42 protein-coding genes and 1 pseudogene are annotated in these 47,769 nt (G+C 70.9%); 22 read left to right on the top strand and 21 right to left on the bottom strand.

Features of this window, described 5'->3' with window-relative positions; translation table 11 throughout:
- The 3 genes from P1P70_RS04235 to P1P70_RS04225 all read left to right on the top strand — a co-directional run.
- On the top strand, positions 1–494 hold a 494-nt coding region (locus P1P70_RS04235), incomplete at its 5' end, for a transposase (RefSeq protein WP_319234688.1).
- Between the two features lie 73 nt (positions 495–567).
- Positions 568–723: a DUF6131 family protein gene (locus P1P70_RS04230; protein WP_234379775.1), complete on the top strand. Its 156-nt coding sequence runs from the start codon at positions 568–570 to the stop codon at positions 721–723.
- Positions 724–1,087: 364 nt separating this feature from the next.
- Positions 1,088–2,803: a SpoIIE family protein phosphatase gene (locus tag P1P70_RS04225; protein ID WP_319234687.1), complete on the top strand. Its 1,716-nt coding sequence runs from the start codon at positions 1,088–1,090 to the stop codon at positions 2,801–2,803.
- A gap of 41 nt (positions 2,804–2,844) precedes the next feature.
- Here the strand turns inward: P1P70_RS04225 and P1P70_RS04220 are convergent, their stop codons facing one another.
- Positions 2,845–3,378 (bottom strand): hypothetical protein, encoded by a 534-nt coding sequence (locus P1P70_RS04220; protein ID WP_319234684.1) that lies wholly within the window; start codon positions 3,376–3,378, stop codon positions 2,845–2,847.
- Between the two features lie 698 nt (positions 3,379–4,076).
- On the opposite strand from P1P70_RS04220, the gene P1P70_RS04215 reads away from it, so the two are divergent.
- From P1P70_RS04215 to P1P70_RS04190, 6 genes are all read left to right on the top strand, one after another.
- Positions 4,077–4,379 carry a hypothetical protein gene (locus P1P70_RS04215; protein ID WP_319234691.1) on the top strand — a complete coding sequence of 101 codons (303 nt, stop codon included), beginning with the start codon at positions 4,077–4,079 and terminating at the stop codon, positions 4,377–4,379.
- A 35-nt stretch (positions 4,380–4,414) separates the two neighbouring features.
- Positions 4,415–4,816 carry a hypothetical protein gene (locus P1P70_RS04210; protein WP_319234682.1) on the top strand — a complete coding sequence of 134 codons (402 nt, stop codon included), beginning with the start codon at positions 4,415–4,417 and terminating at the stop codon, positions 4,814–4,816.
- Positions 4,817–4,879: 63 nt separating this feature from the next.
- The gene (locus tag P1P70_RS04205; RefSeq protein ID WP_319234681.1) at positions 4,880–5,515 is read left to right on the top strand and encodes a DUF5994 family protein; all 636 of its coding nucleotides are present in this window, start codon (positions 4,880–4,882) and stop codon (positions 5,513–5,515) included.
- A gap of 337 nt (positions 5,516–5,852) precedes the next feature.
- Positions 5,853–6,863: an acyl-CoA desaturase gene (locus tag P1P70_RS04200; RefSeq protein ID WP_319234680.1), complete on the top strand. Its 1,011-nt coding sequence runs from the start codon at positions 5,853–5,855 to the stop codon at positions 6,861–6,863.
- Between the two features lie 39 nt (positions 6,864–6,902).
- Positions 6,903–7,337, top strand: a complete 435-nt coding sequence (locus P1P70_RS04195) for a DUF5994 family protein (protein WP_319234679.1) — start codon at positions 6,903–6,905, stop codon at positions 7,335–7,337.
- Positions 7,338–7,457: 120 nt separating this feature from the next.
- Positions 7,458–7,862: a DUF5994 family protein gene (locus P1P70_RS04190; protein ID WP_319234678.1), complete on the top strand. Its 405-nt coding sequence runs from the start codon at positions 7,458–7,460 to the stop codon at positions 7,860–7,862.
- 378 nt (positions 7,863–8,240) lie between these two features.
- On the opposite strand, the gene P1P70_RS04185 is transcribed toward P1P70_RS04190, so the two are convergent.
- The 8 genes from P1P70_RS04185 to P1P70_RS04150 form a co-directional block, all read right to left on the bottom strand.
- A complete protein-coding gene (locus P1P70_RS04185; RefSeq protein ID WP_319234676.1) occupies positions 8,241–9,434 on the bottom strand; it encodes an HTTM domain-containing protein in 1,194 nt (397 codons plus the stop codon).
- Complete coding sequence (locus P1P70_RS04180; protein WP_413471417.1) at positions 9,424–10,122, bottom strand: DUF5819 family protein; 699 nt, start codon at positions 10,120–10,122, stop codon at positions 9,424–9,426. The genes P1P70_RS04185 and P1P70_RS04180 overlap by 11 nt, the downstream gene beginning before the upstream one ends.
- Before the next feature lie 167 nt (positions 10,123–10,289).
- Positions 10,290–11,654 (bottom strand): ice-binding family protein, encoded by a 1,365-nt coding sequence (locus P1P70_RS04175; RefSeq protein WP_319234674.1) that lies wholly within the window; start codon positions 11,652–11,654, stop codon positions 10,290–10,292.
- A gap of 1,396 nt (positions 11,655–13,050) precedes the next feature.
- Positions 13,051–13,644, bottom strand: a complete 594-nt coding sequence (gene amaP, locus P1P70_RS04170) for an alkaline shock response membrane anchor protein AmaP (RefSeq protein ID WP_319234673.1) — start codon at positions 13,642–13,644, stop codon at positions 13,051–13,053.
- A 10-nt stretch (positions 13,645–13,654) separates the two neighbouring features.
- Positions 13,655–14,344, bottom strand: a complete 690-nt coding sequence (locus tag P1P70_RS04165) for a DUF6286 domain-containing protein (protein ID WP_319234671.1) — start codon at positions 14,342–14,344, stop codon at positions 13,655–13,657.
- Positions 14,341–14,787, bottom strand: a complete 447-nt coding sequence (locus P1P70_RS04160; protein ID WP_319234670.1) for an Asp23/Gls24 family envelope stress response protein — start codon at positions 14,785–14,787, stop codon at positions 14,341–14,343. The genes P1P70_RS04165 and P1P70_RS04160 overlap by 4 nt, the downstream gene beginning before the upstream one ends.
- Positions 14,784–15,011, bottom strand: coding sequence for a hypothetical protein (locus P1P70_RS04155; protein ID WP_045558792.1), 228 nt, complete (start codon positions 15,009–15,011; stop codon positions 14,784–14,786). The genes P1P70_RS04160 and P1P70_RS04155 overlap by 4 nt, the downstream gene beginning before the upstream one ends.
- A gap of 38 nt (positions 15,012–15,049) precedes the next feature.
- Positions 15,050–15,481 (bottom strand): Asp23/Gls24 family envelope stress response protein, encoded by a 432-nt coding sequence (locus tag P1P70_RS04150; RefSeq protein ID WP_319234668.1) that lies wholly within the window; start codon positions 15,479–15,481, stop codon positions 15,050–15,052.
- Between the two features lie 103 nt (positions 15,482–15,584).
- Here P1P70_RS04150 and P1P70_RS04145 point away from each other — a divergent pair, with 103 nt between their 5' ends.
- Together P1P70_RS04145 and P1P70_RS04140 are read left to right on the top strand one after the other, a co-directional pair.
- Complete coding sequence (locus P1P70_RS04145) at positions 15,585–16,409, top strand: hypothetical protein (protein ID WP_319234666.1); 825 nt, start codon at positions 15,585–15,587, stop codon at positions 16,407–16,409.
- A gap of 422 nt (positions 16,410–16,831) precedes the next feature.
- Positions 16,832–17,911 (top strand): acyl-CoA desaturase, encoded by a 1,080-nt coding sequence (locus tag P1P70_RS04140; protein WP_319234665.1) that lies wholly within the window; start codon positions 16,832–16,834, stop codon positions 17,909–17,911.
- A 178-nt stretch (positions 17,912–18,089) separates the two neighbouring features.
- Here P1P70_RS04140 and P1P70_RS04135 read toward each other — a convergent pair whose 3' ends face one another.
- The 6 genes from P1P70_RS04135 to P1P70_RS04110 form a co-directional block, all read right to left on the bottom strand.
- Entirely contained in the window at positions 18,090–18,500 is a 411-nt protein-coding gene (locus tag P1P70_RS04135; protein ID WP_045558788.1) for a PIN domain-containing protein, read from the bottom strand.
- Positions 18,497–18,718 carry a type II toxin-antitoxin system VapB family antitoxin gene (locus P1P70_RS04130; protein WP_177262056.1) on the bottom strand — a complete coding sequence of 74 codons (222 nt, stop codon included), beginning with the start codon at positions 18,716–18,718 and terminating at the stop codon, positions 18,497–18,499. Before P1P70_RS04130 ends, P1P70_RS04135 begins: the two co-directional genes overlap by 4 nt.
- A gap of 628 nt (positions 18,719–19,346) precedes the next feature.
- Entirely contained in the window at positions 19,347–22,214 is a 2,868-nt protein-coding gene (locus tag P1P70_RS04125; protein ID WP_319234663.1) for an ABC transporter permease, read from the bottom strand.
- The gene (locus P1P70_RS04120; RefSeq protein WP_319234661.1) at positions 22,211–22,948 is read right to left on the bottom strand and encodes an ABC transporter ATP-binding protein; all 738 of its coding nucleotides are present in this window, start codon (positions 22,946–22,948) and stop codon (positions 22,211–22,213) included. The genes P1P70_RS04125 and P1P70_RS04120 overlap by 4 nt, the downstream gene beginning before the upstream one ends.
- 249 nt (positions 22,949–23,197) lie before the next feature.
- Positions 23,198–23,854, bottom strand: coding sequence for a PadR family transcriptional regulator (locus P1P70_RS04115; RefSeq protein WP_319234659.1), 657 nt, complete (start codon positions 23,852–23,854; stop codon positions 23,198–23,200).
- 67 nt (positions 23,855–23,921) lie between these two features.
- The gene (locus tag P1P70_RS04110) at positions 23,922–24,143 is read right to left on the bottom strand and encodes a hypothetical protein (protein WP_319234658.1); all 222 of its coding nucleotides are present in this window, start codon (positions 24,141–24,143) and stop codon (positions 23,922–23,924) included.
- 1,163 nt (positions 24,144–25,306) lie between these two features.
- Between P1P70_RS04110 and P1P70_RS04105 the strand changes: the two genes are divergently transcribed.
- On the top strand, positions 25,307–27,958 hold the full coding sequence (locus P1P70_RS04105; RefSeq protein ID WP_319234656.1) for an RICIN domain-containing protein: 2,652 nt from the start codon (positions 25,307–25,309) through the stop codon (positions 27,956–27,958).
- A 300-nt stretch (positions 27,959–28,258) separates the two neighbouring features.
- Here the strand turns inward: P1P70_RS04105 and P1P70_RS04100 are convergent, their stop codons facing one another.
- Positions 28,259–28,864: a dihydrofolate reductase family protein gene (locus tag P1P70_RS04100; RefSeq protein WP_319234655.1), complete on the bottom strand. Its 606-nt coding sequence runs from the start codon at positions 28,862–28,864 to the stop codon at positions 28,259–28,261.
- Between the two features lie 989 nt (positions 28,865–29,853).
- Between P1P70_RS04100 and P1P70_RS04095 the strand changes: the two genes are divergently transcribed.
- A complete protein-coding gene (locus P1P70_RS04095) occupies positions 29,854–30,687 on the top strand; it encodes a PIG-L family deacetylase (RefSeq protein ID WP_319234653.1) in 834 nt (277 codons plus the stop codon).
- A 568-nt stretch (positions 30,688–31,255) separates the two neighbouring features.
- Here the strand turns inward: P1P70_RS04095 and P1P70_RS04090 are convergent.
- From P1P70_RS04090 to P1P70_RS04080, 3 genes are all read right to left on the bottom strand, one after another.
- Entirely contained in the window at positions 31,256–33,313 is a 2,058-nt protein-coding gene (locus P1P70_RS04090; RefSeq protein ID WP_319234651.1) for a PA14 domain-containing protein, read from the bottom strand.
- A gap of 540 nt (positions 33,314–33,853) precedes the next feature.
- Entirely contained in the window at positions 33,854–34,195 is a 342-nt protein-coding gene (locus tag P1P70_RS04085) for a hypothetical protein (RefSeq protein WP_319234649.1), read from the bottom strand.
- On the bottom strand, positions 34,188–34,832 hold the full coding sequence (locus P1P70_RS04080) for a polymorphic toxin-type HINT domain-containing protein (RefSeq protein ID WP_319234648.1): 645 nt from the start codon (positions 34,830–34,832) through the stop codon (positions 34,188–34,190). Before P1P70_RS04080 ends, P1P70_RS04085 begins: the two co-directional genes overlap by 8 nt.
- A 65-nt stretch (positions 34,833–34,897) precedes the next feature.
- Between P1P70_RS04080 and P1P70_RS04075 the strand changes: the two genes are divergently transcribed.
- The gene (locus P1P70_RS04075) at positions 34,898–35,083 is read left to right on the top strand and encodes a hypothetical protein (protein ID WP_319234692.1); all 186 of its coding nucleotides are present in this window, start codon (positions 34,898–34,900) and stop codon (positions 35,081–35,083) included.
- Positions 35,084–35,160: 77 nt separating this feature from the next.
- A pseudogene (locus P1P70_RS04070) lies at positions 35,161–35,508 on the top strand (SDR family NAD(P)-dependent oxidoreductase); the annotation flags it as partial.
- 69 nt (positions 35,509–35,577) lie between these two features.
- Here the strand turns inward: P1P70_RS04070 and P1P70_RS04065 are convergent.
- Positions 35,578–35,730 (bottom strand): hypothetical protein, encoded by a 153-nt coding sequence (locus P1P70_RS04065; protein WP_319234647.1) that lies wholly within the window; start codon positions 35,728–35,730, stop codon positions 35,578–35,580.
- A 203-nt stretch (positions 35,731–35,933) separates the two neighbouring features.
- On the opposite strand from P1P70_RS04065, the gene P1P70_RS04060 reads away from it, so the two are divergent.
- The gene (locus P1P70_RS04060) at positions 35,934–36,386 is read left to right on the top strand and encodes a hypothetical protein (RefSeq protein ID WP_319234645.1); all 453 of its coding nucleotides are present in this window, start codon (positions 35,934–35,936) and stop codon (positions 36,384–36,386) included.
- A 62-nt stretch (positions 36,387–36,448) separates the two neighbouring features.
- Entirely contained in the window at positions 36,449–38,791 is a 2,343-nt protein-coding gene (secD, locus tag P1P70_RS04055) for a protein translocase subunit SecD (RefSeq protein ID WP_319234644.1), read from the top strand.
- Positions 38,792–38,982: 191 nt separating this feature from the next.
- Here the strand turns inward: secD and P1P70_RS04050 are convergent, their stop codons facing one another.
- On the bottom strand, positions 38,983–39,735 hold the full coding sequence (locus P1P70_RS04050; RefSeq protein WP_319234643.1) for a transglycosylase SLT domain-containing protein: 753 nt from the start codon (positions 39,733–39,735) through the stop codon (positions 38,983–38,985).
- 169 nt (positions 39,736–39,904) lie between these two features.
- On the opposite strand from P1P70_RS04050, the gene P1P70_RS04045 reads away from it, so the two are divergent.
- From P1P70_RS04045 to P1P70_RS04025, 5 genes are all read left to right on the top strand, one after another.
- Positions 39,905–40,384, top strand: a complete 480-nt coding sequence (locus P1P70_RS04045; protein ID WP_319234641.1) for a DUF5990 family protein — start codon at positions 39,905–39,907, stop codon at positions 40,382–40,384.
- A gap of 268 nt (positions 40,385–40,652) precedes the next feature.
- Positions 40,653–40,856: a cold-shock protein gene (locus P1P70_RS04040; protein WP_199585095.1), complete on the top strand. Its 204-nt coding sequence runs from the start codon at positions 40,653–40,655 to the stop codon at positions 40,854–40,856.
- 883 nt (positions 40,857–41,739) lie between these two features.
- A complete protein-coding gene (locus P1P70_RS04035) occupies positions 41,740–42,093 on the top strand; it encodes a helix-turn-helix domain-containing protein (RefSeq protein WP_319234638.1) in 354 nt (117 codons plus the stop codon).
- 237 nt (positions 42,094–42,330) lie between these two features.
- On the top strand, positions 42,331–46,110 hold the full coding sequence (locus tag P1P70_RS04030) for a hypothetical protein (protein WP_319234636.1): 3,780 nt from the start codon (positions 42,331–42,333) through the stop codon (positions 46,108–46,110).
- 173 nt (positions 46,111–46,283) lie between these two features.
- Positions 46,284–47,732, top strand: coding sequence for a polysaccharide deacetylase family protein (locus P1P70_RS04025; RefSeq protein ID WP_319234634.1), 1,449 nt, complete (start codon positions 46,284–46,286; stop codon positions 47,730–47,732).
- The last annotated feature ends 37 nt before the right edge of the window (positions 47,733–47,769 follow it).

Here is a 47,769-nt window from a genome sequence, read left to right as displayed (position 1 = left end):
GGCCTGAGAAGGGGAAGCCCGGGTCGAAGGGCTACCGCGAGGCGAAGAAACTGCGGGCGAAGGCGCACAAGAAGGTCGCCAGGCAGCGAGAGGACACCGCTCGCAAGTGGGCCAAGAAGGTGGTCCACGACCACGACGCCATCGCCGTCGAGGACTTCCGCCCCAAGTTCCTGGCCAGGACGACCATGGCCCGCAAAGCCGCCGACGCCGCCATCGGCGCCACCAAGACCGCTCTGATCGAGATGAGCCGCAAGCACGGGCGGGACATCCGCCTCGTCCACCCCGCTTACACCACGATGGACTGCGCGCACTGCGATGCGAGAGCCAAGCACGCAATGCCGCTGGGTGAGCGCACCTACACCTGCACCGCGTGCGGAAACGTGTCCCCCAGGGACAAGAACTCCGCCCGCGTCATGCTCGTCCGGGCAGGTCTCAACCCGGCTGGCGCTGATGGCGCAAGACCTCCTGGAGCGCTGCTCCGGGAGGCTGCCTGAGCCAGGAATCCCCTTCCCTTCAGGGAGGGGAGGATTCAAAGTGGAACCGGAACTACTCCCCAGGGGAGGCGTCATGATCATCCTGGGCATCATTCTGCTCGTCATCGGCCTCATCGCCGGCATATCCATCCTGTGGACCATCGGGATCATCCTGGTAGCCGTCGGAGCGATCCTGTGGGTCCTCGGCGCGATGGGTCACGCCGTCGCCGGCCGACGTCACTACTGGTGACCGCCAGGAACCGCACCGCCAAGGCTCGCAGGGCAAGGGGCGGAGGCCCCGCCCCGAGGCAACGCATGGCCTTCCTGACAGGGCCGGGCGCCGCCGCGCCCGGTCCCGCACCGGCGCGTGTGCCGTCCGGACCGGCTCCGCCCACGCCGGAGCAGTTCGTACGCGAAGGCTGCCGTACGCCGCCGACCCGCCGCCGACCGGCTCGGCGACGACCACTACCCGTACGCGTCGTACACCATGGGCCGGAGGCAAGGTCGCCGAGTTGATCGAGCCAAGTCGGGGAACCATCGATCGACCGGTGTGTCGGTCTGCCGATGCCCCCGCGGTCTTCGGCGAGGGTTTCCATGACTGGAGGGGCGGCGTTGTGGAGGATGTGGGAGATGAGGGGCGGTGGTGGTCGGCGGCCGAGCCGGGTTTCTGGCGGCAGGTCGTCGAGCAGCTGGGTACAGCCCTGATCGTGACGGATCCGGCCGGACGTGTCCTCGCGGCCAACCCGACAGCCGAGCGGCTACTGGGCCGCTCCGCTGCGGCGATGCGCGGAGAGGACGCTCACGACCTGCTGCACCGGGACGCGGACGGCGGCACGATCCCCCGGGAGCGGTGCCCGCTGCTGCGGGCCGTGGCCGCGAGGACCGAGACACGGGGGGAGGGCGACATCTGTCTGCGCGGTGACGGTCGCCTGGTGGCGATCTCCTGGTCCGCTTCTCCCCTGACGGTCGACGGCGCCTTCATGGGCATGGCCGTGCTGGTCACCGACACCGCCGGCGACCGCAGCGCGCGTCGGGAGCGTGCGGCCTATACACGTGCTCTGGAGGACCTCACCGAGCGGCTGACGCTGGTCGCGGAGATCACCGACGTGCTCGGTCAGACTCTGGAGACCGATGAGGCCCTCGCCCGGCTGGGCCGCCTGCTGGTTCCCCGCCTCGCCGACTGGGCCGCGGTGGACCTCCGGGTCGGTTCCGGCCAGGTCCACCGTGTGGCGGTGACGGGTCCCGAGGGCCGGGACGCCGCGCAGGAGGACTGGCGCGAGCGCCTTCCCGAGGCCGGGGAGGAGGACCGCTCCCCTCTGGTCCAGGTGCTGAACGGCGGTGATCCCGTCCTGCAGCGCGAGGCGGACGTGGCCGCACCGGCCTCCTCTGCCCTGGCCGCCGTCCACAGCGGCTTCCTGCGGGCCGCCGGCGCGGCGTCCGCCGTCACGGTGCCGCTGGGCTCCGGGCGGCAGGTCACCGGCGCCCTGACGCTGGTGCGCACGGACCGGGCGCACCCCTTCGACGCCGACGACCTGACAGTGGTGAGCGACATCGGCCGTCGGGTCGGCCTGGTCATCGACAACGCCCGCCGCTTCGGCCGCCAGCGCGCCGTCGCCGAGGCCATGCAGCGCAACCTCCTCGCCCCACTGCCCCAGCCCGGCCGGCTGCGGCTGGCCGCCCGCTACCAGCCCGCCCCGGCCGGCTCCCAGGTCGGTGGCGACTGGTACGACGCGTTCGAGCGGAAGGACGGCACGCTCGCGCTGGTCATCGGCGACGTCGTGGGCCACGACCTGACCGCGGCGGCCGGCATGGCGCAACTGCACGGCATCCTGCGCTCACTGGCCTGGGACCACAGCGGCCCGCCCGGCGCCGTCGTCGACCGCCTCGACGACGCCATGCCCGCCATCACCAGCGTCCCCATGGCCACCCTCGTCCTCGGCGTACTCGAAGGCGATCCGCACGCCGGTCCGTGGACGCTGCGGTGGACCAGCGCGGGGCATCCGCCGCCTCTCCTGCTGACGGTGGACGGACAGGCGCAGTACCTCGAAGCGGGACAGGGACTCCTCCTCGGTGCCCCTCCGGGCACCGGCGGCAGCCGGCCGAGCGCCGTACAGTCCCTGCCGCCGGGTTCCACCCTGCTGCTCTACACCGACGGCCTGATCGAGATCCCCGGCAGCGACCTGGACACCGGCCTCGCCCGTCTGCGCCGCCACGCCCTCGCTCTCGCCCACGAACCGCTGGACACCCTGTGCGACCAGCTGCCCGCTCGCATGCCGCCCGGCAGCACCGACGACGTGGCCCTCCTCGCCCTGCGCCTGCCGTCACCGTGAGAGCCGTCGACGCGGGACGTGGTGCTCAGGCTCTCAGGCGCTCAGGTTTCGAGGACCAGGACGCGGAACGGGCCGAGCGGGGCCGTCCGGGGTGTGTCGCCTTCGATGTACCGCCACCCCCAGGACCGCAGCGCCTCGACGGTCCTGTGGTCGGAACGGTTCACCAGCGTGACGCCGACGGCGGCACCGTGGTCGGTGAGCAGCCGTTTCTGCAGGCGCCGGGCGAGGTTCCAGGCACGGTCCTGGTTCTGCCTGCGTACGCGGGACGGGACGTGGATCCCGGAGATCACGAAGAGGCGTCCGGAGGCGGCGAGCCGGAGCAGCCGCCCCGGAAGGTATCCGTCGAAGCCCTCCCACCAGGGACCGTCGCCGCGCACGGGGAAACCGTAGGCGCATCCCGTCAGCGCTGTGGTCTCCGCGACCAGCAACTCGAATCCCGGTCGCCGTACGTCGGCCGCAAGCCGCCGCAGGAAGTCGCCGCGGGCCTGGTTCCACGCCCAGGGGCCGCCGCCGGACGTCTCCGCGTACAGATCGCCCAGTTCCTGCAGATGGTCCTCGATCTGACGCCGGGACAACGGACGGACACGTTGCCCCTCTCGCGGCGAGGAGCCTCGTTCCGGCCTTGACGGGCTGGGCTTCCCCGTACCCGTACCCGCACCGCGCCGGTCCGGGCCGACGAGCCGCCCAAGGAGCTCCGTGGTCGTCGGCGGAACCGGCACGTTCACGATCATGAGGCAAACCCTGCCCCGGGCACGGGCGGATCCGGCCCGGCGTCGTCGGTCGCCGAGAGCGGCACCGGTGTCGGAGCCGGTGTGCGACATGCCCTCGGTGTCTTCAACCGTACTCCCGGGGCCGCGCCCCCTTGTGGACCGACGGTGACCTGGAACGCCGAGGTGGGTACGGCGGTGCGTCCGCTCCCCGTCGGACGGGGGGCGCGCGGGAGTACGGTGGACGTACCGAGGGCATGTCGCACACCGGCTTCCGCGCCGGTCTCGTCCTCGGCGAGACACTTCGCCGGAAGCCCCGCACAGCGCGGCGGTTTCCGGAGACAGGTCAGCGCGATGGCCTCGGCCTTCGACACGTTCCCCACCGCCGACGCGTGGCCAGAGCCCGACCCGTGCAGGGCCGTACTGCTGCTCTTCACCACCAGCACCACCGGCACCACGGGCACCACCGGCACCACTGCGCCACGGACTTCACGCCCCCGTGGAACGGCGAGTCCGCTTCTCCCGAGCGCTTCTCGCGTTCGACTACCCGTCAGGCCGTGACCACCATGGACATCGTCCTCACCATCGCCGCGTTCCTCGTGCTCATCGCCGGCGGAGCGTACGTGATCCACCGGCTCAACTCCGCACACGGCGAGAGGATCGCCTCGCACTCCTACAGCCGCTTCCTTCCCGGCCGCCCAGCCTCCGCCGACCGCGCCGCCGACAACACCGCGCCGCCCCCACCGGACTCCGCCCCGTCCGCCGCGCAGGAGCGTCGTGACCATCGCGACGGCGGCCGGGGACGCTTCCGACCGCGCCGCCACCGGGCCCGGACCACGCACAACAAGCAGAATCTCGCAGGGCGTTGAGGCCGAGATGCCCCCACAGGACAGAGGTCACATCCATGCACGCGTCGCCTCGCCCCAGCCACGGCACCAGTACCGGCACCGGCACCGGCACCGGCACCGGCAGCACACACGGCACAGGCGAGGATCCACCGACGTACGAGACCGCGCACAGTGATGCCCCCGTGGGCGGAGACGGCGATCCCCCCGTAGGCGGACTCGCGGAGGTCCGCATCATCGCCGCCGACCCCGACATCGCCCAACGGGTGGCGCAGCTGCTGCGCCGGCACTTCCGCTGCGACGAGCCGCGCAGCTACCCCGCGGGCCCCGACGGGCGCGACACCCTGCTCCATCTCACCGTCGACACCGGGCACGTCGCCGACGAGCCCTCCGCCGAGTCGCCCTGGCTGACCACCAGCCACACCCAGGCACGGCGCGCCCACACCGACGAGCCGGGCTGACCCCCGGCCCCACCGCAGCACCGGCCGTCGTACGACGGCCGCCCGAGGACAGGAACCGCGACCATGAACCCGCCCACCGGCCCAGGCCCACCGCCCAGGGCCGACGACCGCGCCCCGGCCCGCCCGCAACGCACCTCACCGCTCCCTGCCCGGCTCGCCCTGCGCCCGCCGACCTTCCCGCCCGGTCCGGTGTGCGGCGCCTGGTGGCCCCGTACCGACGACCTGATGACCGAACTGCCCGCGCTCACCGAGGCGTTCGACGCGACGCGAGGACGCGTGTCGCGCATGGCGTCCCACCGCGACACCTGGCCGGCGGCGCCCTGCGACCTGCAGGTGACCGGGCACACGGTGAAGGCCGCGTGGTTCGCGGCCGGTTTCGACCCGCACATGATCCGGCTCTTCTCGTACGGCGTCGGACGCTGGGATCTGCTCGTCGTCCCGCCCCGGACCGATACCGCCACGGCCGCGCGGCTCATGGCCGCGGCAGCCGACCCCGCGCTCCACCTCACTGCGAGCGAGCTCCTGGCCGAGCGACGCCTCCACGCCGAGGACGAGGCCGAGGCCGAACGCGAGCCGGGGCAGACGGAGCACTGGGAAGACGAGGGCGGAGCGCTGAGGCGCCCCTCGGCCCCACGCTCTCTCCCTCCCACAACTGTTACGGTCCGTGACCCCCTTTTCACTTTCCGCCGGGTACGCTGAAGGGACAGGAGGGCACGACGCACACCGGTGACGGACCGGCTTTCACTCCCGGCACACCACGACACCGACGGTTCATCGCCCGGACAGGTTTCGCGTCATCGCAGCCTTTGCCGCCCGCCCTCGACACAGAGGTCGTGGCACCGCGTATCCGCAGGCGACCGGCACGCAGCACGCAGCCGGAACGCCACCCCACCCACCAGCGACGCAGGAGAGCGTGGCCTCACCTGACAGCGCCCCTCCACGTCACCACGGCAGCCGAGCACCGGCCGCGCCTCCCCCGGCTTCTCGTCTCGGCCCGGTAGAGGAACTTCTCTCACCGAGGCCGAGGAGCCCCATCATGCCGTTCGATTCTTCCGCCACCGTTCCCTCACCGGCAGAGGCCCCGCCGGATCCCGCCCGCCCGACTCATGCCTACGACGGAACGGTGCCCTTCCCGTCCGACGGCCCAGCGCCCGCCCGCGGCGGCGCCGAGCGCGTGTACGTGGCGGTGACGGCGGCGATCGTCGTCCTGCCGTTCCTGGCGCTCGGCGCGGCGGGCTGGTGGCTGTGGGGAAGCCTCATCCATCCCGCAGACATCGTCCTCGCGCTGGTGTTCTACGCGGTCACGGGCCTCGGCGTCACCGTCGGCTTCCACCGCGGCCTGACCCACGGCGGCTACCGGGCGGTCCGGCCGGTGCGCATCGCGCTGGCGGTGGCCGGGTCGATGAGCTTCCAGGGCGACGTGATCAGCTGGGTCGCCACGCACCGCCGCCACCACGCCTTCACTGACCGGCCCGGCGACCCGCACTCCCCGTACCGCTACGGCACCCAGCTGCGCGGCCAGTTGCGCGGACTGCTGGACGCGCACGTCGGCCGGCTGTTCCGCAACGACCCCACGCCCGCCGATCGGTACGCCCCCGACCTGCCGGCCGACCGCGACATACGCGCTGTCGCCCGCGCCTTCCCGGCCTTGTGCGTCCTCACGCTCGCGCTGCCGTTCGCGATCGGCTGGGCGATCGGCGGCACCTGGGTCCACGCGCTGACCGCCGCGCTGTGGGCAGGGCTCGTCCGCATCGCCCTGCTCCACCACGTGACGTGGAGCGTCAACTCCCTGTGCCGTGTGCCGGGCAAGCGCCCCTTCCGTACCCGGCGCCACGACCGGGCCACCAACGTGTGGCCGCTGGCCCTGCTCTCCTTCGGCGAGAGCCGGCACAACCTCCACCACGCCGACCCCACCAGCGCTCGGCACGGCGTCGACCGGGGCCAGATCGACCCGTCGGCCGCCGTCATCCGCCTCCTCGAACGCCTCGGCTGGGTGCACGACGTGCGCCGGCCCGCGCCGGACCGACTCGCCGCCCGCCGCGCCTGACCCGAACCAACCGCTCCACAACCCGTCGAAGGAAACACCATGATCACCACAGCGCCACCCTCACCGCCCTCACCGCCCTCACCGCTCTCACCGCTCTCACCGCCCACCCGCCCTCTCCTCCGCCTGCGCCTCGCGCCCCACAGCGCGCTGTCACGTCGCCTCGACGGCGTGTGGTGGCCACATTCCTACGACCTCCTGGCAGAGCTTCCGCAGCTGCTCGCCGCTTTGCCGCGCGCCTGGGGGCACATCTCCGGAGTCACGGTGAACGGAGCGGCCTGGTCCGCGGCTCCCGGCCGGATGCTCGTCGCCAACCAGGTCGTACGGCTACGGAAGACGGTCGCAGTGCACGTCCCGGACACCGTTGTCCTGCTCGCCCCCGGCCACGGCCGCTGGGACCTGCTGGTCGTGCCGCCCGGCACCACCGAGGAGGCGGCCGAGCCGATCATGACCGCCGCGCTCAGCGACCGCGCCTGACACGCCAGGAGTAGCGTGGACGCGAGGAGGGCCCCGAACAGGCAGGTGAGCACGATGCCCGATCCCGATCCCGATTCCCCGCCTCCGGCAGGTTTGCTGGCGGACGGTGCACACGAATCCATGCGTCCCGGAACGGCGCTCCTGCGGCTCACCACCACTCACGAACGCCGGAGCATCCTCGACGGTGCGTGGTGGCCCCGTTCCAGGAATCTCACCGCCGAACTGCCCGGCCTGGTCAGCGCACTGACCGAGCGCCTCGGACCGATCACACGGATCGGCCTGGACTCCGCGGCCTGGGACGACATACCGACACGGATGACCGTCGACGACCGTGTGGTGCACATCGACGTCTCCTCCGTGGGCGACGACACCGCGCTCGTGACCCGAGGAGACCAGGACCACTTCTCCCTGCTCGTGGTCCCACCGGACACGCCCCCCGAGGCGGCGCGAGCCGCGATGACCGCAGCGGTCCGATCCGGCAACCCCAAGCAGGCCCAGCAGATCCTGATCGACACCAGCCTTTGACTCAGCTCAGATGCAGCAACATCAGGCGGAGCCCCGCCCCCACGACCGGGGGCGACGACATGGCCGCGTCCAGACCACGGGGCTGCGGCGCCATTGACCGGCAAGGTGGCCTTGTCCTGCCTACACACCTCGGCAGGGCCCGGTCATCGGCGCACTTGGAGGTCCTGCTCTCACGGCCCAGCCGCCGGGCCAGCCCCGGTTTCATCCTCCGCTTGATTCCGAGATTCTCGTCACCCGCTCCATCGCGAAGGCCCAGGTCGTAGGCCCGGGCCTTCTGCTGTGCTCTGCGATCACTCGCCGCGTGCCAGAACGGTGACTGTCGGGGTGGTCGGTGGACTCTTCCGGCGCGGCCGCAGCTTCCTGGCGTGCCGTGCTGAGTCAACCGCTCTTCGGTGGGACCTCGGGGGACAAGGGCTCGGGCACGAGCGTGGCGTCGTTCCGTCTCGTGGGGAGGACGACTCGACGCTTCGAGCCGATTGCGCCGCCGGGCCCACCTTGCGCAGGCACGGTTCCGGATCCTGCCGCTCGTCCGGGGGCCGGACGCCGGCTGTCCGTCCGCCGGATCACGTGTCGGCAGAGGCGGGGCAGGAAGGTGTAGAAGCGGTCGGGAAGGAACACGGCGTCCGCGACGATCATCGCGCCGGAGAAGAGAGGCAGCCCCATGAGCACGGCGATGCCGATGTGCATGCCCAACAGCATGGCGAGAACGGGGTACTTGAGCCTGCCGAAGAGCACGAACGGGAAGGCCACCTGCAGGAGCACGGTCAGGTAGCCGCCGATTGCGACCACGAGCGTGCGCTCGTCCACGAAGTGGGAGAGGGCGGGCCAGGGCCGGAAGAGTTCGAGGTTCAGGGCGTAGTGGAGTGCGGTGCCACCGCTCCAGGAAGGTCCCTGGACCTTGTACAGACCGGCTGATCCGTAGAGGAAACAGACCTGTGCCGCGATGACGAACATGCCGCAGTTGTGCACCACCGTGACCAAGGTGGTTCGGGCATCGCGGAGTTGCCTCGCGAAGGGGCTCCTCGACCGTTCCGGCGCGTGGCCCGCACCAACCGTCTTCAGCCTGTTTCTGCGCGCGTCCAGGGACCAGCGCCGGCCGCAGGAGGTGAGGACGAGGTAGAGAGACATCAGCAGGACCAGGTTGTCGCCCCCGTCCGTCATGAAGATCGCCCTGGCATGGAACGAGGTCACCACGACGGCGAAGAGGACGGACAGGACGCGGGTCCGCCAGCCCAGCATGAACAGTGTGGCCGTGACGAGGGCCAGCACATAGCAGAGCTCGAAGTAGGTACGGCTGTCGGACAGGGTCAGGATGCTGAACCAGCCCGTCTGCTCGAAGAGTTGGCGCGCCAAGGCAGGCGTCCACGCGGAGCCGGGGCCCCAGATCTCGGCACGGTGCGGGAACTCGCGTAGCAGAAGGAGCAGGTAGAGCAGCCCGTAGCCGATGCGCAGCACCGAAGCGGCGTACAGGGACACCGGGCGGCCGGTCAGCAGGCCCCCTGCCGCGTTGATCCGGGCGGCGATCCACCGGGCGGCGTCGGCGGACGCGGTCCTCTGCGCCTCAGTTTCCATGGCGGGGCACCTTCCACCAGGGCAGGAGCCGGTTCTCGACCGGCGTCGGCGGGCGCTTGCCGGCGGCGGGGCCGGGCGCGCCGATGGGCAGGGTGAGCACGCGGAGCTGAATGAAGTCGAAGATGCCGCTGTTGTGGGCGGCGACACGGTCGGCGGCGATGTTGGTCAGGTACTTCCGCATCATCAGGGCGCGGTCCGTGTGTGCCCTGTCGTCTCCTCCATGTGTGTCCACGTAGCCGGTCCAGGCGCGGCGCAGCATGTTCTGCGCCGTGTGGCTCGGGAACGGCTGATGTTCGACCGCGGAACTGTCGAGGGCGGTCACGTCGAACCAGGGACTCACCTGAACCGATCCGTCGGATCCGGTGTGCGCCGTTCTCGCCAGAATCCGCCGGTTGCTGGATTCGGGGTCCGGAGCGAAGAGCCGCCAGTTCTGTTCGAAGAAGGGGTACACCCATGCGTGGATCAGCGAGCCATATCGCTTGGAGACGGTGTTGGCCGGTGCCACGTGAAGGAACACGAGAATCACGTGAACGACGCTCGTCGCCACGCACAGGACCACGGCGGCGCGCAGTCCGGATTTCATCAGCGCCCGGGCACCCCTCCGCGACTTGCGCGGCGCGGCCGTGGCGTCAGGACGTTCCTGCCTGGCCGGACCGGAGTCGGACTGCTGGATTTCCTCCGCGTCCACTGAGTCGATTCCGCTCGACACCGCCTACCGTCTTTCTTTCTGTCTTTCTCTATTAGCTGCTCGCGCCTGGCTTTTTCGCTGACTGCCACCGACGGCGCGCGGCGGATTTCGATGTGAATTCCGCCGTGCGCCGTCATTCGGTGAAGGGACTGACCGCAGTGCGATGCCTAGCTCTCGTAGCCCTTGGGCACCTCGTCGTAGCCGTAGTTCTCGTCGGGCTTGCCGTGGTCGGGCTTGCCGTGGTGGACGTGCTGCCCATGGCCGGGCTTGCCGTCGTGGCCCGGTCCGCCGTCGTGACCCGGTCCTCCAGGGTTGCCGTCGTGGCCCGGTCCTCCAGGGTTGCCACCGTGGTCCGGCCCAGCCGGCGCGTCGTCGTGCCCGCCGCCGTTACCGCCGGAGGTGTTCCCGGCCGTGTTGCCCACGGTGCTCCCGGAAGTGGAGTTCCCGGCGGTGTTCCCGGAGGTGTTCCCGGCGGTGTTGCCCGCGGAGTTCCCGGCGGTGTTGCCCTCAGTGTTCCCGGACGTGGTGCCGGCGACGTTGCCCGAGGTTGCACCGGGCGAAAGGATGGGCCCGCCCAGGAGGCCACCGCTGACGAGGCCACCGTTGACGAGGCCCCCACCGGTGATGCCGGTCGTCGTGCCGGTGGTGGTGCCGGTCGTCGTGCCGGTGGTGGTGCCGGTCGTCGTGCCGGTGGTGGTGCCAGTCGTCGTGCCGGTGGTGGTGGTGCCGGTCCCGCAGGTCGGCCGGGTGATCGTGTTGGTGATCATCGACACGATCCCGGACTCAGCCACAGCGCCGGCCAGTACTCGACCCTCGACCACGGCCCTGTTCTCCATGGTGATCGAGGTGTGGGCCATGAAGGTGCCCACGGAGAAGGAGTCGCTGCCGAAGCTGGCGGAACTTCCGATCTGCCAGAAGACATTGCATGCGTTGGCGCCGCCGGTGAATTCCATTCGGCTGCCGGATGCCAGCGTCAGTCCGGAGGGGACCTGGAACACCCAGACAGCGTCGGGGCCGCCGTTCAGCGTGAGAACACCGGAGTTCGTGACCACACCAGGAACGAAGTTGTACAGGCCCGGACCCAGCCCCGTCGGGCCACCCGCGCCACTGAGCTCCGAGTTGAGGGTGCCATCGACGGGGCCCCGGGCTGCGGCGACGCCATACGCGTTCTGCAGCGCGGCATGGGCGGCGTTGGCCGGCCCGTCTGCCACGTGAACGGTTCCGTTGATCACATTCGCACACGGCGGAGACGCGGGGATCCCAGGCGGTGGCGGGTTACAGAACCCGGTGATCGAAGTCCCTGGTGACACCCCAACGTCGCCGCTGAGCAGGGAAGAACCGGTATTGGTGACCGCCTCGCCGCCCAACACCGCGAAGCTCTCAGCAGCACCAAGGGGAACGGGGGTTGTGATGGCATTTGCATGCGTCGGCACCATGACCACTGCGGTAGCAGCGATCAACACCGTGACGACCGACGCGATCCAGGCGGGCATTGCGCGCCGCCGATACGCACCAGAGATGTTCTGCGTCATCGAGGGGACTACTCCTCTAGGGAGGTACGGTGAATGTTTTTGCTGTCCTTGTCGAGTTTCCGCGCGCTGGAACCTCTCCCCTCCGGCAAGCGACGCAGGTTTCCATGGCCTGCCGGCGGCACCCGGGAAAGAGATTGGCTTCAGATTAACCGGCGAGGAACCATGGAGAACGTCAATGCGCGACGCATTCGAGTGCCTTCCACGGACACAGTCACACCCGAATCGGAATATCACATAAAGCTAGGGGTGTGACGTCACGCAATCCATATAAACGGAAGTCACAGGATGTAAGCGCTTCGTCCGGACGTTCATGGACCGCGTCCCCGGTCGACGCAATTCCGACCGCAGGCCGGAACCGTAATGAATTGCGGAAGGGCGGGTTCGATCCGGCTGGATCCTGCGACTCGGTCATTGGTTGTTCCTCATGCCGGGACAGCGGGTGCGAATGGACGGAGAAAGTCGCATCCTCCGACGGACCACGGCACACAGCCCCGGCCCCAGCCCCCACGGCGGGCGCCCCCACGCAGCGGAGGCAGCGGTCGCTCGACGGACGTGATCTGCCTCGGCGTCGGTGGGGCGCTGGGGCCGGGCTGCGTGCGACAACGTCGCCCCGAGCGAGGCGTGATGTCGGCGAGCAGGCTCTGCTGAAGGTGGCAGGCGCGGCCCTGGTCGTCCGTGTGTGGGTGAGCCACGGTCTCGGTGATCGCGAAGCCGTGACCGGACGCCGGAAGCAGGAATCCCCGCGCGGTCGTCCAGGAGCGGCCATGGGGAAGGCCGCGATGTGTTCACTGGGGCACGGGAACCACAAAACCCCGGATGTCTGAAATGTGCACAAGGCATAGCATGGAAGCGGGTCGGCACACTCTCACGTGCGACCGGCCCGGAAGGGCGACCCCGGTGTGTATACGCCGGGGTCGTTGGCGCACGGCCGACGCGGCCACGCCGTAGCACGGCGTGATCTGTTCGATCCGCCGATGTCCGGACTGGCGCTACGACGAATCGTGGATCCGAAGGGGCGCCCCGCTCGCGCTACGCCCGGCTGGCCCGCGAGGTCATGGCGGGCCTCACGTGATGGGAGGGCCCTGTGGAAGCGGGTCCCCCGGGACACCGCTACCGATCAGCCGCCCACGGCCGCCATCGGCCCCTTCGATCAAGACCGGGAGCCCAGGCCCGGCCGCTCACCGGCGAGTGTCACCATGCCCCCGTCGACCCAAGCCCCTTGTGGTGAACGGAATCTGGCGGGGACATGCTGCCCATGGCGTCATCGGCTCGTCGCGCCGGTCGGCGATGCGAGCCTGTGCCGGGCGACGGTGGCTTCCGCATGCCAGGACGTCGGGTCAGGAGTCCGGGACGCCCTCGCAGCCGGTACCTCCGCGGGGCGTCGGCCCAGGGGATCTCAGACAGCGCGTCGGGCGCGGTGGCGGGCTTCCCGGAGCCGTACCTTCGACGGGAGGCGGTCCAAGCCGGCCGAGTCTCGTGCGTGTGCGAGCGTTTCCCGGCTCAGTCGCCCCAGAGTCCGCGCTGGATCGGCGTGAGGTTCCAGCAGCAGCCGTACGCGTGCGGTGGGAGCGGTACGTCGGCCCGCCAGCCGTACATGAGCCCGTGAGACCCCGTCCAGGGCTTGCGCCTCTTCCTCGATGACGTGCTCCAGCGTGCGGCCGTTCAGCCGGGCCGCCGGGCCGTCTTCGATGTCGACCAGGACCTGGCCCAGGCGGTGTCTGCGTTGCGCGAGGAGCCACCACAGCAGCAGGACCAGCAGCACGGCGAGCACCGCGATGACGGTCGGCCACCACCAGCCTTCCTCCCGCCACCGGGTGCGCCCCTCGGCGCCCAGCACCACATCGCCCGGCCCGCGGAAGGGCCACCAGCCCGGCACGTCGAAATGCCAGTGACGCTGCAGATCCAGGCCACCCAGCAGTACGCCGCCGCCCAGGGCGAACAGTCCGAGGCCGAGCAGCCCCAGCAGTACCCGGTTCACTGTCTTGAGCATCAAGATCGCCTCAGTCCTTCTTGGGGCGCCGGACGCGCACGGTCAGCGTGGGTCGCCGGGCGAGACGCAAGGACGTCACGGTTTCCCCCAGCGTGGCGTCCAGGTCGGTGCGGACCTCCTCAAGATCGCGGAAATGTGCCCGTGCCAGGGCTTTGACCTTGCGGCGGCCGACAGCGACCCGTGCCGACTGGACACCGGGGACCTGCATGGCCCGGTCGCGCAGAACCAGGGCTGCCGCACGGCGGTCGAGCCCGGCGCGGACCTCCTCTGTCCCGGGGGCACCGGTGGGCTTCCGCATGGGCAGCAGCCTGCGCAGACCCGGCGTCACCGCCAGCAGGAAGAGCCACAGGCCAAGGGCCATCGCGACAGCGGCCCCGACGATCATCCAGGTGTCGTCCAGCGGCCGTGTGGCCAGCTCCTCGGCGAGCCGCCGCCGCCAGCGCATCGCACTTCGGCCCGCCCGCACCGAGACCACGTCGTACAGGAGCAGTCCGGTGGCCGCGGCGGACAGCAGGGCCACCAGGGCCGCGGGAATCCGCCGTGCCGACCAGAAACGGCGCGCCGACCGGCGTGATCCGTCTCCCGCCTCCGTCGCATCCGCGCCCGGCCCCGGAGGGCCGTCGGCGGACGGCACCGCCGGCCCGGGGTCGGAGGAAGGAGCACTGTCGCCGGTCGGCCGCCGCCAGGTGTGCGCGCTCATCTCACCCTCTTCTGGTCCATGTGCCGCGTGTGCACCGAGTGCAGCCTCTCGACCGACACCACGAGGTCGGACACCTCCATGCCGGCCCATGTGCTGAGCCGTTCGGTGACCTCCCGGCGCACCGCGGCGCACTGCGCCCCGATGTCGGACGGATAGCCGAGCTCGACGGTGATGCGCACCCGCGCCTCGCCGAGCACCGCCTGCCGTACGGCGGCGGGTTCGGCGTCTCGTCCCGCGGTGTTCCGCTCCGGTGCCCGCCGCACGGATGTATTCACGTGGGGCGGCCGGCGGCCGGGTGGTACGTGGCCGGTCGACTCGGTGAACCGGGTCAGCGCCTCGCGCGCCGCCCGGGAAGCGATCTTCGCGACGACCCGGTCGGCGACGGTGATCGCGCCGCGCTCCCCGCGGGGGACGCCCGGACGCCGATCTGCTTCACCGGTCACTGCCGCCAGTCTCCCCGAGTGCGTCGCCGGTCGTCGCGGATCCGCTCCTGCCGGTCCCGGCGGCGGACGAAGTCGCCCGGTTCGAGATCACCTTCCATGAACCGCCCGACCACGAGACCGAGGACACCCAGCCCCAGCACCAGCACGAAAGCCCAGAAGTCACCGAAATACGCGGCGAAACCCAGCGCCATTCCGGCCATCAAGCCCACCACGGCCCTGCTCATCACATGCTCCCTCACTCAAGCGGGCTGCTCCGCCCCGGCTACCGGATCCGCTGCCGCTCTTCCCCTTCGTCCTCCTCGTCCGGCAGCTTCACGTCGCTGACCATGAGGTTGACTTCCACGACCTCCCGACCCGCCATCCGCTCCACCGCGGAGATCACGTTCTCCCGCACCGCACCGGCCACGTCCGTGATCGAGACGCCGTAGTCGACGACGACCTCCAGATCGATGGCCGCCTGCAGCTCTCCGACCTCGACACTGACCCCGCGCGTGACGGATTTGCCGCTGTCGGAGCCAGGCATGCGCTCCCGCACGGATCCCATCGAGCGCGCGAATCCGCTGCCCAGGGCATGGACGCCGGGCACGTCCCGTGCCGCCATTCCGGCGATCTTCTCCACCACCACGTCGGCGATGGCCGTCCGGCCGCGCGAACCGGGCGCACCGCCGTGCCTCACGCCGGTGTTCTCAGTCATCGGGATTCCTCCCTCATGAGGCTCACACAGCACTCATCGATACGATTATAGTCATTTAAGTGCATTTCAACCGACTTTCGGCCGCGGAGGAGGTTAGGGGACGGTGGCAGTCGAGGCGTGGACGCAGGCAGTACGGCATCAGCTCGCCCTGGGCAGACTGCTCCCGCTCGGCGGGCCCGACGACGGGACATGGATCACCGAGCAAGCGGCCGTCCGGGACCTCGGGCGCGCGGCCGACGAAATTCCCGGTGTCCGGCTGGAGACCCTGCGCGTCGGGTCGGCACCGCACGCGCCCGTGTCCGAGCCGGCTGTCCGTCCGCCGGCCAGCGCGCTACCGCCCGGCCCGCTCAGGATCGAAGCCACCTTCGCGGCATCACTCGGGGAGCCACTGCCTCACACCGCCGACCAGTTGAGGAGCGCACTGCTCAGCTGGGCCTCTGAACGGCTCGGCCTGGTCACCGTGACAGCCGACCTGCGGGTGACGGATCTCCTTGAGGGTCCGGAGACAGTCGAGAAGTCGCGGACCACAGCGGAGCCCATGAGGCCGACGCCGAAAGCCGCAGCCGCAGCCGCAGCCGCACGAAGCTCGCCCCCGGTGACCGGAACAGGATCCATGCAGGGGCCCGACGGGGAGCTCGCGGACGTCGTGACGGGCGTTCCGGGCGTCGCCCGCCTCACCGCCGTGCCGGGTAGCCGCCCGGTCAAGGTGGAGGACCATGACGATCCACCCGGTCGGCACGTCGAGATCCACCTCGCGGTCGCCCCCGGACACCATCCATTGGCAGTCGCCCGCGCCGTCCGGGACGCCGTAGCCGACGCAGTCATCACCAGCACCGCTGGCACCACGGGCTCGGTCACCGCCGCCGTCCTCGTCACAGAAACCGCGGCCCGGCCGCCCAGGCGTCCAGGGCCGTCGGCGCCGAGGTGACGGGTGTCTCGATCACGAATGGCGTCAGCCGCGGTGGGCCCAGCCCACCCCGCTCCACCCGCTGGGACACGACTCGTACGGAGCCGCACGGACCTGTACGGACCCGTACGGTCACCACGCTGAGCACCCCTCAGCGCTCAGCCGGACGCACATCACCGGCCGGCGTCGTGCCATGAAGGCGCCCACATCTCTCGCTGCAGAAGCCCTGCCCCGTCACGGTGTAAGACCTGCCCGGCAGGGCACTCGCAGCCAGACAGGAGGTTTGCACGGCCGCCGACCGACGAAGCAAACGTCGTCCTCGCTCCGCGGTCGCGCGATGCGCTTCCCGCTGCGGAAGAAGCGGCGCATACCCAGCTGCGGCCCGGTCTCAGCGGCTCCCCAGGCGGCGCCGAGCCACTGCCTCCTTCAGAGAGAGTCTCATCATGAGCAGCAATACGACGGTTCGCCCCCTTCTCCCGAAGACATCGGGCAGCGACTTCGCCCGATTGTCGCGAAAGATCGCTGATGCCGGCCTGCTGGGGCGCCGTCCCGGCTATTACGCACTGCGGATCGCGGGGGTGGCCGCGCTCTACGTCAGTGGGTGGGCCGCCGTCGCACTCGTCGGCGACAGTTGGTGGACCCTGGCGGTCGCCGCCTTTCTGGCCGTGGTCTTCGGCCAGGTCGCCCTACTCGCCCATGACGCGGCCCACCGTCAGGTGTTCCGCCGACGCCGGGCCAGCGAAGCATCCGGGCGGATCGCCGGCGCCGGCGTCGGGATGAGCTACGGCTGGTGGCAGGACAAGCACACCCGCCACCACGCCAACCCCAACCACGAGGAACTCGACCCCGACCTCGACCCCGACCTGCTGGTCTGGTCCCAGGATCAGGCCCGGGCCGCCAAGGGGCTCCCCCGTCTGATCGGCCGCTGGCAGGCGTTCCTGTTCTTTCCGCTCCTCACCCTGGAGGGGTTCAACCTGCACGTGTCGAGCGTGAAGGCGCTGGCCAACCGCTCGCTCAAACACCGAACTCTCGACGGCACCCTGCTGTTCACGCACTTCGCGCTCTACCTGACCGTCCTGCTGTGGCTGCTGCCGCCCGGCATGGCGATCGCCTTCCTCGCCGTCCACCAGGGCCTGTTCGGCATCTACCTGGGCTCCCTCTTCGCGCCCAACCACAAGGGCATGCCGATCCTGACAGGCGAGGACCGCCCGGACTTCCTGCGCCGCCAAGTGCTCACCTCACGCAACGTGCGCGGCGGCCTGTTCACGGACATCGCACTGGGCGGGCTGAACCATCAGATCGAGCACCACCTTTTCCCCAGCATGCCCAGCCCCAACCTGCGCAAGGCCCGGACCGTCGTGCGGCGCCACTGCCAGGAACTGGGTCTGGACTACGTGGAGACCGGGCTGCTCACCTCCTACCGCCTGGCCCTCGCCAGTCTCCATCAGGCCGGAGCACCGCTCCGGCACGCCCACGTCCCGGCCCAGGAACGTGCGGCAGCCATCGGCAGCGGTGACGTGTAGCGGACGGCACACACCCGCCCCGTCGAGAGCGGTAGGGAGCGACGGGCGTGGCGACGTCTCACCACAGCCTGGGACACGGCCACGGACGGACCCGGCGGCACCGAGGTGATACTCCGCCATCTCCGGTATGACGACGTGGGCCGCCGCCCTCGCCTGACGCGGGCTCGGCGGAAATCTCTCAGGCGATGTCGTGGACGTTGTGCTCGGTCAGGTCGGATGCGTGCCGGGCGACGGCACGGTAGTCGGCATCGTCGTGGAGGACAGTCAGGCCGTGGTGAGCCGCGGTGGCAGCGATGACGAGGTCGACCGCTGAGGCGCTGCGATGCTCCCCGGCCCTGGCCATGCGGTGCTGCACCGCACCGATCCAGCGCCCCGCGATCTTCGGCACCGACACATCTGGGTAGAGGTCGGTGAACATCTCCATGATCTCGTCGTACTCGCGACCGTTCCGGGCGCTGTGAAGAAACTCGGCGCGTTGCACGTAGCAGGATGCGATGGCCCCGGCATCGATTGCGTCGTACCAGGCCGATTGCAGTTTGGGATCACGGAGCAGCCGCACCAGGCCGGACGTGTCGAGCAAGTAGATCACCGGCTGCGCTTCTCCGCCTCGTGCAGGCGCTCGGCGTCCTCCACGGCACCCCACTCACGCGCACGCTCGAAGTGGCGACTGATGCGGGCCGCACGCTCCTGCTGCTCGGCGTAGAAGCGCAGAGCGAGATTGACCGCCTCTTTCTTGGTCCTGACCTTTGACAGGGCCATGGCGCGCTCCAGGGCGTCGTCGTCGATGTCGATCTGGGTCACTGACATCCGGCACCTTCCGCCCATATGTTGGTGATGTACATAGAAGAATACGCTACCAACATTCGTAGGTCCACGTCCGCATGTCGAATCCAGGTATGCGCAGTGGCAGCGGACACTCCAGATCATCCTGCGAGACGCTGCGGCTCGGTCGGCGCAAGCGTCACCCGCCCACATCGCCCGACTGCTCGCGGTGCCCGTGCCGCAGTGTGCCCGTAAGGGCGGAAAGCCTCGGTCACCAGCGGTGCGATGTGACCCGCACGACCACCTCAGCAACAAGCATCTGCGTACGTCAGAGCCATACGGGACACCCAGGCACCGTCGCTTCCCAAACTGAGAGCGCGAGTTCGATTCTCGTCACCCGCTCCAGAGAGAAACCCCAGGTCAGCGACCTGGGGCTTCTTTATTATCTAGACCAATTTGGTGGCTCCGTGCCCTCCACGTGTCCTCTGCCCGTTGGCAAAGCGGGTGGATGCTTCCTCCGCCTGAGCCCCGCGCAACGGCCGCCGCGCCCAGAGGCAGAGATGGCCCGGAAGCGCTGGCCGACTTCAGGCAGATCCTTCGGACGGGGACTGCCTCCTGCCCCTGGACGAGGGTGATGCACCCTCGTCCAGGGGCACGGTCCGGCAACGGAGGATCAGTGCGCGGCGCGGCGGGCCAGGGCCCCGCGCGAGCGGGTCACCAGCGCGGCCAGCACGGCGGCGCCGAGGGGCACGGCCACCAGGAGGGCGCCGAGCGTCTCCCAGGGGATGATGATCGGCACGTACGGCGGGGCGTCACCGGCGCCGCCCCAGCCGTTGTCGAGAGCCTCCTGGTAGAAGCGCGTCTGCTCGCGCTCCTCGGTGAGCCGCAGCCCGATCGCGGGCAGGACACCGGCCGCCGAGCCGAGGACCACACCCATCGCGGCGACCACACCGCACTGGAAGCCGCTGAGCATGCGGCGCACCCGAGGCGGGGCTCCGACCGCGGCGAGCGTCTTGAGATCGGCCTCCGCGTCGGCCTGGGCGAGACCGGTGGCGATGCCGGCCGCACCGATGGTGACCAGGCCGGCGAAGACGGTCAGCGCGAGCAGGACGAGCCCGTTCTCGTCGACCCAGCCCTGCTCCACGGTCAGCTCGACGTTGCTGCCGAGCTTGGCGATCTCGGCGTCGAGCTTCTGCCGCTCCTCGGTGCTGGGGATCCGGTCGGTGCTGAAGAAGGCGCCGAGGGGGACGGTGGTCAGTCCGGCGGCCTTGGCGGCGGCGGGGCTGAGCACGCTCTGCACTCCGTAGGAGTCGGGCGAGCCCGGCACCTGGTAGGCGGGCAAGGACTTCAGCTCGCCCGGGACCGGCTTGTTCTGCTCGGCGGCGCGGTCGGCGGCCTTCGGGTCGGTGATCAGCTTGATGCCGACGGCGCCGTTCCTGTCGACCTGGGGCTTGTGGAAGCTGACGAGCTTTCCGTCGGCGAGGGCCTTGGCCGCGCCCGGGTCGTCGATGCCGAGGACCTTCAGAAGCGGGGCGTCGGCGATGAGGAGACCGCCGTCGACGTAGATGCCGTTGCCGTCGGGCGAGAGGCAGCGCCAGTCCTTGGCGAGCGCGCGCCGCTGCTCCTTGCTGTACTTCTCCGCGGGGTCGGAGCCGTCGGGGGTGCTGACCCACAGCGGGCACTCGTTGGCCGGCGGGGTGACGACCTCGAAGCGGCCACAGCCCTCGCCCTCGTCGTACGGGGCGCAGCCGGGCTTGCCGACGGCGATCCGGAACACGTCGGCGCGGACGTCGACGGGCAGCGTCCGCTGCACGGCGTCGCGGACCTCGGGGACGTCCCGGCCGCCCTCCTCGGTGACGAGCGCGGCGACGGCCCCGTACGGCAGGCCGGCCTGGTACTCGGCCAGACTCTGGGCGTCGCTGCTCGCGGCGTACGTCGAGACGGCGACGGTGCCCGCGACGGCGGCCAGGACGGCGGCGACAGCGGGTGCCGTACGGCCCCGGTTGCGGACGGCGTCCCGCAGGGCGAGGCGCGGCGAGAGCGGCAGCCAGCGGCTGGCCCGGCCGAACAGGCCGACCAGGGCGGGCGTCATGGCGACCACACCCAGCTCGGCGATGGCCGAGCCACCCGCGACCAGGACGAACTGGTCGGAGACGACCGAGCCGTACAGGGCGATGGCCGCGCCGAGCAGGACGGCGCCCAAGCCGATCAACGGCAGCACGCGGTTGCTGCGGCGCACGCCGCGACGGCCGGTGAGGGAGGCCAGGACGGTCTGCCGGGAGGCGGTGACGGCCGGGACGATCGCGGAGAGCAGGCCGGTGAGGATGGCGAGCGCGGCGATGGCGAGCAGTTCCAGCGGCCTGACGGTGAAGCCGCCGAACCGCTGCCCCATGTAGTCCTCGAGGAGCGGCCGGAGGGCGAAGGTCAGGACCAGGGCGAGGACCATGCCGACCAGGGCCGCCGCGACGCCGATGACGAGGCCGCCGCTCAGCACGATGGCCCGGATGTGGCTACGGGCACCGCCGTTGGCGCCGACCAGGCCCAGCTGGCGGCGGGAACGACGGGCACCGACGGCGAAGGCGGGACCGGCGAGTAGGCAGATCTCCAGCATCGCCAGGCCGACGACCGTGCCCACGGCGGCGAGCGCGGCGGCGTCGGTGCTCCCGCCGCTCTCGTAGTTGGACCAGCCTTCCTTCTGGTAGAGCGGCACCTCGGAGTCGGCGGGCGGGTCGAGGGCCACGGCCCGCGAGGTGACCAGGACGCCCTTGGCGTTGATCGCCTGGACCGTGTTCCACGTGAAACCACCGGACTTCTTCACCAGGTAGGTGGTGGAGTCCTCGGGCTTCGGCAGTCCGGCCTTCTCGACCGCCTTGGCGTACGGCGCGAGGAAGGCCCCCGGCAGGGCGTTGACCTGCTGTGCCTTGAGGTCGCTGGGCAGCTCGTACGAGCCGCTGATCACATAGGTGCGGTCGAAGCCGCGGGCGGTGAGGGTGGAGCCGACGGACAGCCCGCTGCTCTCCAGGAACCGGGTGGTCGCGGCGATCTCGTCGTTCTTCTCGGGGAAGCGGCCCTCCTGCAGCCGCATGATGCCCCGGGCGACGGGATCGGCGGCGGCCAGCTCACGGACCTCGGCCTGGAGCAGACCGTGCCTGGTGGTCAGCTTGGCGCTGCCCCTGCTGTCGGTCAGCACCGTCGAACCGGCCGGAATGCTCTTGGTGACATCGGTCGGGCCGTCAGGCCAGGACTTGCCCGGCGAGTCGTAGTCCCCGGCCGGGGTGTGCTGCTCGCCCGCGGGGTCCTGCAGGATGGCCACGCCGGCCGCTCCGGCATCGGAGAAGCGAGCGTCGGCGGCACCCAGGGTGCGCTCCATCCGCTGCGCGGGGGTGAGTTCGGCGCTGCGCACGGTCAGGTCCAGGGCGCTCACGCCCAGGATCGGCAGCGCGATCATGGCGAGGACGAGGAAGCTGCGGCCCTTGGAGCGCCAGGCGTCACGGCGGGCGATGCGGACCGCGGCCCGCCAGGAGTGGAACCAGGTCGTCACCGCTGGGCCGCCCGGCCGGTCAGGAGCGAGTCGGCGTCGCTGCGTACGGTCTGGTCGACGACGTCGCCGTCCCGCAGGAAGACGACCCGGTCGGCCCAGGCGGCGAACCGCGGCTCGTGGGTGACCATGATGCCGGCGGCTCCGGCGTCGCAGCGGGAGCGCAGCAGGGCCAGCACGGACTCGCCGGTCTCGGAGTCGAGGGCGCCGGTGGGCTCGTCGGCGAGGACGAGCCGGCGGTCGCCGACTAGGGCGCGGGCGATGGCCACGCGCTGCTGCTGGCCGCCGGACATCTCGTCGGGGAACCGGTCGGCGAGATGGCCGAGGTCCATCTCGGCGAGGGCGGCGAGGGCCTCGGTGCGGGCCTTGCGGGCCGATATGCCGTCCAGTTCGCGGGGCAGGGCCACGTTCTCGGCGGCGGTGAGGGCCGGGATGAGGTTGTAGTCCTGGAAGACGTAGCCGATGCTGCGGCGGCGCAGGGCGGCGAGCCCCTTGATGCCGAGGGCGGTGATGTCGGTGCCCTCGACGTAGACCTGCCCGGAGGTGGGGGTGTCGAGGCCGCCGGCGATGGTGAGCAGGGTGGACTTGCCGGAGCCCGACGGGCCCATGACGGCGACGAGTTCACCGGGGTGGACGTCGAGGTCGATGCCGCGCAGGGCGTGCACCTCGGTGGCGCCGGAGCCGTGGACGCGGGTCAGGTTCCGCAGACTCAGCGCGGGCTGCTGCTGTGTGGACATGGTTCCCCCTCGGGCGTACGCCGGCGAACGGCCGGACGTCGGTGCGACGGACGGTCGTTGGCAGCGCCGTGCGTACGGTATGGGTCTGGTCGGGTGGTTCGGATCTTCATGTGGGTCGGGTGGACCCGGTGGGTCGGGTGGGTCGGTGAACCCGGTGGACTTGGTCGGCCCTGTGGATCGGTCGGTCCTGTGGATCCGGTTTTCGGGTGCTCAGGTCCGGTCGTGAAGGGCGGACGTCACGGGCGGACGTCACGGGCGGTGGCGTGCGGCCTCCTCTGCCTTGGCCCCCGCCCGCGCTCCCATCTCCGCCGCTCCCGCTACCGCCCCCGGCGGGGCCGGCTCCGGCCCCGCCGCCGGGGCGGTCGACGAGAGACGGATCAGCCGGGACTCGCAGTGGTCGAGCCAGCGCGCCTCGGCCTCGGTCTGGAAGATCAGCTGCTCCAGGACGAGGAGCCAGGCGATGTCGTCCCGTTCCCGGGCCCCGTTCTTCTCCACGGCGGCGAGGGCCTGCGCCTTCAGCCGGGTGTAGTCCTGCATGGCCTTCACGGTGTGCCGACGCTGGGACTGGATGACGTCACGGATGTCGACCCCGGGCGCCCCGACGGCCATGGCCAGCTTGATGGCCAGCTCGTCACGGGCCGGGCTGGTGCGGTCGACGGGGTTCTCGAACCAGCTGCGCAGTTCGACGCGACCGCTGTCGGTGATCGTGTAGAGCGGGTGGCCGGCCTCGTCCTCGCCGTCCTGCACGACCATGCCGTCGCGTTCGAGCCGGCTGAGCGTCGTGTAGACCTGACCCACGTTGAGCGGCCAGGTGGAGCCGGTACGGGACTCGAACTCCGTACGGAGCTGTGAGCCGTAGCGCGGGCCGCGTTCGAGGAGGGCGAGAAGCCCGTGACGGATGGACATACCGAGTATGTATACCGAGTAAGTCCGCGTGGACCAAGCGTCCTGAGGTGGACCCCGGAGGTCCGACTCAAGGGGGACCCGGGCCGTCGCGAGCCGCTCGGCTGCGGCGCATCCGCACCCCGGGGAAGCCGATGCCGAGGCCCACCAGAGCCGGCCCCACGCCCAGTGTGAGCACGGGAATCCGCCGGTCGGAGAGGTCGAGGGGAGCCTCGGTGCCGGTCCGGTGAGCGGCCGCCGGCAGCTCCGCGGGCAAGCTCTCGGCGGCCGGGGCGTCCGTCTCGGGTACCACCTCGACCCCCTCGTCCGACTCCTCGGCGGGCTCCTCCTCTGTTGCCGTTTTAGTACGAGTGGGCTCGACCGAGCTCGTGGAGAACGGCGAGCCGGAGGGGTCGGCCGGTCAGCCGGGCCGCTCCCGGCCCTCCCCCGCCGACCGCCCCGCGAGGGAGGCGGAGTCGCTGGGCGCGGGCGCGTCGGGCGGCCCCGACGGCTCGGGTACCGCCGGGCGGGCGGGTCCGGCGGATCCGGAGGAGGGCGACGCCGACGGGGCGGACGGGGCGGTCGGGGTGGACGGGCGATCGGGCGGGGTGGGTGCGGCGGTCGTGGCCGCGGAAACGTTCGGAGCGGGGCGTGAGCGGGCGGTGCGGCGGAGGCCGTCGCCGAACCGGGACGAGGGGCCGGCGGGCGCGGGACGGACGGGATGGTGGGCGGCCCGGAGTGTCTTCGGAAAGGGAGTTCTCCTACACGGCCGGCGACGTCGCCGACGACCTTCTCTCGTTCGTCGGCGATGCCCAAGGAGTCCTCAACCCGCAGCAGGATGCTTGATGCGGGCCACCGCATCCTGAAAGACGCCATGCGTGCAGTCGCGACGGCCTCACTCGACTGCCGTTCGAGGCGGAGCCACTCCCGGTCGCCGGGGACCAGCCGGAAGCCCTGCTCTCCCCCAGCCCTGTTTCGTGCCCATAGCGTGCCCTTCAGAGCAGACAACCACGGTCAGCAACGGTGCAACCAGCCCCTCGCACCTGCCGCCTGACAACGAGTTTTCCCAGGCCAGAGGCCCTACCTCTACGCAAGCGCCGTCGCTTCCCAAGCTGAGAGCGCGAGTGCTGGGCGGGCGCAACACCGTCACCACTCCCACCATCGGAACGTGCCTCTGACCTGGGGCTTCGTGGGACGCTACACCACCTTCCAGCGCAAGAAGCCCTCAGCCCGCAGTTCCCTCGAAGCAAGGCTGATTGGCGTTCCCGGGCGCCGCGGAGGCGACGGCTGCCGAAGCCTCTCTCGCCGGTTGCGACTCGACCGACCCCCTGCGCACCCGACATGACCTGGGAAAAAAGCTCCTGCTCGCGGCAACCCTGTGCGGAGTCTGTGACCACAAGGAAGCGGATCCGGCCGGTTCCGGTGGCCGGATCCCGCTTTCTCTCGTGAACGGCTTGCAAGGAGAACACCCCCCTCATGAACAACCCCACGAACGGCGGGCGCCGCGGGCGTCATCGCCGTCGCTGGACCGCCACCGGTCTGGTCCTCGGCGTGCCCGCCGTCCTCGTGCCGTATCTCCTCTACGCTCAGCAGGACTCACAGGCCGCGACGGTCGACGGCACTGCCTACTACCGGCTGGTTTCCGTGCGCAGCGGCAAGGTGCTGGACGTCAGCAGCTTCTCCACCGCCGACGGCACCCGTATCCAGCAATACACCGACCAGAACACCGCCAACCAGCAGTGGAAGCTGGAGCCCAGCGGGGACGGCTACTACGAGCTGGTGAACCGCAACAGCGGCAAAGTGCTGGGCATAGCAGGCAATTCCACCGCGCAGGGGGGCGCCGCCGAGCAGCAGACCAACAGTTCCGCCACCTCTCAGGAATGGCGGATCAGCAACGTGAGCGGCTCCGACGCCGTCACCTTCACCTCCCGCAGGAGCGGCCAGGTCCTGGACGTGTCCGGGGGATCAACGGCCCAGGGCGCGGCGGTCATCCAGTATCCGAGCCGGGGCACCACCAACCAGCAGTGGAAGCTGGTGAAGGTGGCCGAGGCCTCGGCGGCCGGGGCCGACAGCGGGCAGACCACGGCCGCGGCAGGACCGTATGTGTGGAAGAACGCACAGGTGGTGGGCGGCGGTTACGTCACCGGGCTGGTGTTCAACCAGAAGGAGAAGGGCCTGCTGTACGCGCGCACCGACATGGGTGGCGCCTACCGCTGGGACACCGCGGCCGAGCAGTGGATCCCGCTGACCGACTGGATCGGCGAGAAGGACTGGAACCTGTTGGGCATCGATTCGCTGGCCACCGACCCCGTCGACCCCAAACGGCTCTACCTCGGGGCGGGCACCTACACCAACGACTGGGCGGGCAACGGCGCGATCCTGCGCTCCACCGACCGGGGCCGCACCTTCAAGCGCACCGATCTGCCGTTCAAGCTGGGCGGCAACGAGGACGGCCGCGGGGCGGGCGAGCGGCTGGTGGTCGACCCCGCGAACAACGCCAACCTGCTCCTCGGCAGCCGCAAGAACGGCCTGTGGCGCAGCACCGACCACGGCGTCACATGGCGCCAGGTCTCCTCGTTCCCCGTCAAGGACGGGGCGAGCAGCGGCGCGGGCATCTCCTTCGTGACGTACGGCCCGGCCGGCAGCAAGACGATCTACGTCGGTGTCGGCGACAGGTCCACCTCCCTGTACCGCTCCGCCGACGGCGGCAGCACCTGGAAGGCCGTCTCCGGTCAGCCCACCGGTCAGTTGCCGCAGCACGGTGTGCTCTCCGGGGACGGCTCGCTGTACCTGACGTACACCGACAACCTCGGCCCCAACGGCGTGACGGGGGGCTCGGTGTGGAAGTACACGCCCGGCAGCGGGACGTGGAAGAACGTCTCGCCGTCCAAGGGCGATTACGGCTTCTCCGGTCTGGCCGTCGACCCGCGCAAGCCGTCCACGGTGATGGTCACCACCCTCGGGCGCTGGTGGCCCGAGGACGAGATCTACCGCAGCACCGACGGCGGCACGACGTGGAAGGCACTGGCCGACAAGTCGGTGCGCAACGCCTCCGCCGCCCCTTACGTCGGTACCCACACCGGGCACTGGATGACCGCCCTGGCCATCGACCCCTTCAACTCCGGGCACGTGCTGTACGGCACCGGCAACGCCATCCTGCGCAGCAAGGACGCGGGCGCCTCCGACAGCGGCGGCACCAGCCACTGGAGCATGGGGGCCCGAGGGCTGGAGGAGACCTCGCTGCTGGACGCGATCGCCCCTCCCGGCGGCGCCACCGTCATCACCTCCATGGGCGACCAGGGCGGCTTCCGGCACGACGACCTGACCAAGGTGCCCTCCGGGCGGCTGAAGAACCCGATGATGACCAACAGCACCGACATCGACTTCGCCCAGTCCAAGCCCACGCTGATGGTCCGCGTCGGCCGTGGCGGCGAGCAGGACGGCGCCTGGTCCGCCGACGGCGGCAGCAGCTGGAACGGCTTCAAGGCAGAGCCGGTGGCCGGCGCCCAGGACGGCCGTGTCGCCCTCGCGGCGGACGGCTCGGCCATCGTCTGGACCCAGGCGGGCCAGACCCCGTACCGCTCGACCGACAAGGGAGCGAGCTGGTCGAGGGTCAGCGGCCTGGGCAACGACGCCGTGGTCGTCGCCGACCGCTCTTCGGCCAGGACCTTCTACTCCCTGTCCGGCGGCACGCTCTACGCCAGCACCGACGGCGGCGCGACCTTCACCGCCCGCGCCACCGGCCTGCCGTCCGGCCGCCTCACGGCCGTCCCCGGCATCGCCGGAGACCTGTGGATCGCCGGCAGCACCAAGGGGCTGCTGCACTCCACCGACGGTGGCCGCACCTTCACCACGCTCAGCTCGGTGAAGTCCGCCTCCGCCCTCGGCTTCGGGAAGGCCAAGCCGGGCACCTCGTACCAGGCCGTGTACCTGCTCGGTACCGTCAAGGACGTCACCGGAGTCTTCCGCTCCACCGACAAGGGCGCCACCTGGGTCCGCGTCAACGACGACGCCCACCAGTGGGGCGCCATCGGAAGCGTCGGCGTCATCACCGGCGACCCCGACACCTACGGCCGCGTCTACGTCGGCACCAACGGACGCGGCCTCCAGTACGGCGACCCGTCCTGACCCACACACCCGAGCGGGGCCGCAGCCACAACGGCGGCGGCCCCGCCATGGCGGGGGACGTCAAGAGGTGTGCATCCGCGACCCGGCCGCCGGACGACTCCCCTCGACGAGGAAGCCCGACATGGGAACAGTCTCGTCACCCGCTCCATACGAAACCCTCAGGCCAACGGCCTGGGGTTTTTGTTGTCCAGACCGGTGGGCCGGTCTGGACAACAAGCGCACCACTACGCCTCGCGTACTACGTAGGGGGGCTTTCAAGGCGTCACCCTCTGGTCCACCCACTGATCCGGCGGGGCGACGTCACGCAGGGACGCCGAGCGGCGAGTGCTCGAGCACGCGGGGCTTGTACTCGACCAGCTGGATGCGGCCGTCGAAGGTGCGGTGCTCGATCATCTCGAGGGCGACGTCCGGATAGCCGTCGTAGATGCGTTCTTCGCCCGTGGCCCCGGTGATCACCGGGAACATCACGACCCGGAAGCGGTCGACGAGTCCGGCCCGTAGCAGGGACCGGCTCAGGCTGAGGCTGCCGATCGTGCTGAGGAGCCCCGAGCCACTCGACTTCATGGCACGGACCGCCTCGACGGCGTCGTCGCGGACGAGCGTGGAGTTGGCCCACGTCAGTGGCTCCTCGAGTGAGGAGGAGAACACCACCTTGGACGCTTGCGAGAGCTCGTCGACGGACGCCTCTTCCTCGGGCCGGAACTCGTCCTGGCCACTGGGCACCTCGCCTGCGGCGAAGCCTGACATCAGGCGGTAGGTGTTCGCTCCCATCAGGTAGGTGACCTCGGGCTGCTCGCCGAGCCACGCGAGGTACTCCGGGCCCTCGAGGCCCCAGAAGCCGGGCCATCCCTCGCCCGATGCGCAGCCGTCGAGGGAGGTGATGAAGTCGACGAGAAGCTCCGACATGGCGGTGTCCTTTCCTGGGGTGTGCACGAGCTTGGACCGGCCGGGAGCCACAAACTCATCGGCCACGCTGTGGAGTGACGAGAAAGCGCATGACGCCGCAGCCGATCAGGTCTGCGGCGCCGCCGTGCAGTCGCGCACCGCGACGCGAAATTGGCCGTCACCAATGCCTTCACGCCGGGCGCCGCGAGCACAGCTGAAGCCGCACGGGCGCGGCTCCGCTCCCTTCCCCCACTCCGTGCCCTCCGCGTGCCCGTAAGGACGGAAGACCACGGTCAACAGCGGTGCGATCCGACCCATACGACCACCCCGAGGATCAGATATGTGCACTGGTCAGGGCCATACAGCTCACCCAAGCGCCATCGCTTCCCAAGCTGAGAGCGCGAGTTCGATTCTCGTCACCCGCTCCAGAATGAAACCCCAGGTCAGTGGCCTGGGGTTTGTTATCTAGTCCAATTTGAGGGTGACGTGCCCTTTGCGTGCCCCAAGTCGCGCCAGCGCGCCCCAGGGGGACGCCAAAGGGTAATCCCTGAAGGTGCATCAGCCAGGTATCTCGAACAGGAAGACCGCCCCACCCTCGGCCGGGGTGGCTGGTGCCTGGATGCCGTCGGTGCCAGTGCGACAGGTACGTCCTTGTACACCTGTCGACGGGCAGCAAGGCAGTCCGGGCGTTCCTGAGTGGACAGAGCGGGCGTTCGCTGAGTGAACGCCGCTCCCGATTCCTGAGTGAACAGCTCGGCTCCGGCGCGGCGCTGAGACATGCAGTCGTGCCTGTACCTCGTTCGCGTTGAAACGCCGACGCCTGGAAGGCCAGGCGGCCGCGTCGGGAACAGCGGACCCGGCCGGCACGGTTGCATCGACCGAGGGAGCGGCGCCGCATGGCGGGAACGCGGAGGCCACCAGGTGTCTGTCCCGCCAGGACCGGTCCCCGAGATCGCGGTACGCGCGCCGCACGCTCTGACCCCTATGCAGGTCTGCAGGAGGACTGTTTTATGACTGACCGGCCCTTGACGCTCATGGCAGTACACGCCCACCCCGACGACGAGGCCACCGGAACCGGAGGGGTCCTCGCGCGGTACGCGGCGGAAGGCATCCGCACGGTTCTCGTGACCTGTACCGACGGCGGTTGCGGTGACGGACCGGGAGGTGTCAAGCCGGGCGATCCCGACCACGATCCGGCGGCGGTCGCCTTGCTGCGCCGTCGAGAACTCGAGGCGAGCTGTGACGTGCTGAAGATCAGCGATCTGGAGATGCTGGACTACGCCGACTCCGGGATGGCGGGCTGGCCGGGCAACGACGCCCCCGGATCCTTCTGGCAGACCCCCGTGCAGGAAGGCGCGACCCGACTCGCCGAACTCATGCGGCACTACCGACCTGATGTGGTCGTCACCTACGACGAGAACGGCTTCTACGGCCACCCCGACCACATCCAGGCCCACCGCATCACGATGGCGGCGCTGGAGATGACCGCGCTGACACCGAAGGTGTACTGGACCACGGTGCCCCGCTCGATGATGCGGCGGTTCGGCGAGACCATGCGCGAGTTCCAGGAGGACATGCCGGAGCCGGATCCTGCCGAGGCCGCCGCGCTGGCCGAGATCGGCCTCCCCGACGACGAGATCACCACATGGGTGGACACCACCGCGTTCAGCGGCCAGAAGTTCGACGCGTTGGCCGCGCACGCCAGTCAGGGCGAGAACATCTTCTTCCTCAGGATGGGCAAGGAGAGGTTCGGCGAGTTGATGGGCATGGAGACCTTCGTACGGGTCCAGGACGCCACCGGCGCGGCCGTACCCGAGAACGATCTCTTTGCCGGACTGCGCTGATCCGCCCGTACGACCGGCTTGCCGACCACCTGGGCCGACCCCTCAGCGCGCCCCTGCCCCAGCCAACGTCAATGGGGCGGGGGTCACGGGAGACCGTAGCTCCCGTAGCCCTCGGCCTGGTGAACCTCGCCGGTCAGGTCGGGCAGCCTCGGGCTTGGTGGTTGTCGGCTCGCGGAGATCTGTTCGCCGGCGCCGCTCGCTCATGGGCAGTCGCTCGCGGTGGCCGTCTCGACGTATCGGGGGAGTGCGCATTACGGGCTGGTCTCCGATGCGGTGCGCAGTTCCATCGCTGACTGCATGAGACGGCGCCTCGGGCCCGTCGTGGGCCCGTCGTGGGCCCGTCGTGGGCCCGCCGTGGGCCCGTTGTGGGGCCGTTGTGGGGCCGTTGTGGGACCGTCGAAGGGCGCTCAACGCTGACAACCAGCGCGAGTTGAGTCGCAGGTCGTAGCGTTCATCGATGACACGGCCTCAGGTCAGCGACCCGGGCTTCCCTCTGCCCTTCTTCGGCTACTGATCGCGCGCGGCGGGGCTTGTCTCGCACATTGCGACTCCATCAACCTCGTGCCGGCTAGACGCGGTCCTGGAAGACGCAGCCCCACACGTGTGTGCCCGCGACGCTGCCGTCGGCGCGCATCGCCTCCAGCGTGTAGAAGTGCGTGGTCCCCCGGGCCGCCGTGGTGTCCGTGTAGGCACGGGTCTGCGTCGGCAGCAGTCCGGCGTGCAGCGGCTCGTACGCCTTCGTGGCCGCATTCCACCGTCTGATCCGGTAGCCCGTGACGGTGTCGCATTCGGCCGTCCTGTCGCACCGCCAGGTGATGGACGGCCCGTCCTCGGCGGGTCCGCCGATCACGGTGCCGTAGCCCATGCTGCCAAGATCCCAGTCCCGGGTGACCGTCACGGACGGACGGACGTCCAGCTCGGTGGCCTCGACGACCGTGACCTTCGGATCACTGGGGGGCAGCGCGTTGCCCCAGCGGTCCCTCGCGACGACCGCGTACACGTACGTCTCGCCGTCCGGCAGGTCACCGCAGAGGACCGCGAGCGGGTCGCTCGTGCCCTCATGGCAGGAGGTGGTGCTGAGCCACTTGACCGTGCCGTCGGCCTGCCGGGCGCCGGTCCAGGCCACGTAACGCTCGACATCGTCCTCGGTCGAGGCCGCCCAGCTCACCAGCACGCCGTCGGCGCGCGGGGTGGCCTTCACGCCCGTGACCGGGCCGGGCGCGACGCGGTCGCCGGTGCGGACGACGAGCGGGGCCGACAGTGCCGACTCGTTGCCGGCCGGGTCCACCGCCGCGACCGCGTACGTCACGTACGTGCCCGCGGGCATGTCCAGGTCGTGGCAGACGCCGCCGGTGCTGGTCTCGTCACTGCTCTCCTCGGCGCATGTCACGCGGGTGAGCGCGGCCGGGTCGAGGGTCTTGCCGGGCGAGCGGTAGACGCGGTAGGTCCCGCCGTTGTCGAAGTCCTCGTAGAAGCCGTCGGGCTGCTTCCAGTACACGTCGGTGTAGCCGACTTCGACGATGGATTCGAGGGAGGTCGGGGAGGACTTCGGCGGTGTGCGGTCGACGCCGTCGCCGGTGACGGCGGCGTACGCCGACGGGTTGCCGAGCGCGTCGAGAGCGCGGACCCGGTAGTACCGGACGGTGTTCTCGGGTGCGTCGGTGCGGTACGACGTCGTGGTCGTCGTGCCCAGCAGGTCGAACGGGCCGGAGGCAGCGGGAGCGGCGTACACCTCGTACGTCGCGGCATCGGCGCTCCCCTGCCAGGCCAGGGTGGCCCACCAGGCGTCGCCGACGACCGTGAGACCCGTCGGCGCCGCCGGCCCCGTGCGGTCCACGGACACAGCGGTGGCGTCGAGGCTGCCGACGGACTCGCGGCCCGCCTTGTCGACGGCGCGGACCTCGTACAGGAAGGTCTGGCCCGTGGCGGGCGTCGCGTCCACGAAAGAGGGGGAGGTGAGCGGCGACGAACCGCTGACCTTCGCCCACTGGGTGGTGCTCAGCCGGCGGTACACGCGGTAACCGGCGAGGTCCATCTCCTTGTTCGCGGCCCAGCGCAGGGTGGTCTTCGTGGTGTCCCGGTTGTACGCGGCGGTGAGACCGGTCGGGGCGAGCGGCTTGACCGTGTCGACGGCGGCCTCGGTGCGCGGGGCGTACGTGAACCCGGCGTTGGCGAGGCCGGTCCAGGCAACGTAGTCCACGCGGAGCGTGTGCTTGCCGGCCGGGATGGTCAGGTCGACGGTCTTGCGGGCGGTGGTGGAGACGTTCTTCCACAGGTCGATCTTCCGCACACCGTCGACGTAGACGCGCATGCCGTCCTGCGTCGCGGCGGAGAGCCGGAAGGGACCGCCGGAGCCGAAGTCCCGGGTGAGGGACCAGCGGACGGAGAAGTTGTCCTTGGGCAGTGTGACGCCGGGCGGGTCGCCGTACCCGTAGTTCTCGGCGATGACGGAGTCGCAGGCGGTCAGCTTCGGCGTGCCGCTGAAGGTGGAGTTGCCGAAGTACTGCGCCCTCCAGACGGGAGAGGTGCAGGTGGCGGCCGCGGAGGCAGGGGCGGCGGTGATCAGGCCGCCGGTGGCGGCGAGAGCGGCCGTCGCGGCCAGCACGGTCAACCGGGTACGTGTCATCACAGAGAGTGGGGCCCTTCTGGACCATGGGAAAACATGTGAAACAGGTGACGCCTGTGTGACCCATGAGGCGGGGGCAGGGTTGCCCGGTCCCCTCCCCTTTTTTACGGACGTTCCGGCACACGTCGGCCCGTGCCGGTGCCCTCGGCCAGACGGGAGGACACCGGGCCGCTCCCGGGGGCTGCCGCGCCGGGCAGCACCCTGTGGCCGGCATCCGGAGCCGTCCGGCGACGCGAGTGGGACGGGCGTCATCTTCCGGCCGGGCGGGTCCGCTTGCTCAGCGTCTGTGCGAGGTCGGCGTAGGTCGGACCGGCGTAGGTCAGACCGGCGGTAGGTCAGCCGAGGCGTGCGAACGAGCCGGTCCGAGCGCAGAGCCCGTTCACACGTGCGCCTGATCACCGTTCTTCGGCGCCCAGCAGTGTGCCGTCGGGTCCGTACAGCGCGCCGCCGAAAGGTGCCTGCCCCGACGGTCCACCGCGGGGCGACAGCAAGGGGCCCTCGCCGGGAAGAATCCCGACGAGGGCCCCGTTTCAGCCGGACCTACCGTTCGGCGTTGGAGACCTCACGGTCGCCGACCGGGGTGTTCGCCAGCCAGCAGACACCACCGGCGGGCTCCCAGGCGACGGCGTCGAGCGCCTTCAGGACCCTGCGCACCACAGCATCGACGTCGCCGGGCCAGGCCTCGAAGCCGGTCTCCCCCAGATCGCCGACCCGCATCAGACCCCCGCCGACGAGCTGGGCCAGCAGCCGTTCGGTGAGGTCGCGGTGGGCTTCGCCGGACCGCTCGGACAGCTCTCCCGCCAGGCCGACCAGCCGGTCCACCGGCAGCCAGTCGTCGAGCCCTTCCTCCAGCAGCTCATGACGGATCCGTTGCTCATTCACCGGGCAGATGCACCTTCATTCCCTTGCCTCCCGACGGAAAGATGTCGATCGTCTCTCCACCGGACCTGGACGCGTTCCGCCATTGGATCACCGTGCCGTCCTGCAGCTTGTAGACGTCGGGGATCTTCGGCCCGCGCGCCGGAAGCTTCTCGGCTCCGGTGGTCCAGCGGTCGAACGCCTTCCGCATGTCCTCCACGGAGTCCATCTCGCGGACGTGGCTCTGCTTGCCCTTGGGCAGCTTGTCGAACTCGCCCTTCCACACACCGCACACGTCGTCGGAGTTGTGCACCAGCAGAGGCGTCCTGCCCGCCAGCGCGTCATAGGTGTGGACGCCCTCGACGGTGAGGTTGTACGTGCGGACGTGATCCGTGTACTGGCGGTTGGCCGTGACCTCGGCCGTACGGCCCTCGTCGGTGCGCAGGGTCATGCCCGGCCCGAGGTCGCCGGCCGCGATCCAGTCGTGCTCCGAGACCGACCAGAACGGGTGCTCGTAGGTCGCGGTGAGATGTTCTTCGCCGTTCTCCGTGGCGATCGTCAGCTCGGTGAAGTGCTTGTCCGAGTCGGTGACGATGGTCGCGGTGACCTCGCGTGCGCTGGTCTTCCCGGTCTCCGGGTCGGTGGCGAGAACCCCTGTCACCGAGCTTGATGTCCTCGATGTCCTTCCCGGCCGGAAGGAACTTCAGAAGCTTCAGCACCTTGGCCATGGGCAGGTCCGTCGCAGCCCAGCCGCAGTGGGAGTTGACGCCGATGTCCTTCGCGCACGCCTTCCACTCGTCGGGGTCCGGCAGAACGATTGCCTTGGCCATGTCCCAGAAGCTGATCGGCGTCGGAACGGGTCCGGTGTGCGGCAGCTTCTCCTCGATGCCCCTGTCGACGTTGCTCCCGTAGCCGGTGATGCCGGTGGTGGAGCAGCCCGGGTATCCGCAGCGGTAGTCGGCGGCGGGAGTGCCGTTGCCGTTCTTGCTGGGCCCCTGCTGCGCAAGTCCGAGCAGCCCGTCATCGTCAACGTCTCCAGCGGCATGGGGTCGTTCACGCTGACCCACGACACCGAGCGCGCCGAGGGCCGGAACCTCGCGCCGCTCTACACGGCGTCGAAGGCCGCCGTGACCATGCTGACCACGCAGTACGCCAAGTCCTGGCCGGACATCAAGGTCAACGCGGCCGACCCGGGCTACACCGCGACCGACTTCAACGCGCACAGCGGGCCGCAGACCGTCACCGAGGGCACCGACGCGATCGTCGCACTCGCCACCATCGGCGCGGACGGGCCGACCGGGACCTTCCGCAGCCGTCACGGTGAGATGCCCTGGTGATCCACCACCTCCGCAAGCGCCGTGGGGGGGGAGGAGGGGAGGTACGGGGCGGAGAAACCCTGTTAGGTACTACTCGGCAGTCAGGCTCTGCGTACCGACCACCGCCAGCAGCTCCAGCAGCTCCAGCAGCTCCAGCTTCTCGGCGTCCTCGCTGCCCGGCTCAGCCGAGAGACGGTCCTCGTGGCAGGGAACGTCGTGAGGTTCGCGGGCCGGCTGGTCCATGCCGACCTCCGCCGTACGGCCCGGAACCCGCGCGCCACCGCGGCCGCCGTCAGCGCTCGCCGACCGGGGACCAACAGGGGGCGAGTCGGGAACCTCCGGGCGTCCGACGACGTTCGTGTCATGACGGCCGGACGTACCGGACCGTCGGCACAGAGTGCCCAACTGCTGATTCCGTACGGCGACTTGACCGGGGGGCAAGAGGCGTGCAGCAGCACCGCGCACATCCCGCGCGCCCGGCCGCCGTCATGCTCTCCGCGCTGCTCGCGGTCCTGACCTTCTTCCTGCCGGTGTCGGCCAAGTCGGCGCCGGCATCACGCCCGTTCTCCACGGGCACGGCCGCGACAGGCACGGCCACGACGGGCACAGCCGCGACGGCGACGGTGAGCGCTCATGCGTCCGCGTCCGCGTCGGCGTCCGTTGACGCGCACCGCGCCGTCACCGCGGCGCACCCCGCGCACGGCCACGCCGAAGCCGTGCCGTACCCGTTCCACGGCTTCCTGGGCCCTGGCGCCGGGGACGCGGCCCCGCACCGCGCTGTCGGCGGCCCCGGCGTGGTCGTCGCGGCCGCGGGTGCGGAAGCGAGCCGGGGTGCCCACGCGCATCGCCCACGTGGCCCCCCGTCCCGATGGAGCACCGAAGTCCCCATCGACGCCTGACCGTTCGCCTCCGCGCCCGGGGCAGACGTCGGTTCCGTCTGCCTGCCCATCGTGGAGAACCCATGTCTCGCGCGCCCATGTGGCGGGCGATCGTCGCCCTAGGTGTGATCGCCGCCTCGCTCTTCTTCGCACTCACCCAATCCGCCCGCCTCGGCCTCGACCTGCGCGGCGGCACCCAGATCGTCCTGGAGACCAAGGACTCACCCGTCGTCGAGGCCGACGCCGAATCGACCCAGCGGGCCCTGGAGGTGCTCCGCCAGCGGGTCGACGCGCTCGGTGTGTCCGAGCCGAGCCTGTACCGGTCCGGTCAGCAGCGGATCTTCGTCGAGCTGCCCGGCGTACAGGACCCGCGCGAGGCCGCCGAAGTCATCGGCCGTACCGCGCAGTTGACCGTCCACCCGGTGCAGGGCGTGACGGACAAGCAGGATGAGAGGAACGGCGGGAAGCCGGCCGGGGACGGCTCGCGCATCCTGGCCGACCCCGACCGGAGAGGGGCGTTCCTCCAGCTCGGGCCCACCGCCCTCACCGGGGAGGGCGTCAAGGACGCCGAGGCGGTGCTCGACCAGCGGACGACGTCGGGCTGGCTGGTCGACCTCACCTTCCGTGGGGAGGCCGGCAAGGACTGGGCACGGGTCACCGGGGCGGCGGCCTGTGCCCCTCAGGGCGCCCCCGAGCGGCGCGTCGCCATCGTCCTGGACGGCAGGATCCTCTCGGCGCCCGGCGTCGACGCGGGTGTGGCGTGCGGGGTCGGCATCTCCGGCGGCTCCACGCAGATCACCGGCGGCTTCGGCCGGGACGAGGCCCGCGAGCTGGCCGCGCTCGTCAAGGGCGGTGCGCTGCCGGTGCCCGTCGACGTCGTGGAGCAGCGCACCGTCGGCCCCACGCTCGGCGCCGACGCCATCGCCGCCAGCGCCCAGGCCGCGATCATCGGCATCACCCTGACGGGACTGTTCATCCTCGTCGTCTACCGGCTGCTCGGCGCCCTGGCCACCGTCGCGCTCGCGCTGTACGGGCTGATCTCCTACGCCGCGCTCGTCGCCCTGGGCGCGACGCTCACACTGCCCGGGCTCGCCGGTTTCGTCCTGGCGATCGGCATGGCGGTGGACGCGAACGTGCTGGTCTTCGAGCGTGCCCGGGAGGAGTATCTGGCAGCCCGCACCCTGAAGTCGGCCTCGGCCCGGTTGGACAAGCCGCTGCGCACCGGGTTCGCCAAGACCTGGAGCGCGGTCGTCGACTCGAACGTGACCACGCTGCTCGCGGCCGGGCTGCTCTTCTTCTTCGCCACCGGGCCTGTCAAAGGCTTCGGCGTCACGCTCTCCATCGGTGTCCTCGTCTCGATGGTCTCGGCCCTGGTGATCACCCGGGTCCTCGCCGACTTCGCGATCCGGCGCCGCTTCGTGCGCAGCCGGCCCGGCCTGACCGGGATCACCTCCACCGGCCGGGTGCGTGCCTGGCTCGCGCGCCGCGAACCCCGTCCGGTGCACCACCGGCGCCGCTGGCTCGGCGTCAGCGCGCTGCTGGTCGGGATCGCCGTCGCGGGAATCGGCCTGCGCGGCCTGGACCTCGGGGTGGAGTTCACCGGCGGGCGCCTGGTGGAGTACAGCACCAGCAGGCCCGTGGACGTGGACGTGGCGCGCACGGCGGTCACGGACGCGGGGTTCCCGCGCGCCGTGGTGCAGGAGGCGGGGGACGGGGACATCTCGGTACGCACCGGTGAGCTGAGCAACGACCAGCAGCACACGATCAGGACGGCGCTGGCGAAGGAGGGCGGCGAGGTCACCGTCGAGCGGGACGAGCTGATCGGTCCGAGCCTCGGCGACGAACTGCGCCGGCACGCGCTCATCGCGCTCGGCATCGCCGTCGCGGCCCAGCTGATCTACCTCAGCGTGCGGTTCCGGTGGACGTTCGCCGCAGCGGCGGTATCGGCCATGGTGCACGACGTGCTGCTGGTGGTGGGCCTGTTCGCCTGGCTCGGCAGGCCCGTCGACAGCATTTTCCTGGCGGCCCTGCTCACGGTCATCGGGTACTCCGTGAACGACACCGTCGTCGTCTTCGACCGGGTGCGCGAGGCGCGCCGCCGCGATCCGGCGGCGGATTTGGAAACCACGGCGAACAGGGCCGTCGTCCAGACGCTGCCGCGCACGGTGAACACCGGTATGGGCGCGCTGTTCATCCTGGCGGCGCTGGCCGTGCTGGGCGGTGACTCGCTCGCGGACTTCTCCGTGGCGCTGATCGCCGGCGTCGTGATCGGTATGGCGTCGACGGTGTTCACCGCCGTGCCGATCGCCGTGCAGCTCGAGGGCAGCCGCCCTGCGCCGCCGGTGCGCCCCGCGCCCGCCGCCCCCGCCGCGCGCGGTCCGCTGGAGCGACGCGGGCGGGCGCGGGGTTCGGGCGCTGTGGTGTGAGGGTGCGGCCGGAGTTCCGGCGCCGGTAGTCGGCTAGTCGGCGGACTGGGGCCGTGGTCGAGGGGCGGTTCCTCACCGTCGAACGGGACGGTGAGGAACCGCATGGGGCGAGCGCCCCAGCGCGCCCTGCGGCGGTCGGATCGGCTCAATATCGGCTCAGTACGGGGCTCCGTATTGGGCTCAGTGTTGGCTCAGTAGGAGCCGTTGGCCTGCCAGAACGCCCATGCTTCGCAGGGGCTGCCGTAGCGGTCGTTCATGTAGTTCAGGCCCCACTTGATCTGCGTGGCCGGGTTGGTCCGCCAGTCGGCTCCGGCGGACGACATCTTGGAGCCGGGATACGCCTGTACGAGACCGTAGGCCCCGGACGAGGGGTTGACCGCCTTGTGGTTCCAGCCGGACTCGTGGTCCACGATGTTGCTGAAGCACTGGAACTGGTCGCCGGGCACCATCTGCCGTGCGATGGCCTGGACCTGGGCCACGGTGTACGAGGACTGCGGCGCGACTGCGGAGGAGCCGCTCGACGAGCCTTCCTCGGTCTGTCGCTCAGCCTGCTGTTGGGCCTGCTCCTGCTCCTGTGCCTGCGCCTGCTCCTCTGCTTCCTGGCGCTCCTTGGCGTCCTGCCGGGCTTTCTTCCGTTCGGCCTCCTTCTGCTTGGCGACCGCGTCCTTGGCGGCCTGCTTGCGGGCCGCCTCCGCCGCGGTCGTCCTCGCGCTGTGGTCCGCGGCGACGGACTGTGCGTCGGCCTGTTGGGTCAAGGAGGCCGTCTGTATCCGGGCCTGGCGGCCCATGGGTATGTCCGCGAGGAGGGTCGAGCCGCTCGCCGTCGTCCCAGCGTCGTTGACCGCCTGGCCGGTACCGCTCTGGCCGACTCCCGCGACGGCGCCGACCGTGGTGACCGCGGCGGCAGAAGCCACCGCGAAGTCCCGGACTAAGTTCCCACTCACACGTTGTCCTTCCGGTTTCGTCAGATGAAGAGGTTGAGCTTCGCGGGATTAAGACGGTCGATCGGCCGCGGTGGTGGCAACGCTTCCGGCCGCTCGATTTTCCGGGCTGAGCGCCCGAGGGGCGCTGGTCATCAATCTCGGCGTCGGACGGGCGACCCACCATGGCGGGATGATGGCCGCCATGCGCATCCGGATCGACGCCTTCGACCTGCCCGGCCTCACCCACCCCGCCCCTGTCGACGGCGCGGTCCCCGCCTACGACAACCTGCACGTCGCCGTGCAACGCCGCGACCGTCCCGCCGAACTCCTCGACCCACAACCCGGCGACCGACCGTCCGCGACCTGGACCCTGGAGTGCGCCACGAGCGTCTCGCCGACCGGCATCGAGGTCACGGGCCCCTACGTGCAGCACCGTCTGGGCCGACGGTTCATCTACCTGTCGTGGTGCACGGTCGACGAGGCGGGCATCTTCACGATGTTCCGCCGTGCCAAGCTGATGCTCGACGTCATCCCCGCCGACGTACTCGCCGCCGCCGCACGCGACGGGCTGCTGATCGGACGCCTCGGCCTGACCGACGCGCAGGGCGGTCCCCTGTGCGCACGCGTCGAGCCCCCGCGCATCACCTGGACCGCCGCTCGCACCGGGTAGGCCGGAGGCGTCCGGTGGGAACGCCTCATCCGCGCGGATCAATATCTGTATCCGCGAAGTGAGAAATAGGCACGGCGCACGGCGAGTATTCCTCGAAGGCCGACGGGGTGTAAATCATTGACCGAACAAGGCCGCTCATGCCGTGCTAACGTCGTTGCCGGTTGCAGGTGTGGTTGCCAGAAGGTTCATTTCCCGACGGGTCAATCAGCACGGCGACACGGAATCCGCACAGTGCGGCTTCCCGGCATCGTCCCGAAGGAGAAATGACATGGCTACTGGCACCGTGAAGTGGTTCAACGCAGAAAAGGGCTTCGGCTTCATCGCGCAGGACGGCGGCGGCGCCGACGTCTTCGCCCACTACTCCAACATCGCCACCCAGGGCTTCCGTGAGCTGCTGGAAGGCCAGAAGGTGTCGTTCGACATCGCGCAGGGCCAGAAGGGCCCGACGGCCGAGAACATCGTGCCCGCCTGACATTCGGCAGCAGCACGGCACTTCGCAGCTGGGGCCCGCACCTTGAGGTGCGGGCCCCAGCTTGCTGCATTCTCGCCGCATCTCGCCGCGTTCTTGTCACCCTTGCCGCGTTCTTGTCGCGTTCTTGTCACTTTCTCGCCGTGTTTCAGGGCGCGTGACGGGAGGCCCCCACCACATCACCTGCGCCTCGTCCTGACGATTCCCCGCGCCATGCATATTGCTGGCGCCATTCGTTTTCCTGCGCCATGTGTTTTACGGCGGGAATTCCTCGCCATGCGGCACCCTCGTCCGCGGTGCCCGGCGCCGCTTCCCCGGCCGCAGGACGGCCTGGCCCCTGTCGACGCGCGTCGGCGGGGGCCTCCGCCATGTGCCCGCGGGTCCGTGTGTCCGCGAGGTCGGGCCGCAGGGTCCGCCACGACGGCTTCTCGGGCCCCGTTGTCGCAGATCACAAGCTACCTGCTCCCACAGGCGGGTGAAATCTATCTTTGTCGCAGTAGACTTTGAGCTGCGACACGGTTAGGCTCTTCTCGTCAACACGAGTCGAGCGAACCCGGCAGACACGAACTGGCGGGGTGCAGTACACGAAGTCCGCAGGGCGTTGCAGCCCTGGAGTCGAGTGGTTGGTTCAAGCGGAAGGACGGAGGACACAGACGCCATCAGGATCGCCCGGCCGACAAGTACCCCGGCCGGGTACCGCAAGACCCCGGATTGGAAGGTGGTCCCCGGTCAGGCAACCGCGATCCCCGCACCCCCTCCAGCAGGGCTGGTGACGGAAGCAGAAGGTCGGCACAGCATCACGGCCGACAGATGGTGTTGAATTTCCTTCGGGGCCCTGGTGCCGTACGGCGCCAGGGCCCCTCGACGCGTTGTACAACGAGGTGACATGACAGCAGATAACCCCCTCAGTGATCGTCTGGACGACGACGACTACCCCGCATACACCATGGGGCGGGCCGCCGAGATGCTCGGCACCACCCCGGCCTTCCTCCGAGCCCTCGGCGAGGCTCGTCTGATCACTCCGCTCCGCTCCGAGGGCGGACACCGCCGGTACTCCCGCTACCAGCTGCGGATCGCCGCGCGCGCACGCGAGCTCGTCGACCGGGGCACCCCGATCGAGGCCGCTTGCCGCATCGTCATCCTTGAGGACCAGCTCGAGGAAGCTCAGCGCATCAACGCCGAGTACCGCCGACGCGACGAACTCGAAGCGCCTGCCTCTCCCCGTCCCGGTTCCCGCTGATCACGTGGGTGCGCGCGCCGGTCGTTGACTCGGTCACCGACTGGGCGAACGAGAAGGCCGCATGGCGGGCACGTCGCTGCCGGCGCAGTGGGCCGACTCACACCTCGGCGAGGATTGCGCGGAATTGGGCGAAAAACATAGCGTGAGGTGCCTGTTGTACGGGCGACGTCGTGTGGCGTGTGTGGCATGTGCGGCGTATATGGCGTGGCGTGTGTGAGGTGCGTGGAGGGTGCTCGGGTGGGACGACGCGAGAAGCCGGTCGACCCCGAAGCCGGTCCCGTACAACGGCTCGCGCACGAGCTGCGGGTCCTGAGGGAGAAGGCCGGGAAGCCGCCGTACCGGGAGATGGGCAGGCGGGCGGGCTACTCCACGACCGCGCTGTCCCAGGCGGCCGCCGGAGACCAGTTGCCGTCCCTTGCCGTGGTGCGGGCGTACGTCGAGGCGCTGGACGCGGACCCGGACGCGTGGGAGCGGCGCTGGCGCGAGACCGACGCCGAGGTCCGGGCCCCCGCGCCGGACGAGCGGCCGCCCTACCGGGGGCTCGCCCGGTTCGAGACGGACGACAGCGGACTGTTCTTCGGCCGGGAGGCGCTCGTCGCCCAGCTGGTGGAGCTGGTGCGCGAGCACCGGTGCGCGGCGGTGTTCGGGCCGTCCGGCAGCGGCAAGTCCTCGTTGCTGCGGGCGGGACTGATCCCGGCGTTGCGGCAGGCGGCGGGAGTCGGCCGGCCGGCGGTGATCCGTGTGCTCACGCCGGGTGAACGGCCCGCCCGCACGCACGAGAGGGCGTTCGTCCCCCGGGGCGGTGACGAGGACGGGGCCGGGGCCGGGACCGGGGGCGGTGCCGGCGACAGTGCCGGTGCCGGTGCCGGCGACACCTGGGTGATCGTCGACCAGTTCGAGGAATTGTTCACCCTGTGCCACGACCGCGCGGAACGCGACCGGTTCCTCGACCTGCTGCTCGCCGCCCGGCAGCCGGAGAGCCGACTGCGCGTGGTGCTCGCGGTCCGCGGCGACTTCTACGGCCACTGCGCCGGACACCGTGCCCTGGCCGAGGCGGTCTCCCGGGCGAACCTGCTGGTCGGACCCATGAGCCGGGACGAACTGCGCGAGGCGATCACCGGCCCCGCCGGCGCCGCCGGCCTGAACGTGGAGCGGACTCTCACCGCCGCGGTCGTCGACGAGGTCGTCGACCAGCCGGGCGCGCTGCCCATGCTCTCCCACGCCCTGCTGGAGACCTGGCGCCGCCGCCGCGGCCGGTTGCTGACGCTGGCGGCGTACGAGGAGACGGGCGGCGTACGCGGCGCGATCGCCGCCACCGCCGAGGAGGTGTACGGCGGGCTGTCGGCGGAGCGGAGCCGTGTCGCCCGGCGCATCCTGCTCCGGCTGATCGCGCCCGGTGACGGGACGGCCGACACCCGCCGTCCGGCGTCCCGGACCGAGCTGGGCAGCGGGGCGCAAGAGGTGTTGGAACACCTCGTCACCGCTCGTCTGGTCACCCTGGACGGCGACACGGTGGAACTCGCGCACGAGGCACTGATCAGCGGCTGGCCACGGCTGGCCGGCTGGATCGAGGAGGGCCGGGACCGGCTGCGCGCACAGCGCCGGCTCGGCGAGGCGGCGCGCGGCTGGGCCGAGCTGGAGCGCGATCCCGGCGCGCTGTACCGGGGCACCCGGCTGACCCGTGCCGAGGAGTTGTTCGCCGAGCCCCGGGAGGACGACCTCACCCCGTCCGAGCGGGCCTTCCTCACCGCGTCCCTCGCGGCCCGGGACGCCGAGCGGGAGGCCGGTTCCCGCACCGCGCGCAGGACGCGTGCGCTGGCCGTCGGACTGTCCGTGTTCCTCGTGCTGGCGCTGACCGCGGGACTGGTCGCCTGGCAGCGCGACCGGGTGAGCGAGGCGGAGGCCGCCAAGGCCGCCGCACGCCGCCTGGCCACCGTCGCCGACAGCCTGCGCTCCACCGACCCGCGCACCGCGGCCCTGCTCGGCGTCGCCGCCTGGAGGACGGCCCCGCTCACCGAGTCCCGTTCGGCACTGCTGGGCGCCCTGGCCCAGCCGGAACGCGACGCCTTCACCGACCCCAGGACCGGCAAGAACGTCCGGCGTTTCCTCGCCGACGGCGGCCGGACCCTGCTCAGCGTCGACGGCACCACGGTGACCGTGCGGAACGTGGCCGATCACCGGGTCACGGCCACCTACCGCCTGCCACCGGGCACCGAGGTGGGCGACGCCGGTCCCGACTCCCGCTTCCTCGCCGTCACCGGGCCGGACGGTGTCGAGAAGCTGTGGAACCTCCCCGAGGGCCGGTCCGCCGCCGAGCTGGACGGCGTGTCGCTGCTGGGCCGTCCGTCCGACGGGTCCTCCTACCTCACCGGGCCGTCAACGGGCCCGGGCACGGTCACACTGCGCCGGGCGGGCGACGGCAAGGTCCTCTTCACCACCCGTGTCCCGCGCACGCTCTCCTCGTCGGCCGTCGGTCCGGGCGGCCGACTGCTCGCGCTCTGCCCTGCCGACGGGCCGCTCCAGCTGTGGGACACCACCGACGGGAAGCGGCTGCCGGGGGCGTGGGAGAAGGCCGACAAGACCGTGTGCGGCACCGGCTCCGGCGCGGACAGCGGCACGCGCCTGCTGCGGTTCAGCGGCGACGGCGGGCGGCTGGCCGCGGTCCACGGCACGGGAGCCCGGGTCTGGGACGTGCGCGGCGCGGGCCCCGGTGAGGACTTCGGCAGTGGCGGCGACTCGGGCTTCACCCAGGCCGGTCTCTCTCCCGACGGGCGGTTCCTGGCCACGGCGGACGACGACGACCTCACCGTGTGGCGGCTGGCCACCGGCGGCACCACGGTCTTCCGCCGACCGCTGTCCGGGGCCGAGACGAACGACCTGACCTGGGACCCGGGCCGGCACCCTCTCCTGCGCTACCGCGACGGCGCCACCGTCCACACCCTCGACCTGACCGACCGGCTGACCCCGCGCTGGCAGACCACTCCCGTCGACGCGACCGCCCTCAGCCCGGACGGCGACGCCCTGGCCACCGCCACCCTGGCCGACGACGGTGCCTACCGTTTCGAGCTGCGCGACACCCGCACCGGCACCGTACGTGCCCACGCGACCCTCGGTCCGATGCCGAGCGCGTCCCTCGACCAGGCCCCCCTGCTGGCCTTCAGCCAGGACGGCCGCACGCTGGCCGTGGCCGACACCGCCTCCGCACGCGGCTCGCTCCGGCTGCGCTTCACCGTGTGGGACGTGGCGGCACACCGGATCCGTACGGTCCTGGAGACGTCCGGAGCGGTGGACCGCCCGGCCCTCGCCCTCGCCCTGGGGCCCGGCGGCCGCTCGCTGCTGGCCGTCCGCGCCGGCGACGGCTACGCGACAGAGGTCTGGGACACCGGGACACGGCGGCCGTCGAAGGTCCTGCGCGGTCTCGCCGGTGAGGTGCTCGCCCTGCGCCCGGACGGCGGTCTGCTCGTGAGCTCCGACGACCAGTACGCCGAACCGGGGACGGGGAAGATCACCGGGGTGGCCCTCGCCAACGGCCGTGACGTCACGGCCCTGGCGTTCAGTCCCGACGGCACCCGGCTCGCCGTGGGCGACTCCACCGGGCACGTCACCCTGTGGGACGGCGCCCTGCGCCACCGGACGGGCGCGCTCACCGGCACCTCCGACGCGGCTCCCCTCAGTGCGCCGGAAGCGGTGGGAGCCCTCGCCTTCTCCTCCGACGGCGCCACCCTGGCCGTCGGCGGCACGGAGGGCACCCTGCGCCTGTGGGACACCGCCGGCCAGCAACCCCTCGGCAGCGACCTGCCCACGCCCGGTGACGAGATCCGCTCCCTCGCCTTCGCCGCCGACGGTGGGACCCTCCATGCCGGCGGTCCCCACGTGCCCCTCCAGCGTCTGACCGTCGCCCCGGACCGGGCCGTCCGCATCATCTGCGCCCGCACCGGGGGCGGGCTGACGGAGGCGCAGTGGCGGTCCTACGTCCCCGACGCCCCATACGAACGAGCGTGCGACACGAGCGGGTAGGCGACGCGAGGAGCTAGGGACCGGGGGCGGCGGAAGACGTCGGGACAGATTGTTCGGGGTGGCTCCGCGGGTTCCTGAAAAATGCCTCTGACCTGCACGATCCATGACCAGTACGACTGCGGCGTCCCGTTGATACGGCGTCCCGCGACTCCTCACAGTCAGGTCCTGGTCCCATGCGCACCCACGCCCGCACCCACGCCCTCCTCCCCTCCCTCCTGCTGCTCGGCGCCCTCACCTTCACGGCCGCCTGCGCCCCCGGATCGAACGGGGCCCCGGGCGCGGCGTCCTCCGACGCGCGCCCCGGGGCCACCACCTCGCCGACCCGCGGTGTCGACCCGTCGCGCATCAAAGGGCTGCAGATCGTCAACGACAGCAGCGAGCACAGCTCCTGCCCGTTCGCGACGAGCTACCCGGAGGTGCCCGGCGCCGAGGCGATGACGGCGGCGATGCGGAAGGACGTGGAGCAGCGCCTGGCCACCTTCCGTTCCGGGGTGTGCGAGGGCGATCAGGGCAGCGCGGGACGGGAGCTGAACATCAGCCACCGCTTCCTGGTCGCCTCCGGCGATGTGCTCGGCGTACGGCTCACCACGGCGGACCAGAGCGGCGCCGGGTCCGGGCTGTCGTCCAGGACGTACTGGTACGACGGCGCGGACCGCGCCCACAGCCCTGCCGTCGCACTGGTCTCCGACGGCGCCCGGGACGCCTTCCTCACCGCTCTGAAGGACCAGCTCACGGGACGCGAAGGCGTGGACGCCACCGCCCTGGAGGGCGCCTTCTCCGCCCCGGACGCCCGCGCCACCGTCCTGGACGACATGGCCTTCACCGCCGACGGCGGGCTGAAGGTGACCGTCGACCGCGGCGACATGGGCGTCCCCGCCGCCGGGGAGATCGTCGTGACGTTCTCCGCGAAGACCGTCACCCCCTGGCTCTCCGCGTTCGGCGAGCGCGCCCAGCGGCAGACGGTGGCGCCCGGCCGCTCCCTCGATCTGGGCGCGTCGAGCACCCCCGTCCCGGCCGCCCCCACCCACACCGCCTCCGGTGACGACGACACCGACTGCAAGCGGGTCAAGTGCCTCGCGCTGACCTTCGACGACGGCCCGGCGGCGCCGGAGACCGCGACCCTGCTGACCCACCTGGCGCGGTACGAGGCGCGGGCCACCTTCTTCACCGTCGGCCAGAACGTCGCCGCCCACCGCGAGCTGGTCCGCGCCGAGGCCCGCGCCGGGCACGAGATCGGCAACCACTCCTGGAACCACCCCGACCTCACCAAGCTCACCCCCGCCCAGGTCGCCTCCCAGCTGAACCGCACCAGCGCCGCCGTCAAGGCCGCCACCGGCAAGGAGCCCACCCTCTTCCGGCCGCCGTACGGCGCGATCAACGCCCAGGTGAAGGCCGCGACCACGCTCTCCCCCGTCCTGTGGGACGTGGACACCGAGGACTGGAAGTACCGGGACGCCGCGAAGGTCGCCCGGGCCGTCATCGACAAGGCGCAGCGCAACGACGTCGTCCTCCTGCACGACATCCACCCCACGTCGGTCGCGGCCGTCCCCGAGATCCTGCGCACGCTCACCGCCCGCGGCTACCACTTCGTCACCGTCAGCCATCTGCGCGCGACGCTCTGACGCTTCCCGGCCGGAGTGGGGTTGCGGGGGGGTGCGG

The sequence above is a fragment of the Streptomyces sp. MB09-02B genome (genome assembly GCF_033794485.1).
GTDB lineage: Bacteria > Actinomycetota > Actinomycetes > Streptomycetales > Streptomycetaceae > Streptomyces.
The sequence above is the reverse complement of the archived record's forward strand: the minus strand, read 5'-3'. Positions and strand labels throughout refer to the sequence as shown.

Excerpts from the sequence above, each read along its gene's own strand:
- P1P70_RS04230 (WP_234379775.1), top strand. The coding sequence starts at position 568 with ATGATCATCCTGGGCATCATTCTGCTCGTCATCGGCCTCATCGCCGGC.
- P1P70_RS04215 (WP_319234691.1), top strand. The coding sequence starts at position 4,077 with ATGGACATCGTCCTCACCATCGCCGCGTTCCTCGTGCTCATCGCCGGC.
- P1P70_RS04210 (WP_319234682.1), top strand. The coding sequence starts at position 4,415 with ATGCACGCGTCGCCTCGCCCCAGCCACGGCACCAGTACCGGCACCGGC.
- P1P70_RS04205 (WP_319234681.1), top strand. The coding sequence starts at position 4,880 with ATGAACCCGCCCACCGGCCCAGGCCCACCGCCCAGGGCCGACGACCGC.
- P1P70_RS04200 (WP_319234680.1), top strand. The coding sequence starts at position 5,853 with ATGCCGTTCGATTCTTCCGCCACCGTTCCCTCACCGGCAGAGGCCCCG.
- P1P70_RS04195 (WP_319234679.1), top strand. The coding sequence starts at position 6,903 with ATGATCACCACAGCGCCACCCTCACCGCCCTCACCGCCCTCACCGCTC.
- P1P70_RS04190 (WP_319234678.1), top strand. The coding sequence starts at position 7,458 with ATGCGTCCCGGAACGGCGCTCCTGCGGCTCACCACCACTCACGAACGC.
- P1P70_RS04185 (WP_319234676.1), bottom strand. The coding sequence starts at position 9,434 with ATGGAAACTGAGGCGCAGAGGACCGCGTCCGCCGACGCCGCCCGGTGG.
- P1P70_RS04175 (WP_319234674.1), bottom strand. The coding sequence starts at position 11,654 with ATGACGCAGAACATCTCTGGTGCGTATCGGCGGCGCGCAATGCCCGCC.
- amaP (WP_319234673.1), bottom strand. The coding sequence starts at position 13,644 with ATGCTCAAGACAGTGAACCGGGTACTGCTGGGGCTGCTCGGCCTCGGA.
- P1P70_RS04165 (WP_319234671.1), bottom strand. The coding sequence starts at position 14,344 with ATGAGCGCGCACACCTGGCGGCGGCCGACCGGCGACAGTGCTCCTTCC.
- P1P70_RS04155 (WP_045558792.1), bottom strand. The coding sequence starts at position 15,011 with ATGAGCAGGGCCGTGGTGGGCTTGATGGCCGGAATGGCGCTGGGTTTC.
- P1P70_RS04150 (WP_319234668.1), bottom strand. The coding sequence starts at position 15,481 with ATGACTGAGAACACCGGCGTGAGGCACGGCGGTGCGCCCGGTTCGCGC.
- P1P70_RS04140 (WP_319234665.1), top strand. The coding sequence starts at position 16,832 with ATGAGCAGCAATACGACGGTTCGCCCCCTTCTCCCGAAGACATCGGGC.
- P1P70_RS04130 (WP_177262056.1), bottom strand. The coding sequence starts at position 18,718 with ATGTCAGTGACCCAGATCGACATCGACGACGACGCCCTGGAGCGCGCC.
- P1P70_RS04120 (WP_319234661.1), bottom strand. The coding sequence starts at position 22,948 with ATGTCCACACAGCAGCAGCCCGCGCTGAGTCTGCGGAACCTGACCCGC.
- P1P70_RS04115 (WP_319234659.1), bottom strand. The coding sequence starts at position 23,854 with ATGTCCATCCGTCACGGGCTTCTCGCCCTCCTCGAACGCGGCCCGCGC.
- P1P70_RS04105 (WP_319234656.1), top strand. The coding sequence starts at position 25,307 with ATGAACAACCCCACGAACGGCGGGCGCCGCGGGCGTCATCGCCGTCGC.
- P1P70_RS04100 (WP_319234655.1), bottom strand. The coding sequence starts at position 28,864 with ATGTCGGAGCTTCTCGTCGACTTCATCACCTCCCTCGACGGCTGCGCA.
- P1P70_RS04095 (WP_319234653.1), top strand. The coding sequence starts at position 29,854 with ATGACTGACCGGCCCTTGACGCTCATGGCAGTACACGCCCACCCCGAC.
- P1P70_RS04090 (WP_319234651.1), bottom strand. The coding sequence starts at position 33,313 with ATGACACGTACCCGGTTGACCGTGCTGGCCGCGACGGCCGCTCTCGCC.
- P1P70_RS04075 (WP_319234692.1), top strand. The coding sequence starts at position 34,898 with ATGGGCAGGTCCGTCGCAGCCCAGCCGCAGTGGGAGTTGACGCCGATG.
- P1P70_RS04065 (WP_319234647.1), bottom strand. The coding sequence starts at position 35,730 with ATGGACCAGCCGGCCCGCGAACCTCACGACGTTCCCTGCCACGAGGAC.
- secD (WP_319234644.1), top strand. The coding sequence starts at position 36,449 with ATGTCTCGCGCGCCCATGTGGCGGGCGATCGTCGCCCTAGGTGTGATC.
- P1P70_RS04045 (WP_319234641.1), top strand. The coding sequence starts at position 39,905 with ATGATGGCCGCCATGCGCATCCGGATCGACGCCTTCGACCTGCCCGGC.
- P1P70_RS04040 (WP_199585095.1), top strand. The coding sequence starts at position 40,653 with ATGGCTACTGGCACCGTGAAGTGGTTCAACGCAGAAAAGGGCTTCGGC.
- P1P70_RS04035 (WP_319234638.1), top strand. The coding sequence starts at position 41,740 with ATGACAGCAGATAACCCCCTCAGTGATCGTCTGGACGACGACGACTAC.
- P1P70_RS04025 (WP_319234634.1), top strand. The coding sequence starts at position 46,284 with ATGCGCACCCACGCCCGCACCCACGCCCTCCTCCCCTCCCTCCTGCTG.